Here is a 57671-nt window from a genome sequence, read left to right on the forward strand (position 1 = left end):
ACTTACGAAGAATTGATTGAACGGCTAGATCCGAACGTCTACGGCAGCCTGCGTCAGTCTATTGAGCTGGGTAAATGGCCCGATGGCCGCAAAGTTAGCCGAGAGCAGCGCTCCATCAGCCTGGAAGCGGTAATTCACTACGAAAACACCCACAACATGCCGGAAGAAGAGCGCACGGGTTACATAGACCGCGGCGCCAAAGCCGGCACCGATTGCGACCCCACTGTGCGCCTGCAGAAAAAAGCCGCCAAAAACGCTGTTAAAAATGACGCTTTAAATGGCACTGTAAATGGCTCTGTAAATAACGACAGCGACGACAGCGACGGCTCCGAGCAGTACACCGAGGTAAAGGTTTGAATCAAGCACCTGTAAATCCGGTGGACGTTAGCGGCCGCCTGCGTAAAATGCCCGCCAGTGCCGGCAATCCAGTCAGCTCTCCAGTGCAGTACCAACTGCGCCTGGGTGATGATCATGTCGCACTGAACGAACTGATCGGCCAGTCCGTCAGTATCGAGTTTGACGGCATTATCCGCTGCATCAACTGCGACCGCGTCACCAAAAAAAGCTTCAGCCAAGGTTTCTGCTTTCCCTGCATGCGTAAGCTGGCGGCCTGTGACAGCTGCATCATGAGCCCGGAAAAGTGTCATTTTCACCTGGGCACTTGCCGCGAACCCGAATGGGGGCAGGCCAACTGCATGGTCGAGCACGTAGTCTACCTGGCCAACTCGTCGGGTTTAAAAGTCGGTATCACCCGCGGCACCCAAGTGCCTACCCGCTGGATTGACCAGGGCGCAGTAGACGCCATCCCCATGTTGCGCGTTGCCACCCGCCAGTTGTCCGGTTTCGTGGAAGTGGCCTGCAAAGCCCACGTGGCAGATCGCACCAATTGGCGTACCATGTTGAAAGGCGAAACCACCGAGCTGAACCTGGCCGCAGAACGCGACAAATTGCTGGCCCTGGTGGCCGAAGAACTGGACGCCCTGCGCGCAGAACATGGCCCAGACAGCATCCGTGCGGTGCAGGAACCGTCTCTGGGTTTAAGCTATCCGGTAGACGTTTGGCCACAAAAAGTAACATCACACAATCTGGACAAAACACCCCGCGTGTCTGGCGTACTGCAGGGCGTAAAAGGCCAGTACCTGATTCTGGACACGGGCGTGATCAACATTCGCAAATACACCGGTTATCAAGTCCGCTTCTGCGCACCGGCGAACACGGGAGACAGCAATGCCTAGCAATCAGCCGCAAACCATTTACCTGAGCGATTACAAGGTGCCCGCCTATCTGGTGGACACCGCCGACCTGCGGTTTGAACTGTTCGAAGACGGCGCACGGGTGCACAGCACCTTGGCTTTTCGCCGTAACCCCGATTTCCAGGAAAGCCAGGAAACCGGCGCGCCCCTGCAACTTCACGGCGACAGCCTGAAATTGGAAAGCCTGGTATTGAACGGCGAGGCTGTGGCCCAGAGCAACTACAGCGTCAGCGACGAGCTGTTGACCGTTAACCAGGTGCCGGAGCAATTCACTCTTCAAGTTATCACCTGGATAGAGCCGCAGAACAACACCCGCCTGGAAGGCCTGTACAAATCCGCCGCCATGTTCTGCACCCAGTGCGAAGCCGAAGGTTTCCGCTGCATCACCTATTTCCCGGACCGTCCAGACGTGATGGCCCGATTCAGTACCCGCATCGAAGCGGACAAAACCGCCTATCCGGTGCTTTTGTCGAACGGCAACCCCGTCGAGCAGGGCGACCTGAGCGATGGCCGCCACTTCGTGACCTGGGAAGATCCGTTCCCGAAACCGGCTTATTTGTTTGCTCTGGTCGCCGGTGACCTGTTGGAAAAGCAGGACAGCTTTACCACCATGAGCGGCCGCACCGTAGACCTGCGCATGTACGTAGAGCCGCGCAACTCTGAAAAATGCGAGTACGCGCTGGACTCCCTGAAACGCGCCATGGCCTGGGACGAAAAGACCTACGGCCGCGAGTACGACCTCGACATTTTCATGATCGTTGCAGTCGATGATTTCAACATGGGCGCCATGGAAAACAAGGGCTTGAACATATTCAACTCCTCGTGCGTACTGGCCAGCCAGGAAACAGCGACAGACATGGCGTTCGAGCGCATTGAATCCATTGTCGCCCATGAATATTTTCACAACTGGTCCGGCAACCGGGTTACCTGCCGTGACTGGTTCCAGCTCAGCCTGAAAGAAGGCTTTACCGTGTTCCGCGACACCCAGTTCTCTGGGGACATGGGCTCGGCCACGGTCAAGCGTATTGAAGGTGCCACTGTGCTGCGTACCGCCCAGTTTGCCGAAGACGCAGGCCCCATGGCTCACTCGGTGCGCCCGGCGTCTTACATGGAAATCACCAACTTCTACACCCTGACCATTTATGTAAAGGGCGCCGAAGTGGTGCGTATGATTCACACCCTGCTGGGGCCGGATCTGTTCCGCAAAGGCAGTGACCTGTACTTTGAACGCCACGACGGCCAGGCCGTGACCACGGACGACTTCGTCAAAGCCATGGAAGACGCTTCAGGCCGCGACCTTGGCCAGTTCCGCTTGTGGTATCAGCAAGCCGGTACGCCGCAGTTGGCGATCAGTGACGAATACGATGAAAGCGCCGGCGTTTATCGCCTGCACATTGAACAAACCCTGCCAGACACTCCGGGCCAAACCAACAAGCAGCCTCAGCACATTCCCTTTGCCCTGGGCCTGTTGGGCAGCCGCGGTGAAGCTTTGGCGCTGGCGTTAAGTGCCGAGGAATTGGCCAGCGGCGACGCACCGCAAGAGCGCGTGCTGGAACTCACCGAAGCCAGCCACAGCTTTGAATTTCACGGCCTCAGCGAACGCCCGGTGCCATCCCTGCTGCGGCACTTTTCAGCACCGGTGCGGGTGAGCTATCCGTGGACCCGCGAACAGCTGCTGTTCCTGATGAACCACGACTCAGACGGCTTCAACCGCTGGGACGCAGGACAACGCCTGGCCATAGACGTTATCCAGCAGATGATTGGCGCGCCAAAAGACGTCACCGTAGATGCTCGCCTGGTGGGCGCTTTCCGCCACTTGATCAGCGATTCCGATCTGGATCAGGCGCTGGTGGCCAAAATGCTGGTGCTGCCCACGGTGGCTTATCTGGCCGAACTGACGGATGGCGCCGACGTGCCTGCTATTCACCGGGCCCGCCGCCGGGTGTTGAAGCACCTGGCGATTGCCTTGCGCGACGAACTGGTGGCCTGCTACCGCCGCAACATCGACAGCGGCTCGTACCAACTTGGCCCCGAAGCCGTTGCCCGTCGCAGCCTGCGCAACACCGCGCTGGCCTGGCTGCTGCTGATTAATGACGAAGAAGGCCGCTCTCTGGGTTTAGGTCAGTATCGCGACGCCGACAACATGACCGACCGCATGGGCGCCCTGAAGGCGTTTGTGAACTCCGGTTACGACGAAGATCGTGCGACCACCTTGAACGATTTTTACCAGACCTTTCAGCACGACCCCCAAGTGGTGGAACAGTGGTTCTCGGTACAGGCGGCCAGCCGTCGCACCGGGCAGCTGTCACACATTCACGCGTTACTGGAACACCCGGCGTTTGATTGGAAAAACCCCAACAAAATCCGCGCGGTGATCGGTGCGTTCGCCGGCCAGAACCTAGTGAACTTCCACAACCCGGACGGTTCCGGCTATCAGTTCCTGGCGGACCAGGTCTGCAAACTAGACGACAGCAACCCGCAAATTGCCGCGCGGCTCGTAGGCCCGCTGACCCGCTGGCGCAAATTCGCCCCCGAGTACAGCCAGCAGATGCAGACAGCGCTAATGCAAATTCGCGACAAAGAAAACCTGTCCCGGGATTTGTACGAAGTAGTACACAAAAGCCTGGCGGACTAGTCGTTCCATCACAAGGGGACGGATTTCAAATCCGTCCCTGCTCTACACGTCCCCCGCTTTACAAGTCCGTCTCCGCTGTTTCCCCCAAATCCCCCGCCCCACCATAAAAATCGCACTTTCGGGCGATAGCAACTTGCCAGAAATGCACTACACTCAACCCATTGCAGCGCTTTACGCATATCAAATACAACAACACCAGCAATAGGAAATCGAATGGCCATACGCAACAGGCGTCCAACCTGCGCCTGCCCGGGGTTTGCTGCCGCCATTAGTTTGGCTGCGCTCTGCGTTTTAACACCTTCAACGGCATTCGCCGTCGCTGACTTACTGGAAACACCCGCTCGCAGCACCGAATTGGCCACGGTCAGTTTGCTGAACGACGTTGCGCGCGCAGGCGACAGCGAGCGCTTGGTAGCCGTCGGCGAACGCGGCCACATCATCTACTCCGATGACGGCGGCGCAAAATGGACCCAAGCCAGCGTGCCGGTGTCGGTCACCCTCACCGGGGTTGATTTTGGCTCGGCCAGCCACGGCTGGGCCGTGGGGCATAGCGGCGCGGTGCTGCACAGCAGCGACAGCGGGTCTAACTGGACTCTGCAGATGACCGGCATTCAGGCCGCCAATCTGGCCATTGCCGGTGTACAGCAGGAAATCGAGACTACGGAGCAGCGCCTCGAAACCGCTGCGGAAGAAGACGTCGGCGATCTGGAATGGGCACTGGACGACCTGGTGTTTGGCCTCGAAAACATGCAGGCAGATCTGTCTGTAGGGCCGGTGAACCCGTTTCTGGACGTGTGGTTTGAAGATGCAAGCCACGGCTTTGTGATTGGCGCCTACGGCATGATTTTTCACACCGCTGATGGTGGCAACCAATGGCAGGACTGGGCGCGAAAACTGGACAATGGCGACAAATATCACCTCAATGCCATCACCAAAATCGCTGGTGGAGCGCTGGTGATTGCCGGTGAAGCCGGGCAAATTCACGTGTCTGAAGACAACGGCATCACCTGGGATCGCCGCGACAGCGGCTACGAAGGCTCGCTGTTTGGCGTGACAGGCACTGGCAACAGCGGTGAAGCGCTGGCCTTTGGCCTGCGCGGCACAGTGATGCACACAACCGATAACGGCCAAAGTTGGGAACGCTTACAAACCGGCTCCAGCACCACCTTGAATGATGGCGCCAGTGCCGGCGAACGCCTGGTGTTGGTGGGTAACAACGGCACCTTGGTGATTCGCAATGGCGCAAATGACGAGTTCAAGGAAACCCTGCGAGCCGATCGCCTGGGCTTGATGGGTGTTGTGATAAATGGCCCGCAGAGTCTGTTGCTGGTTGGCGAGGGCGGCGTAGTTCTGGTGGAAGGTGACGCAGGTATGGAAGAACAAGGGGCGGTTGAATGACAAATCCAAAGCATGCCAGAGGCGAACACTACCTCACCACACCCAAAGCCGAGCCCTTTCTGGAACGGCTGATTTTCAACAACCGCATCACCATACTGGTTTTGTTCGCGGTGCTGACCGCATTTCTGGGCTACAACGCGGTTAAAATCCAGCCCGATGCCAGCTTCGAGCGGATGATTCCCCTGGAACACCCGTACATCGTGAACATGTTGGAACACCGGGACGACTTAGAGAACCTGGGTAACTTCGTGCGCATTGCCGTGGCCACAAAAGACGGCAGCGATATCTTTACCGAAGAGTACATGGAAACTCTGCGCCAGATCACCGACGAAGTGTTCTATCTCAGCGGTGTTGATCGCAGCGGCCTGAAATCCCTATGGACCCCCAACGTGCGTTGGGTAGAGGTCACCGAGCAGGGTTTTCAGGGCGGCACCATCATCCCGGACAATTACGACGGCAGTTCTGCTGAAAGCCTGGAGCAGCTGCGCCAGAACGTATTGCGTTCAAGCGAAGTGGGGCGCTTGATATCCGATAACTTCCGCTCTACCATCGTGTACGCACCGCTGTACGAAAACGACCCGCAAACCGGTGAACCCCTCGACTACGCTGCTTTTTCCCGCCAGCTGGAAGAGAAGATTCGGGAAAAGTACCAGGCTCAGAATCCGAACGTCAGTATTCACATCGTCGGCTTCGCCAAAAAAGTCGGCGACCTGATTGAAGGTATTGGCGCGATTGCCTGGTTTGCCGGCATCACCATTGCTTTGACCACGCTGTTGCTGTTCTGGTACTCCCGCTGCATCGCCGGCACTCTGGTGCCGGTGCTGACGTCCATTGTGGCGGTATTCTGGCAGTTAGGGGCGCTAAAAATACTGGGTTACGGGCTAGACCCGTATTCGGTGCTGGTGCCGTTTCTGGTGTTTGCCATTGGCATAAGCCACGGGGTGCAGCTGGTGAACGCCATGGCGGTAGAAGCCGCACGCGGTTTTGACCCGCTCAACGCCGCTCGCCTGGCGTTTCGGGCCCTTTACATTCCCGGCATGCTGGCGCTGATTTCCGATGCCTTTGGCTTCTTAACGCTGCTGTTTATCGATATCGACGTTATCAAAGACCTGGCCGTAGCCGCAGGCTTGGGCGTGGCTATCGTGATCATCACCAACCTGGTTCTGCACCCGCTGCTTATGTCGTACATCGGCATTACCGCCGGTGGTATTCGCCACGTGCAAAAACAGGGTGAAGAAACCGATCGAAAATGGCGCCGCCTGTCAGCGTTTGCCAGCCCAAAAGCTGCGCCTATATCCGTGCTGATCGCACTGCTGGGCCTGGGCGTTGGTGTCTACCTCAAGCAAGACCTGAAAGTAGGGGATTTAGACCAAGGCGCCCCGGAACTGCGCGCCGATTCCCGCTATAACACAGACAACGCTTTCATTATCGATAACTATTCCACCAGTGCCGACGTGCTGGTGGTTATGGTGAAAACCCCGGTTGAACAGTGCACCCAGTACAGTGTGTTGCGGGCCATGGACACCTTGCAGTGGGAGTTACAAAACACGCCAGGTGTGCAATCCACCGTCTCGCTGGCAGACGTGTCGAAAATCGTCACCAAAGCGCTGAACGAAGGTAACTGGAACTGGTACGCCATTTCTCGCAACCAAACCATCATCAACGCTTCGATTCGTGATGCGCCATCCGGGTTGATCAACACCGATTGCAGCCTTACGCCCACGTTGGTGTTCCTGGAAGATCACAAAGCCGAAACCCTGCAAACCGTAGTGAACGCGGTGGAAGTTTTTGCTGCCAACAACAGCAACGAAGACCATACCTTCCTGCTGGCGGCGGGTAACGCCGGGGTAGAAGCGGCCACCAACGACGTCATCGCCAAAGCCAAAGACTGGATGCTGGTGTTCGTCTATGGTGTTGTCAGCCTGCTGTGCTTAGCCACCTTCCGTTCCTGGCGGGCAGTGCTTTGCATCGTGGTTCCGCTGGGGCTTACCTCTGTGCTGGCGGAAGCCATCATGGCCATGAGCGGCATCGGCATCAAAGTGGCCACCCTGCCGGTGATAGCACTAGGTGTGGGCATAGGTGTGGACTACGGCATCTACATTTACAGCAAGCTGGAGAAATTCCTGCTGGAAGGTAAATCCTTGCAGGAAGCTTACTTTGAAACCCTGCGCTCCACCGGTAAGGCGGTGATATTCACCGGCATTACCCTGGGCCTGGGTGTGGTTACCTGGATTTTCTCACCCATCAAATTTCAGGCCGATATGGGCTTGCTGCTGTTCTTCATGTTCATCTGGAACATGATTGGCTCTATCTGGCTGTTGCCGGCGCTGGCGCACTTCCTGCTGAAGCCGGAACAGATGCGCGAGAAAGCCCGCCTGGCAAACGCTAAAAGCTAGCCGAGTAAACCGCCCCGGCAGCAATTCCGGGGCGGTTTTTCTTTTTACTCAGGCGCCTGGTGTCCCTTCTGTCTAAAGTGGTCAGATTCATTTATCCGGCTGGCGGGTCTATGTTTTAATAGCCTGCCAAAAGCTGGATTTTCTCGCTCGCGGGGCTTTAGGGTCATGACAGTAAAAAGGACAACCAAGATGACGGTGAAACTGAAAGCGTCCGTGTTGGCGATTACCGCGGCACTGAGCCTTGGTGCAGCCTCTGCCACGGTTTCTGCTCAGGAGCAGCGGTTCATTACGATCGGCACCGGCGGCGTTACCGGTGTGTACTACCCGGCAGGTGGTGCTATCTGCCGCCTGGTCAACATGGACCGTGAAGACCACGGCATTCGCTGCTCAGTTAAAAGCACCGGTGGTTCTGTCTACAATCTGAACGCCATGGCCCAAGGTGAGCTGGACCTGGCCGTTGTCCAATCAGACTGGCAGTTCCACGCTTACAACGGCAGCAGCCAGTTTGAGGGCGACGGCCCCAACAAAAAACTGCGCGCGGTTTTCTCCATGCACCCGGAGCCGTTCACCGTTGTTGCCAGCAAAAGCTCGGGAATCACCACCTTTGAAGATCTGAAAGGCAAGCGAGTCGCGGTTGGTGACCCGGAGTCTGGGCAGCGTGCCACCGCCGAAACGCTGATGAAAGAAATGGGCTGGAAGATGGACAAATTCGCTCTGGCCGCCGAGCTGAAAGCGGCCGATCAGTCCCAGGCCTTGTGCAATGGCAACATCGACGCCTTCTTCTACACCGTTGGCCACCCATCAGGCGCGATAAAAGAAGCCACCACCTCCTGCGACAGCGTTATAGTCAGCGTTGACAACAACGCCACCAAAAAACTGATCAACAACTATCCTTACTACCGCAAAGCCATCATTCCCGGTGGCATGTACCGCGGTAGCGATGCAGACGTAACCACCTTCGGCGTTGCAGCCACCGTTGTATCGTCTACCGACGTACCAGACGATGTGGTGTATCAGGTAGTGCGTGCCGTGTTTGAAAACTTCGACAGCTTCAAACGCCTGCACCCGGCCTTTCATAACCTGAACAAAGAAGAAATGGTGTCAGATGCCCGAAGCGCCCCCCTGCACCCGGGCGCCGTCAAATACTACAAAGAAGCCGGCCTGATGCAGTAAGCAGAACCCTCAGGTAGGGGGCGGATTTCAAATCCGCCCCCGCTTTATGTCCCGCTCTACGCCCCACCTGCCCAGCCAAAGGGGACAGATTTCGAAATCTGTCCCCGATTTTCCGTCCCCGGTCTGCCACTTGTCCCTAGGGGACAGACTTTAAGTCTGTCCCCGATTTCGAAATCTGTCCCGCTCTACAACCTAAGCAGAACCCGCCATTAACCCACCGAGTTCTTTTCTGTTAGAATCCGCACCAATCTCGGCACCGCGGTTGTATCGCGGCAGCCACAAAAGAAGGCGTAAAGCGGAGACATAGGGGACAGACTTCAAATCCTTCCCCGGATGGCAGCGGGCACATGGCAGCGGGGACAGATTTCAAATCTGTCCCCTACGTACGTTTACCCGCTCTACGTTTCCCCGCTCTACGCCCTCGCTACACAAGTGGTCTCTGGTATAGATCACCGCTGAGCACCCTTAGGAGCACACCATGCCCGTAGTAACCCTGCCTGACGGCAGTCACCGAAGTTTTGCCGAAGCCGTCACTGTGCACGACGTGGCTGCCGACATTGGCGCCGGCCTGGCCAAGGCCGCATTGGCCGGTAAAGTCGACGGAACACTGGTCGACACCAGCTACCTGATCGAAAACGACGCCCAACTCGCCATTATCACCGAGCGTGACGAAGACGGCCTTGATGTTATCCGCCACTCCACCGCCCACCTGTTGGCCATGACGGTCAAAGAGCTGTTTCCGGAAGCCCAGGTCACCATCGGCCCGGTGATTGACGACGGTTTTTACTACGATTTCAAATACGATCGCCCCTTCACCAACGAAGACCTGGCCCGTATTGAAAAACGCATGGCAGAACTGGCCAAGCAAGACTTGCCGGTTTCCCGCTCGGTTATGTCCCGCAGCGAAGCCGTAGAGCTGTTCAGCAGCATGGGTGAAGAGTACAAAGTTCGCATAATTGAAGACATTCCCGGCGCAGAAGACCTGTCATTTTACCGCCAGGGTGATTTCATCGACCTGTGCCGCGGCCCCCACGTGCCCAGCACCGGCAAAATGAAAGCCTTCAAGCTGACCAAGGTATCCGGTGCGTTCTGGCGTGGTGATACGAACAACGAACAGTTGCAGCGTGTCTACGGCACCGCCTGGGCCAATAAGAAAGACCTGAAAGCTTACGTGCATCGCATCGAAGAAGCCGAAAAGCGCGACCACCGCAAAGTCGGCAAAAAGCTGAACCTGTTCCATATGCAAGAAGAAGCTCCGGGCATGGTGTTCTGGCATCCGGACGGCTGGACCATTTATCAGAAAATGGAACAGTACATGCGCGATATCCTGCATCGCCACGGTTACCAGGAAATCAAAACACCCCAGATTGTGTCCCGTTCGCTGTGGGAAAAGTCCGGCCACTGGGACAAGTTTAAAGAAGGCATGTTTACCACCGAGTCGGAAAAACACGACTTCGCCATCAAGCCCATGAACTGCCCGTGCCACATCCAGGTGTTCAATCAGGGCCTGAAAAGCTACAAAGACTTACCCTTGCGCCTGGCGGAATTCGGCTCCTGCCACCGCAACGAAGCGTCCGGTGCGCTGCACGGACTGATGCGCGTGCGCGGTTTTACCCAAGACGACGCTCACATCTTCTGTGAAGAAAGCGACATCCAGAACGAAGTGTCGAAGTTCATCGACCTGCTGCACGAAGTCTACAAAGACTTCGGCTTTACCGAGATTCTGTACAAGTTGTCTACCCGCCCCGAAAAGCGCGTAGGTTCTGACGAAGTCTGGGACAAATCCGAAGCCGCACTGGAACAGGCTCTGAACCGCGAAGGCGTGAAATGGGAGCTGTTGCCGGGCGAAGGCGCGTTTTATGGCCCGAAAATCGAGTTTTCCCTGAAAGACTGCATCGGCCGGGTATGGCAATGTGGCACCATTCAGGTAGACTTCAGCATGCCGGGCCGTTTAGGCGCACAATATGTGGCGGATAACTCCGAACGCAAAACACCGGTTATGCTGCACCGCGCGGTACTTGGGTCGTTTGAGCGTTTCATCGGTATTCTGATTGAAGAATACGAAGGCGCATTCCCCAGCTGGCTAGCCCCAACACAGGTTGCCATCCTCAATATCACCGATAATCAGCGGGAATATTGCGAGAATCTTGCAAAAAAGTGGGATTCTTTGGGCTTTAGGGTGAATGCTGACTTGAGAAACGAGAAGATCGGCTTTAAAATCCGCGAGCACACAATTAACAAGGTTCCCTTTCTTGTGGTTGTCGGCGACAAAGAAGTCGAGAACAACACCGTTGCGGTGAGAACCCGCAAAGGTGAAGATTTGGGAACACTATCGCTCGAAGCGTTCGAACAGCTTCTGCAAGAAGATGTTGGGCGCAAGAGCAGAACCAAGTTGGAGAATTAATTATTAAACAGAGAGCGAATCGGGGTGCGCGTACACCAAAGGCGCCAATCAATGAGAACATTGATGCAACTGAAGTCCGTCTGATTGACGCCGAAGGCGAGCAAGTGGGTGTCGTTTCAATCGCAGAAGCCCTCAGGATGGCAGAGGAGGCGACCCTGGATCTGGTGCAAGTGACAGATTCCGATCCGATCGTCTGTAAAATAATGGATTATGGCAAGAAGATCTTCGACGAGAAAAAAGCGAAGGCCGTTGCCAAGAAGAAACAAAGACAGACGCAAGTCAAAGAGCTTAAGTTCCGTCCAGGAACTGAAGAAGGGGATTATCAGGTAAAACTACGCAACCTGGTACGTTTCCTTGAAGCCGGGGACCGCGGCAAAATCACTGTTCGCTTCCGTGGCCGTGAGATGGCACACCAAGAAATTGGTATGAAACTCATGGAACGCATTGAAGTAGACATGGAAGAAATGGCAACTGTAGAGATGCGTCCGAAAATGGAAGGCCGCCAGATGACCATGATTATCGCGCCCCGCAAAAAGAAGTAAGCCTGCTGTTGTTGCTTATTCCCTGCCAAAGGCGGGGGATTTGTGTTTCAGGTTTACAGTCGATGTATCAAAAAAACAGAATGCGGAGTTTTAACAAATGTCGAAAATGAAAATGAAAACGAAAAGTGGAGCGGCCAAGCGGTTTAAGAAAACGGCCACCGGCTTCAAGCACAAGTCGTCCTTCACCAGTCACATCTTGACCAAGAAAAGCCCGAAGCGTAAGCGTCAGCTGCGTGGAACCAAGCTTATCTCCAAGTCTGATGTGGCTTCCGTAAAGCGCATGCTCGGAGTTTAGAGCACAGCGCACCCCAAACGGTTTTTAAGGTAGAAGGATTATAGTATGGCTCGTGTTAAACGTGGTGTGGTTGCACGCCGTCGTCACAAGAAGATTCTAAAGCAGGCTAAAGGTTACTACGGTGCCCGTAGTCGTGTGTACCGCGTTGCCAAGCAAGCGGTTATCAAAGCAGGTCAGTATGCGTACCGTGACCGTCGTAATCGCAAGCGCGCCTTCCGCGCACTGTGGATTGCGCGTATTAACGCCGGTGCCCGTGCCAATGGCTTGTCTTACAGCCGCTTGATCGCTGGCCTGAAAAAGGCCAACGTGGAAATCGACCGTAAAGTTCTGGCCGACCTGGCCATGAACGAGCAGCAAACGTTTGCTGCGGTTGTTGAGAAAGCCAAAGCATCCCTGTGATCGCTTAAGCTCTATCATCGATCACGAATCGATCCGCTGCCAAGCAGTAACGGCCTGGCAGCGTTTAATAGGGGAAGGGCACGCTCTTCCCCTATTTTTGTTTCCGGATTTCGTTTGTTTATAGACTTCACTTTTTATAGATTTCACCTGTTTATGAATGTAAAGGGTGACGTCTTCATTTCTGGTTTGGAGCAGGATCAATGGAAAACCTGAAGCAGCTGGTTCAGGACGGGTTAGCGGGGGTGGCAAACGCCGACAACCTGCAGGCGCTTGATCACATTCGTGTGGAATACCTGGGCAAAAAAGGGGCGATTACCCAGCAGGCTAAAACACTGGGCAAACTCTCTAGCGATGAACGTCCCGCTGCCGGCCAGAAAATCAACGACGCCAAAGGCCGGGTAGAGCAGGCCATCAACGCCCGCCGCAGCGACCTTGAGCGCATCGCTATTGAAACCAAACTGGCCAGCGAAGCCATTGACGTAACCCTACCAGGCCGCGGCCAGGAACTGGGTGGCTTGCACCCGGTTACTCGCACCCTGCAGCGCATTGAAGACTTTTTTGCCAGCGCCGGTTACAGCGTGGAACAAGGCCCGGAAATCGAAGACGACTACCACAACTTCGAAGCCCTCAACATTCCCGGCCACCATCCGGCCCGTGCCATGCACGACACTTTCTATTTTAACCCCGGCACTCTTCTGCGCACCCACACCTCACCGGTTCAGATCCGCACTATGGAAGCCGGCAAACCGCCGTTCCGCATGATCTGCCCTGGCCGCGTGTACCGCTGCGATTCCGACATGACCCACACCCCCATGTTCCATCAGGTGGAAGGGCTGTTGATTGAAAAGAACGTCAGCTTCGCCGACCTGAAAAGCACCGTGGAAGCGTTTTTGCGGGTATTTTTCGAGCGCGACCTGAAAGTACGTTTCCGCCCGTCTTACTTCCCATTTACCGAACCCTCGGCGGAAGTAGACATCGAATGGGGCCGTGAAGCCGATGGCAGCATCAAGTGGCTGGAAGTCATGGGCTGCGGCATGGTGCACCCCAAAGTGTTCGAGCACTGCGGCATAGACGCCGAAGAATACCGTGGCTTTGCCTTTGGCATGGGCGTAGAACGCTTGGCCATGCTGCGCTACGGCGTCAACGACCTGCGCATGTTCTTCGAGAACGATCTGCGCTTTCTGCGTCAGTTCCGTTAAATACCCTTTTGAAACGGGACGGCACGCCAGCCAGAAACGGCACGGCATTTCAGTCAACAGGCGACACCGCAACAGAACAAGGCAATTACCATGAAATTCAGTGAACAGTGGCTGCGCGAATGGGTTAACCCGGCTCTGGACTCCCAGCAGTTGATGGACCAAATCACCATGGCCGGCCTGGAAGTCGACGGCTTTGAGCCGGTGGCGGGCAAATTTACCGGCATAATCGTTGGTGAAGTGCTTAGCGTAGAAGCACACCCCGATGCGGACAAACTGCGAGTGTGCCAGGTCAGCAACGGCAGCACCCAGGTGCAAGTGGTGTGCGGCGCCCCCAACGTGCGCGCCGGCATCAAAGTACCCTTCGCCGAACTGGGCGCCGTACTGCCCGGCGATTTCAAAATCAAAAAAGCCAAACTCCGTGGCCAGCCTTCTGTCGGCATGCTCTGTTCCGGCGCCGAACTGGGCCTGTCTGAAGACCACGACGGCATCCTGGAATTGCCCGCCGACGCCCCCGTGGGCCAGTCGTTCGCCGATTACCTGCAACTGAACGACATTGCTATCGATGTAGATCTAACCCCAAACCGCGCTGACTGCCTTTCTATCAAAGGCCTGGCCCGGGAAGTGGGCGTGCTCAACAGTTTGCCCCTTAATACGCCGGCTATAAACCCTGTCGCGGCTGTACACAACGAAGTGCCCGATGTGCGCGTAGAAGCCCCCGCTGGCTGCCCGCGCTACCTGGGCCGCATTCTGCGCAATGTGGACTTAACCGCGCAAAGCCCACTCTGGCTGCAGGAAAAGCTGCGTCGCTCCGGCACTCGCTCCATAGACGCCGCGGTAGACGTCACCAATTACATCCTGCTGGAACTGGGCCAGCCCATGCACGCCTTTGACCGCGCCGAAATCGACGGTGGCATAGTGGTGCGCATGGCCAAGCCAGAAGAAAAGTTGGTGTTACTCGACGGCCAGGAAGTGACCCTCACCGAACAGACTCTGGTAATAGCAGACCACAGCAAACCCATCGCCATTGCCGGCGTAATGGGTGGCGAACACTCCGGTGTTCGCCCAAAAACCCGCGACCTAGTGCTGGAATCTGCCTATTTCGACCCGATTACCCTGGCCGGAAAAGCCCGTCATTACGGCCTGCACACAGACGCAAGCCACCGCTTCGAGCGCGGTGTAGACTACAATCTGGCCCGCAGTGCCATGGAACGCGCCACCGAGCTGCTGATCAGCATAGTGGGCGGCGAAGCCGGCGATGTTGTCGATGTCACCAGCGCCGAACACCTGCCAAAGCCGGTGTCTATCGTACTGCGTGAAAAGCGTTTGGCCGACGTATTGGGCCTGGCCATCGCAAACGCCAAAGTGGAAGACATCCTCACCCGCCTGGGCCTGGCGGTAGAAGAGCGGTTAGACAACGGCTGGAAAGTCAGCGCGCCCAGCTTCCGCCCGGACATCACCATCGAAGAAGACCTGATTGAAGAAGTAGGGCGCATCTACGGCTACAACAACCTGCCGGTCACCGAACCCACAGGTTCACTGGGCCTGCGTCCCAAAGCCGAAGACACCCGCCCGCTGAGCGCCATCCGCAACTATTTTGTCGCCAACGGTTACCAGGAAGCCATTACCTATAGCTTCGTGGACCCGAAAGTGCAGGAACAGTTAGATCCGCAGAACGAAGGCATCGCTCTGGCCAATCCGATCTCTGCAGACCTGTCCGTCATGCGCACCACCCTGTGGAGCGGCCTGCTAAAAACCGTGGTCCACAACCAGAATCGCCAGCAGCCACGCATTCGCCTGTTTGAAAGCGGCCTGCGGTTTATGAAAGAGGGCGAACGCATTCTGCAGCAGCCCATGCTGGCAGGCGTCGTCACCGGCAACCAAAACCCCGAAAACTGGGTGAACGGTCGCAGAAACGCCGACTTCTTTGATGTAAAAGGGGAGTTGGAAAGCCTGTTCCGCTTGCTGGGCATTACCGTAGATTTTCGTGCTGGAAAACACCCGGCGTTGCACCCCGGCCAGACCGCTGAATTGCTGCGCGACGGGCAGCCGGTAGGGTGGTTGGGCACCTTGCACCCTCAGGTGCAGAAAAATATGGAACTTAATGGCACAGTTATAATGTTTGAGCTATTCTTAAACCCAATCGTTACCGGTTATGTGCCTAATTTCAAAGATGTTTCAAAATTTCCAGAAGTTCGTCGAGATTTGGCTATTATTATCGGAAGCGACGTGAAATTTGCAGACGTCGAGCGTGTGGCAACACACCACGCCGGCGAGCACCTAAACGCACTGCGTGCGTTCGATGTATACCAAGGCGAAAGCCTCGGTAAAGGCGAGGTTGAGAGCGAGAGCGAAGGCAATCGAAGCCTGGCACTCAGCTTGTTCTGGCAACACCCGCAGCGCACACTGACCGAAGACGAAGTGCACGGGCTGTTCAACGGCGTAATAGAAGCCCTGAAAGCTGAATTGGGGGCAACACTAAGGAGTTAACGGATGGCGGCTTTGACAAAAGCGGAAATGGCCGAGCGCCTGTACGACGAACTTGGCCTGAACAAACGTGAAGCCAAGGAAATGGTAGAGGCCTTTTTTGACGAAGTTCGCGGCGCACTCGGCCATAACGAACAGGTGAAATTGTCAGGATTCGGCAACTTCGACCTGCGCGATAAAAAAGAGCGCCCCGGCCGCAATCCAAAAACCGGCGAAGAAATCCCCATCTGCGCCCGCCGCGTGGTCACCTTCCGCCCCGGCCAGAAACTCAAAGCAAAAGTAGAAGCCTACGTCGAAACCCAGCAATAGAGATTAAGGGACAGACCTAAGGTCTGTCCCTGCTTGAGCAGAGATAGTGGAGATAGGGGACAGACTTCAAGTCCGTCCCCGCTTGAGTACGAGATTAGGGACAGACTTCAAGTCTGTCCCTGCTTATAGCTAGATTGGAGCTGAGCAATAAATATGCTAGAACCCAGCAACAACAACGAACTGCCGGTTATCCCCGGCAAACGCTATTTTGCCATCGGCGAAGTAGCCGAACTGTGCGCCGTAAAAGCCCACGTACTGCGCTACTGGGAACAAGAATTCCCCCACCTGTCCCCGGTAAAACGCCGCGGCAACCGCCGCTACTACCAGCGCGCAGACGTCATCACCATCCGCCAGATTCGCAGTTTATTGTACGATCAGGGCTACACCATCGGCGGCGCCAAACAGCAGCTGTCCGGCGTAGAAGCGAAAGATGATATCTCCCAGTACAAACAGTTAATACGGCAAATGATTCGAGAGCTGGAAGAGGTGTTGGCTGTCATGTAGTTGACAAAGTCAACTACTTCGCAATAGACCAAAAATTTCTGCAATATCCCCTGCCAGTCAGATCCTCTGCCATAGTCAGACGATGCGCGCATCGCATGGACAGGCACTCGTTTTTGGGGCTCAAGTTCACTCGTGATGTGAATGACACCTTGCAGCAAGCGATGCGAATGGCCTCTAGATGTCTGATGGTCAAGGGCGAATGAATCCGAATCCGTTGTCCGACAGGAGATCCGGGATCTGGCCCGATCCGGCAAACCCAACGCGCATGCGTTTCAGGGCATTCCCGGTGGCGAAACGCGTTAGCAATGGAAACGACCTCCTTGACTCACGGATCACCTAGTGTCTGTGCGATGGCATCGCAGATATCAATGGGAAGCCAAAGCTTTAGACCGCTCTCATCGATAATCTCGAAATCATCACCGCCCCGGCTAAGGTAAAACGCCTTCGCGTCATTGTCTTTTGCGTCAATCACCAAGCCGACACCTCCGACTCTTTTGGAGGTCTCTGATGCTTCTTTGATCGCAAAGGTGAGAAGGCGCTTTCCGTAGCCGGAGCCCTTGTATCGATTGTCGACGGCCATTTTTGCAAGGAGTAAGGCAGGGACAGGATTTTTCAGTTTCCGCGCAGGCTTGCACTCAACGGGTAGGTCAACGGTTGTGTAGGTTAGCGTGATGTACGCCATGATCGTGTTTGGATCGGAGGGGGCTTCTATCACGAATGTTCGGGTTATTCGCTTGTCAGATGAAGCTCTGGCGCTGTGAGCCAGGAATTCATTCAGGTCAGCATAACCGCAATCAAAAGCCTTGCGGTTATGGCGTTTCTGGATCGGCGTGAGCCTCGTTCGTTGCATTAGTGTCATTTACGGACTCCTTGTAGTCGAGCGCATCCTGCATGAGCTTGCTCGATGGCTTCCGAGGTTTCCGATCCAAGATTTCCAACATCCTATTTCCTGTCTCAACAGAAACCCGAATGCGGGTAATCCGATCCACCACCTCTTCAGCTTTTGAGCGGGCTGCATCAATGAGAAACTGGCTCATTGTCATCCCAGATAGCTCAGCAGCTTGCGCAATAAATTGCTGCGTTTGTGTATCCACTCGTGCGACGAGACGGGGATCTCTACCCGCCTGATTAGTCTGAGTTTTCATTCCCTTTCTCCCGGTATTTATATGATTTCCCGACCGAGCGTTTTTTTCTTAAATGGCCCTTATTGGTCAGTGTCGGAAACGATGATAACAAGAGCTCTCATCTATGTCAATTTGTGTGACAAAACGGCACACAGAGTTTGGAGCTGTGGACTTGAAGAGGTCCAGCCTTCGCTATTACCTGATTGACGAGGGGCGTTACACTGATGAAGAATTAATCAGCAAGCAAACGCCGTTAAGCGGCGTATTAGGAGTTGAGAACGCCGGTCATAGTTGGGAAGCTCTGCAGCAGGCACTCGTTCTTGCTGCGTTCTCGGAAGTCATCTTGGTCGGCAGCGTTAACTGCGGCATCAATATAGGGGACAGACTTCAAGTCTGTCCCCGCCTGGGCTTGGAGATAGGGGACAGACTTCAAGTCTGTCCCCGCCTGGGCTTGGAGATAGGGGACAGACTTCAAGTCTGTCCCCGCTTGCGTCCCTGCTTAAAGTCTGCCCCTGGTACAGCCCAGATCGAAACCCAGCAACAATAACGAACTGCCAGTCATCCCCGGCAACCGCGACTCCTACCAGCGCGCCGACGTCATCACTATCCGCCAGATCCGCAGCTTATTGTACGACCAGGGCTACACCATCGGCGGTGCCAAACAGCAACTGTCCAGCGTAGAAGCGAAAGACGACATCTCCCAGTACAAGCAGTTGATCCGGCAAACGATTCGAAAACTGGAAGACGTACTGGCTGTTTTATAGTTGATAAACTCATTGTTTAACAAGAAGTAACAAAGTTCCGCAGTATCCCCTGTCAATCAGATCCTCTGCCAAGTGCTTCTACTTGTAAGCTCGCCTCCGTGGCAAAACTCTCGTTCTTTTATCTTTTCGCAGCAAAAAATCACCCTCATTGGTGATAGCAGAAAGCGCAGAGCGAGCACCAGAATCCATGGCCAACCAAGCCAAGAAAGCCTATGCTTGAGCGAAGGAGAAGGGCCGTCACTAACCAGAGGGCTCTCGTACACCAAAGCAGGCAACCATGCTATGAGATTGAATGCCAAAGAAATTCGGGTAATCAAAGCATCGGTGAAATCCGTCTTTGGGCCTGAAGCCGAGGTTTCGCTGTTTGGTTCACGTGCCGATGACACCGCCAGAGGTGGCGATATCGACTTACTGGTTAAGGTTGATAGCTTGGTAGAACGCCCGGCTTGGGATGTCGCAAGGCTACAGGCAAAAATCATCAAACAGCTGGGCGAAAGGAAAATAGACGTACTTCTGGATGCACCTAACATGCCGGATGCTGCAATCCACCAGATTGCCCGGGCGCAAGGAATTGCGTTGTGAAAGCATCACCTGAAGAAATTAGTGGCGGCAAATCACTAAACACCACAGGCTGAGGACGGTCAGCGGATGTCTTATACCGTAGAGGGGCTGTTGCTGGGCACTTGGTATTTTGGGATATTCCTCATGCGTTCCTGTTCCCTCTAATGAAAAACCTTGGCGTGGTATAATGGAGTTCGTTGAATCAGGAGGATGCATGGCAACGAACCACCACGATACCGGTTACAAGGAATTGTTTAGTCACCCGGAGTTTGTCCAGCAGTTGATCGAAGGATTTGCACCTTTCGAGATCGCGGATCTGATGGACTTCAGCACACTTAAGAATCACAGCGGCAACTACATCACACCGCTGTTTGAGGAAAAGTTCGAAGACGTAGTGTGGTCGGTGGAAGTGAACTGGGAAGGCATCACTCAGCGGGTGTTTTTATACATCCTGCTGGAGTTCCAGTCCAAAGTAGACAGCACCATGCCATTGCGGCTGATGCACTACGTGGCCTGCTTTTACGATCACTTACTGAAAACTCGTGAAACAACGGCGCGTCAGGGTTTGCCGCCAATTTTTCCGATAGTGTTGTACAACGGTTCTCGACGCTGGTCAGCCCGTCAGGACATCTACGAAATGGTGCAACCGGAGCCACCGGAGTTTTTGCGAGTATACCAACCGCACCTTCGCTATTACCTGATTGACGAAGGGCGTTACACTGATGAAGAATTGATCGGCAAGGAAACGCCGTTAAGTGGCATATTTGGCGTTGAGAACGCCGGTCATAGTTGGGAAGCTCTGCAGCAGGCGGTGGATCGGATTGTTGAAATTATTAAAGCTGACCCGAACAAAGATCGGGTGGACAAAATCATTACTCGTTGGATCAAGCGCCATTTACAGAGAGTGGCTCCTAAGGCCAGGCTTGATTTGGATCGGTTGAGCAGTTTGGTGGAGGATAGAGATATGTTGGCAGAAAATCTTGAAAATCTGGCTAAGAAAGAGCGACTTGAGGGCATGCTGGAAGGGCGCCAGGAAGGGCGCCAAGAAGGTGAACACATGAAGGCTGAACAAATCGCCCGTAACCTGATTGCGATGGGTCTGCTGACCGATGCCCAAATTGCGACAGCTTCTGGCTTGTCCGATAATGAGGTCAAGGTATTTCGTAAAGAGCAGAAACACTGATAACTCTGCCATAGTCAGACGATGCGCGCATCGCATGGGCAGGCACTCGTTCTTGCTGCGTTCCCGGAAGTCATCTTGGCCGGCAGCGTCGACTGAGGCATCAATATAGGGGACAGATTTCAAATCTGTCCCCGGTCAGCCATCGTCATCTAGTAAGTCATGGACAGGCACTCCCTTCTTTTTTCTTTTCTTCTATCTTCCGTAACCTTACGGCAGCATAGCGCAACTTCCTGCTGAGCTTCTGATTCAATGAATGCCTCAACCCTATCAGGAGGCAGTCATGATTCCATCAGCCCCCGTCGTCCATAAATGTTTCAGCCTATCCTCTGGCGCTGTCGTTCGCCGCCAACGGGTGGCGTTTGAGGTGGGAGCCCAACACCGTCAGTACTTTGATGCTCCGCGTTAATGTCGTATTTTTAAGTCACTAATTGGCTAAAAAGCCTTTTATGTCTTATAATTAGTACATTGTTCATAGATATTGGATATACTCCAGCTTCGGTGTGCAATTAATGTATCATTACTGATACTTTTAGCCCCTAAAGCCTCATTAGTGAGTTAATTTTGTAACATTATGAGCGAAATAAAACGCAGCATGTCAGACTTGGCCATCCTCGATGAGCTGGGTCGGCGCCTCAAGCAAGCCCGGCTGGAGCAAAACATCACCCAGCAGCAGATCGCAGAGGGCATGGGTGTCAGCCGAGCAACGTACATCCGGCTTGAAGACGGTAACGGGAAACTTGAAGTTCTGGTTGCTGCCCTGCGTGTTCTCGGAAAACTCCCGGCGTTGGATGCCTTCTTGCCAGATGAGCCTTATTCACCGATCGAGGCATTAAAGAGTGCTGGCCACATTCGCCAGCGTGCACGCCCCGGTAATGATCCCGTTGAACAGGACAAAGGAGACCTGGACTGGTGAGCACCGTTACGGAAGTTATCCTATGGGGGAAGAGTGTCGGTGCCCTGCTGTATGACACAGACACCGGTCTGTCGACGTTCGAATACGATAAGGGTTGGTTGAAGCAGGACGTTTCGATTTCCCCGCTCCACCTACCTCCTCGGGCTGGGAGGTTCAATTTCCCCTCATTGCCACCGGAAACGTTCTTTGGACTGCCGGGTGTGTTTGCCGACACTTTGCCAGATGACTTTGGTAATGCCGTTATCAACGCCTGGCTGGCTCGCCAGGGGATCCCAAAAAGCTCATTCAGCCCGGTTGACCGCCTCCTATACACCGGCAACCGTGGCATGGGTGCCCTGGAGTACAAGCCAGACAGCCGGAACACTCAGACTCAGGTATCAGGAGATATCAAGGTCGATACACTGGTCGAGTTGGCTCAGTCCGTGTTGGACCAAAGAGCTGGCCTGGACGTGGCCATATCAGAGGGTGATGAGAACAATGATGCAATGAGTGCCATTTTCCAGGTGGGCACATCGGCGGGTGGGGCTCGCCCCAAGGCCGTTATTGCCGTGAACCGTGATCGTTCTCGGGTAGTATCCGGCCAGACTCCCATACCCAAAGGATTCACTCACTACCTCATTAAATTTGATGGGGTCAAAGAGCGATCATCCACCAGCGAGGTCTTTGGTGACCCGCAGGGGTATGGCCGGATGGAATATGCCTACTACCTGATGGCCAAGGACGCAGGCATCAATATGGCACCGTCTGAACTGTTGATAGAAGGGGAGCGGGCCCATTTTATGACGCAGCGTTTCGACCGGGACGGTGACCGCAAGCGCCACTACCAGTCCCTATGCGCGATGGACCATGCAGACTTCCGGAAACCTGGCCAGTACAGCTATGAAGAACTGATGACCATTGCCCGAACACTCGGGTTGCCACGGGTAGACGCAATCGAGATCTTCAGGCGTATGGTCTTCAACGTCATTGCCCGGAACCAGGACGACCACACCAAGAACTTTGGCTTTCTGTTGGACCATCCAACGGCCGGTTGGCGTTTGGCACCGGCGTTTGATATCGCCTACAGCTACAAACCCGGTTCATACTGGGTGGACACCCATCAGATGACCATCAACGGTAAACGGGATACGTTCACTCGCGAGGATATTCTCGCAGTCGCAACCCAAATCCCCCGTTTCGAGTCAGATGCCCGGGCCATTATTGGCCAGGTAACTGAGGTGGTGAGCCAATGGCAGGATTATGCTCGCCGAGCGGATGTCCATTCGGAGCTGTCACAGGAGATTTACTCCAACCTCCGGTTGTCCTTGTAAGTGTAACTTTCTGGTTGGGGGTGTAGTGGTCAGCAAGAGACTAGGGGACAGACCTTAGGTCTGTCCCTGGTACAGCCAGACCAAAACCGAGCAACAACCATGCTAGAACCCAGCAACAACAACGAACTACCGGCCATCCCCGGCAAACGCTATTTCGCCATCGGCGGCGCCAAACAGCAGCTGTCCGGTGTAGAAGCGAAAGACGATATCTCCCAGTACAAACAGCTCATTAAGCAGATGATTCGCGAGCTGGAGGAAGTGCTAGTGGTGCTTAACAAGGCTTGACGGCTCAAAAAGATAAAAGCCAATGAGCTTAGCCACGGACCCACACGGACAAAAGATTTAAAGAAACCAACGAATTGTTTTAATGTAGTTTTTCGTCCGTGCGTGTCCGTGCGCGTCCGTGGCAAAAAAATTCCTACGTCATTAAAAGAAAGCTATCGTACCTGCCAAAAAAACCCTAGTCGTGTTGATCTCCAGGTTTGAAATTGAGTCATAAAACACCCATAATATCGTCAAATGGTTTGTGGGTGACTCAAATGGCAAAAACTTCTGCACGCACATACTCCCGATACAACCGCGCGGCGCTGCAGCTGCTGGCTGCGTTGATTCGTTCGGAGCGGCTAAAACAGAAGCTCAGCGCGCAGGAAGTGGCTGACCGTGCCGGAATCTCTCGCAGTCTATTGCAAAGAATCGAAAAAGCAGATCCAGTCTGTGCGATTGGTTCTGTCTTCGAGGTGGCTACCATTCTATCAATCCCTCTGTTCGAGCAGGATTTAAAAGCTCTCGACAGAGCCTTAACCACTGCACAACAAACTCAGGCCCTACTGCCAAAATCAGCTCATAAACCACGGAAGGAAGTAGACGATGATTTCTGAGAAAGACACGGAGGCTTTCGTTTGGATCTGGCTTCCGGGCGAGGTAGAGCCGGTTGTGGCTGGTAAGCTGGAAGCGAATGGCGGCAGGCTGCTGTTCAACTATGGTAAGAGCTATCTGGAGCGAACTGACAAAAACCCGCCTGCTATTTCACTGTATGAGCCGGAACTCCCGTTGGAAAAAGGCGTGCAGTTGCCGCTGGAAGGCCTAGCAATGCCCGGCTGTATTCGTGATGCCGCGCCGGATGCCTGGGGTAGGCGGGTAATTATGAACTACCCGCAGCTAAAGCGTACGGGTTTCTGAAGGACAAGGATTTTCTCTCGTCCGTCGAGAATTTAGAGCATCACTGATCACCGCCTGAATGCCAGGACTTACACAATCTCCGCTTCCTGAAGACGCCAGCTCCTGCGCCTTGTTCGCTTTCTTTCGTCGCACTTTGATCGTTCGGGGTGTTTTCTCTATCGAGAACGCGTCACTCCGAACGTGCGTAATGCCTCGCTGTTTGATAACACACGCGGCGTTATCATCGGCGTTGGCGGCGTAGCCGCACCCCTGGCACTGGAACGTCGCTTGCGACGGTCGGTTGCCTTTTTCAGTGTGGCCGCACTGCGAGCATTCTTGGCTGGAGTAATGCGGTTTTACCCGCACCATCAGTTTGCCCCGGTCTTTCAGTTTGTACGCGGTAAATTGGCGAATCTGGCCCATGTTGACCGAGTGAATGGCTTTATTAAGCCCGCGCTTCGCGCTGGCGCCGTTGGCCAGCCAACGTCCAGTGTCTTCACACAGTGTCGCTTTGGGTTTGCGAACCATGTTGCTGATCTTGAGGTCTTCAAAAGCGGCAATAAGCGGGGTGTTATCCGCAATGTTCTTGGAAATGTGGTGCGAATTGTTGTTCTGAATCTGGGCCTTTTTCTCGCTGTATCGGCTTATTCTGTGCTGTATTTTTTTCTCGCCACCGGTGCGCTTTCGCTTCACGGTACTGATTGTGCGGTCATTGGCGCAAGCCATTCGGGCGTATCGGCGTTGATACCGAGCGCGGCGTTCTTCCAGTTTCGCCAGGCCGCAAGGGCTTCATCCGGCAAATGGTACACGCACCGACGACCTGTGACTGGCGTTTCACGCCCAGGTCAAAGCCTTCTACTTGGCTTTTTAATTCTTCATCGGTGAGCGACACGGCGTACTGGCGAACGGCGCTCTCGTTCATTACATCCAGTTCTTTGTGGAAACTCATCGACAACCAGAATCGGCGTCCTTTGCGTGATAAAAACAGCGCTTTGCCCGCGGCTTTCGCCGCGAACGGCATCACCACGCCGGTCAGGTATTGACCACGATGGCGTTTGCCCGAATGGGTTTTGAGTTGAATCAGGCAGCGGTTTTCGTCCAATAATTGAACGTCGAACAGCTCATTGGTGACGTAGCAGTTTCGCTTTTTGTGCTTGGCCCGAACCGTGGGACGACTGCGGATGCCTTTGAGCGAGGCTTGGTAGGACTCAAACCATTTGGCCCCGGCGTTGCGGCGGATTTGCGATGGAATGTCTTTTAAGAATGGCAAGTCGGTTTGAAAATGCGCGGCAGCGGCATTGATCTCAGGCCGAAGCCCGGGCGGTTTTCCCGCCAGCGCCCAGGCTTGATAATCCGCTTCCGAGGCAAGCGTTTTCTGGTTGTAAATCACGGTATAACCGCCAATCCATTGGGCAATCGCCGTCGCCGCTTTGGGCGACAACTGATCGGTAATCTCAATGGATTTTCCGTGCTTTACAATCATCGCTCAACGTTACACCATGCTGATAATTGAGTCTAGCCTAGAGGTTGAAAATGATGGAAGAAATGAATTGGCGAAAAGGCCGAAGCGTAGTTTATAAAAACACAATTCACCTAGTCTTTGTCACAAAATACCGCCGTGCAGTGTTTACCGATGAGATCCTGACCGCATTGGAAGCGATCTTTCGAGAAACCTGCGAGCAGATGGGATCGGAGTTGATCGAGTGCAACGGCGAAGGCGATCACGTTCACTTGATCGCGAGCGTTCACCCTCGACATTCGATCTCGAACTTTGTGGGCAAACTGAAAGGAAAAAGCGCCTACGTCCTACGCCGTGATTATCGCGAAGAGATCAGTCCCTGGCTGTGGGGCAACCACTTTTGGAGTCCCAGTTATTGCGCCGTGTCTACCGGTGGCGCCTCGCTGGATGTGGTAAAAAACTACGTCCAAAAACAACAAAGACCGACCTAAGACCGGGCTATCCCTCCGCTGAAGCCAAAGGGTTTGCGCCCGGCAATTCTTCGATCAATAAACAGTTAGGTCGTCAGGGTGCAAATGTTGACCCTGCGTACCTGAACGAACTGACTTACCTGCTTGAATCCGGGTCGGACAGGATAGGTGCACTGGATTTTCAGCACTCAGCCACTGAATATCGGCCGCGTTCAGCTCAAAGCGCCACCTTGTCAGAGCTTCTGGCCTCAGCCGAGCGCGTAGAGCAGGGCATTCCGCTTACGCCGGAGTTAGATCAGGCACTTTTTCATGGAAGCTCCATCGGGGGCGCTCGTCCCAAAGCACTGGTTGAAGATAACGGTATTAAGTACATCGCGAAGTTCTCCTCAACCACAGACCTTTTCAGCGTGGTTAAAGCTGAGTATATTGCCATGCGCCTAGCCAGCCTCGCGGGGCTCAATGTTGCGCCAGTCCGGCTGACTAGAGCGGCCGGTAAAGACGTTCTTCTCATCGAGAGGTTTGACCGTGAACGAAGGGAAAACGGATGGCTCAGAAAGCCGCTGGTTTCAGCGCTGACCATATTAGGCCTGGATGATATGATGGCCCGATATGCCAGTTACGAAGACTTGGCGGAAGTCATTCGGCACAGATTTACCAAGCCCCGCCAGACTTTGCGCGAACTCTTCAGTCGGCTTGTATTTAACGTTCTGTGCGGCAACACCGACGATCACGCCCGCAATCACGAGTACGATCGCAAATAACTGGAAAGTGGTTTGTGAAGAGGCGGAGCTATTTCCGGTCGACGCAGAACTCCTATGGCGCCGGCAATTTCTCAACCCATTCTCCGTAAATTGAAGTAAGTACAAACTCCACGTTCTGCAGGCTACCTGGTTGACGAAGGGCGCTATACTGATGAAGAATTGATCAGCAAGGAAACGCCGTTAAGTGGCATATTTAGCGTTGAGAACGCCGGTCATAGTTGGGAAGCTCTGCAGCAGGCGGTGGATCGGATTGTTGAAATTATTAAAGCTGACCCGAACAAAGATCGGGTGGACAAAATCATTACTCGTTGGATCAAGCGCCATTTACAGAGAGTGGCTCCTAAGGCCAGGCTTGATTTGGATCGGTTGAGCAGTTTGATGGAGGATAGAGATATGTTGGCAGAAAATCTTGAGAATCTGGTTAAGAAGGAGCGACTTGAAGGTCACCAGGAAGGGCATCAGGAAGGGCAATGTGAAGCCAGGAAGGAAACTGCCCGTAACCTGGTCAATCGCACTGAAATGAATGACCAGATGATCGCAGAGATTGCAGGTCTGACAGTTGATGAGGTCAGTCAATTACGGTCAGAGATCAAGCACTGACCAAATTTAGTTGACCACTACATTGTTGCCGGCAAACCTATGGTTGGTGTATCAAAAGTCCTCAGTCCAGCTGCGCCGCACACAGCGGGATAAGACGTGGTAGTGAGGGCTGCCTGCAACACTGACCTAGGATGTGGGATGTATAGCGGGATGCATCGGGATGCATGGACAGGCACTCTGAAACTGTTAAAAATGTCTTGTTCTTCCGCTCGTGGGCGTTCGTGAGTGTCCGTGGCAAACTCTATCCAAGGATGGCAAGGAAACAATAAGAAATGAAACCACGCAACGGTCGCTACAACCCCAAGCGCAAGCTACAAAAGACATTAACGGCAGAGCAGCTCAGCGCCCTGGCCAGGGCTGTCATATACGGTGGCAACCCCGAACACAAAAGAAACCCCGGAAACTTCGGCCTAACGCCTTCGGCAGACCCAATGCCAGAGGCCGACCCCATGAGGAAGGAAATTCTCGAACGCTGGTATCAGCCGACCGATAGCGAAGGCACAGATCATGCGATTTGAAATAGACTGGCTGGCCCATCAGCATAAATCAGTAGGTTCAGAAGAACTGCTGACCCGCTGCCGCATGGCTCTGCAATTCAGAAGTCACCCGCTATTCCGCCATGAAAACCAACTGGGTGAGCACCAGGTGCGAGACGCCATAAACGTTTCAGCCTATCCTCTGGCGCTGTGGTTCGCCGCCAACTGGTGGCGTTTGAGGTGGGAGCCCGGCTTCAACCCCAATGACGGCCGCGAACTGCACGACTGGGAAATGACTCACCACCTCGCCGCCGCCGGTGAAGGCTATGCCTGGCCAGACCTTACATTTGCTTCCGATGGTGAGAGCATTCAGGCTGGCTTGAAGCCTAGCCGGGGCAACACCGGGCCAGTTCGCTATATCGAAAGACTGGATGCCTGGGTGCCGGCAAACGAGTACGAAGCAGCAGTGGACCAGCTTGTTAATCAAACGCTGGAAAGACTCAGCAACAGCAAAGAACACACACATCTTCACGAACTTTGGCAAACCGTGTGCGAAGAAAGAAAAACACCAACCATTGCCCTACAGAGGCAACTGGAAGCCAGGCTTGGTTATGATTCGGAAGAAGCGCCAGGCTCGTTACTGGCCCTGCTCACCGACCTCATAGCGGCTCATGGAGAAGGTGCAGTCCAGGAGCTGGCCTGCCTCGGGCGTGACAGAACGGAGAAAACCATCGAAAGCGTTGAGGCTTGCCTTTCAGGTACTGCGGACTCGCTTAAATTGCCGCTGAAGAGTGTTCGGAGAACGGTCGAACTGCTTTCGGACGGTAACCCCAGCCAGCCATGGGAAAAAGGACATGATGCGGCGAACACAGTTCGCAGCCAGCTTGGGGTAGACAAAGGCCCCTTGAATAACAGAAAGCTCGCTGAACTGTTGGAAACGCCGCCTCAGTTTCTGGAACATAGCCAGACAGCCCAGCGATTACCGATTGGCATTGGCGAAGTGGCTGACAATGGCAGGGCCAAAGTGGCCTTGGGTAAAAAGCGCAAAGACGCCCGTCGCTTCATGACAGCAAGATTGATCGCAGACGGCATTTACGCCGGAGAAACCGGAAACTGGTTACCCTGCACCGATGCAACGACCGTGCGACAAAAGTTTCAACGAGCATTTGCCCAAGAGTTCCTTTGCCCCTACAACGACTTAGTCGAGTGGATGGACACCACATCCCCCGATGAAGAACTCATGGAAGTGGCGGCAGAGCATTTTGAAGTCTCGCCGCTGCTGATCAATACCGTGATGGTAAACCACGGCCACATCCCCCGATCAGAGCTGGAAGCATTCCAGCAAGCTGTTTAAAAAGAGCCCAGCAACCCAAGCCGTCGATCTGCCAAGGACCTTCACGGAAAGGCCCGGCACGATCTGGCCGCCACCTGGCTTAGAAAAAAGCTCGGCGTCAGTCATAATGAGCGCATTGAACCCGCCGATATCTTGAAAGAATGGCGGGTGATCGTCGACCCGTTTTATCTGGAGAATTGCCCTTTGGATGCTATAGCCTGTACGACGAACTTGGCCTGAACAAACGTGAAGCCAAGGAAATAGTAGGGGCGTTCTTTGACGAGATCCGCGGCGCACTCAGCCAAAACGAACAGGTGAAATTGTCAGGATTTGGCAACTTTGACCTGCGCGACAAAAAAGAGCGCCCGGGCCAGAAGCTCAAAGCAAAAGTTGAAGCCTACGTTGCCACCGAGCAATAAACAGATGGGGACAGATAGGGGACAGGCTTCAAGTCCGTCCCCGCCTGGGCTTGGAGCTAGGGGACAGACTTCAAGTCTGTCCCCGCTTGCGTCCTGGGAACAGGAATTCCCTCATTTGTCCCCGGTAAAGCGCCGCGGCAACCACCGCTACTATCAGCGCGCCGACGTCATCACCATCCGCCAGATCCGCAGCTTATTGTACGACCAGGGCTACACCATCGGCGGTGCCAAACAGCAGCTGTCCAGCGTAGAAGCGAAAGACGGCATCTCACGGTATAAGCAGTTGATACGGCAGATGATTCGAGAACTGGAAGAAGTACTGGCTGTTTTATAGTTGATAAACTCATTGTTTAACAAGAAGTAACAAAATTCTGCAGTATCCCCTGTCAATCAGACCCTCCGCCAATCGTTGCTCCTTGTAAGCTTGCGCCAAATGCGTAGAATTGCCGCTCCTATTCTTTTTTCCAATATGTACGGTTTTGCGCGGCTTTAATAACGCTCTCTGTATGTACAAAAATTTCGCCCATAACACTGGAAGCGGGTCGGTGGGGCGGTAGCGTGCTTTTTCGAACTAATCTAATTTCACGGATTTAAATGCATGAATAATTCCTATCCCCATTCGCAGGAAGATCAAGACAGGTACTCGGACGAAATTAGCCTGGTCGACCTGGCAACAACATTTATCCGCAGGCGCAGGGTTTTTTATGTTGTTTTTTTGATTTTCACGCTAGGCGGCCTGGCTTACGCTTTGCAAGCGTCGAACAAATACGAGTATGTCAGCCTGGTTCAAGTTGCACAAAAGGGTGGCGACGTGTCCCTTCAGCCGCCGGCAGTGGTCATCGCGACTTTGGAAAACCGCTGGCTACCGGAAGTTCAGACGGCTTACCGTGCCAAAAATGATACAAAGTTGCCATTTAGTATAAGTTTCAACAACCCTGAAGGCACAGGCCTAATTCAGCTAACCAGTGAAACCGCGCTGGAACACGGCGACGATGTGAAAGCGGCGCATGCGGCGCTCATCGATTATCTAAGTCGTTATCAGGCTGAACGGATCAAGCAGGATAGAGTCAGTCTGGAGCGTCAAATGAAATCGGCTGAAACCATCATTGAAGCTCTCAGAGGCCAGCCGGACACAGGCGAGGCTTTAGCCGCTGCCATTCAGAGAGTGGCTGGCCTTGAAAGCGCACTGGAAAATCTTGATGAAACTGAAGTGCTTGTGCAAAGCCGTCAAAGCGCCGAAAAGACAGGCCCAAAACGCAGCCTCATTGTGATCTTGGCTACGTTGCTTGGTGGCATGCTAGGCGTATTCATGGTGTTCATGGCTGAGTTTGGCGCTAATGTCAAAATGCAACTGGCAAAGACTCGTACCATAGATGATTAAGGCGCTCGGCCTATAGCGGAAGAGTAATGGCTAATACAGAGGCAGAAATTCGGTTATATGAACGTGGCGAAGGGCGACACAAGCATCGTTGGAAGCACGATTTTGCCGGTTTTGAACCCGGCGACAAAGGCCAAATAGGTAAGTGCCCCAAAAGCATCACGGAGCAGTTGGCCACTGAAATTTTGAATCAGGGTGTGCCATACTACGATGACTTGGGAGACGAAATTCCGTCTAAGATTTACTCTGTGCATAAAGGTGTGATTTACGAAGCAGCACCTACAATGCCGGGTATTTCATGGCATGGCTATCCTTGGCGGGGTAATTTGAGAGGGCGTAGACCACTATCGAGCAGGATAGTAAGAAAACTCAAAAAAATGGCAGAAAAATCCGGCCACTCTAAAGAGTTCGAACAATGGTTAAAACAGTACGGTTAGGCTCCAGAGAAGGCTTCTTGCTAGAGCTGACGCTGGTTGATCGGCGGGGAAAAGCTGGCCTCGTTTGGGGTGAAGGCAAGCTCCTTGTTGGCGGCCTGCTGGTTATAGCAGACAAAGACGGCTGTCCTACTAGCTGGACATGGGTAGATTTGCTGGAATGGCTTGCGAAAAATTGGGCTTATCTGTTGCTGGAGCAAAACTTCCCATTTCAGGTGTCAGCCATGGGTATTTCCACGTTAATGAGAGATTTGGAGAAACGCTGGGAAAACATGGCCGAGGAACGAATGGAAGATGAAGAAGAGCAGGCTTTTCGCTTTCTAGATCGGCACGATCTGGCCTGTGCGTTCAAAGGAATTTTTTTCCCTGCTACGTATTTAATGCGCCAAGGCGCCTTGATGGAAGTTTTTAGCGCCGAACACAGTAGCCATGTGCGCTTAAACCTACAGCGGGCAGTAAGTGACCTTGAAGACATTGGAAATTATTTGGCGGAAGTCGCAAATACAAAAGAGGTGAGTAGGGGCAAGTTGGCTGCTGAGCAGTGGTACGCTCGAGAGACATGCTTAATCGCGCAAGCGGTGCCGCTGTTAACCGGGTTAAACACCGCAAGTTTGGCGCAGCTAAACCCTGAGAACGACCCTGAGTATTGGGAGTACGATCCGGAATCTCCACTGGCGGACGGCGAGCTGATGGCCGCAGCACGTATGACCAGTGGCGTACTTCTAGCCGATCAGCAATTACAGGTCTTTGATTTAATTCGCGGTGCAGCGAAAATAGCAACACCAGAGCTAGATTCGCTTTCTCGTAGTCTTTTTAAAGACTTTAAAGACATCGGCAAGCCCTATGATCAGGGTTACTGGGTCGCCATTTGGTTACGCCGCAAATTAGGGAAGTCTGATTCGGAAGGTGTAAAGCCGTCAGTCTTTCTTGAACGATGGAAGATCCCGGTTGATGACTTTGATATGCCGGATTCCATACTTGATGCGTTTGCATGTTGGGGGCCGCGTCATGGCCCCGCGATATTCGTAAATAAGGCGCAACAAAGCACGTCAGCTCACGTGCATGGTGAAAACACAACCCTCGCCCATGAAATTTGTCATCTGCTACTGGATCGCGATGGTGCCCTGCCGGTTGCAGAGGTACTGAACGGCAATAGCCCCGAGCGCTTGGAAAAGCGTGCTCGCGCTTTTGCAGCGGAACTTCTGCTACCCAGAAATGTGGCCGCAAAAGAAGTGCGAATGGCAGCCTCCGTGAACGTTGCCGTTACAACGCTGTCTTCAGCGTACGAAGTCAGTACCGAGTTGGTGTGCTGGCAGATAATCAACTCCGATGCCTACGCCACTTTAACGGACGATGAACGTAACTGGCTGCAGGGCAAGGCACAACGAAAAGTGTTTGCCGACGCGTAGCGTCAAGGCTGTATTGTCGACAGAAGCCCTGAGTAACCGCAGGCCTTTCTATTTTTCCCTGTGTCTTTTCGGATAAAAGATAGATAGGTGATAAGGAGCCCTTATCGGTTTTATAAAATCGTTAATAATCAATTAGTTAATTTTTCAGATTTCCAATTTCGGAAAAGCTATTCTCAAAAATTCGTAGGTATTATCGGGCAAGGCGTGTTTCCAGCTTTGGAAACAGAATCTGGTCACTTTCCAACGCTGGAAACATACTTTCCAGTTATTCTCACCGATTGCGACCCAAAAGCCGTTTCCAGCTTAAGAAAGTCATTTTCCAAACTCAGAGATCAAGTAAGTAGCGAGCGATCGCGCTTCACTGCGATGCAACTTTAAAACTGTAGATCTTGCCGTAGCGCCTTACGCAGAGAGCAAAAAAAAACATGCGCTGATCGCCATCGTCGCCACGATTCTTGGCGGCATACTAGATGCGTTTGTTGTAGTATTAATAGGTTTCACTCGCAGCCGCAAGGAAAACGCTTAACAAGTGCTTACCAAATTAAAAAGCAATACCTTCCTCGCTGGCTCAGCCATATATCTGATCTCTAACATATTGAACGCAGCGATACCTTTTGCGCTGCTTCCGGTACTCACCCGCTATTTAAGCCCAGAAGAGTACGGTGAGGTCGCAATGTTCCAGACCCTACTTGGGGCCTTAACCGCATTTATCGGGCTGAGCATGCACGGCGCTGCAGTAAGAAAATTCTATGACGGCAATCTCGGCGAGCGTGACCTTCAAGAGTTCATTGCTGCCTGTTTACAAATCCTGTTAGTGACCAGCTTGGCGACCCTAGCCGTTGTATACATTTTTAATGATCAGTTATCGCAATCGTTAGGGCTCGAATCACGCTGGATCTTGCTTGCTGTTTTTACTACCTCGGCGACGGTCATAGCCGGAATCCGACTCGGTCAGTGGCAGGTGCGAAAAAACGCAAAGTGTTATGGTGCGATGCAAGTCACCAAGAGCTTATTCAATGTTTCTCTATCTCTTCTTTTGGTTGTTGTGTTTCTACAAGGCTCGGGAGGGCGAATTACTGCCCAGGTCTGGGCTGCTGGAGTCTTTGCAATAATTGCGCTCTGGCTGTTAAAGAAAGACAGCATGCTCAGGTTTTTTGTCTGGCGTCCTGATTTTACCCTTGAGGCGCTTCGATTTGGCGTTCCCTTAATACCGCATGTTGGCGGTGTATTCTTACTGATGACTGTAGACCGGTTTGTCATAAATTCTGAGCTCGGGATCGCACAAGTGGGGATCTATATGGTTGCGGTGCAGTTCGCTATGGCTGCATCGTTGGTGTTCGATGCGATTAACAAAGCTTACGTTCCTTGGCTATTTGAAAGACTCAAGCGTAATGATGAGCAAGAAAAACGAAAAATAGTTCGCTTTACCTACATCTGGTACCTCTTTATCCTTGGCGGAGCCGGTCTCACATTTTTGTTGGGGCCATGGCTAGTTACATTTGTCGCCGGTGAAAAATATGCGAAGGCCGGGGATATCGTAGGATGGTTGATGCTGGGTCAAGTTTTTAATGGCATGTACCTAATGGTCACGAATTATATTTTCTTTTCAAAGCGTACAGGCCTGTTGTCAATTGCCACAATGTTTTCTGGCGTGGTTAATCTTGTACTGCTCCTAATTCTTATTCGTCAGTTTGGCCTTGAAGGAGCAGCTTATGCATTCTGTATATCAATGGGGCTTCGTTTCTTATTGACTTGGTTTGTGGCTCAGAAACGTCATCCTATGCCTTGGCTCAAAGCTTTCTAGAAAGATACAAAGGACAATTTTGCATGTTAAGAGATTCAACTATTCTGGTTACTGGTGGCACTGGTTCTTTTGGTCACCAATTCATTCCGATGACCCTGGAGAAATACAACCCCAAGAAAATCATTGTGTTCTCTCGGGATGAAATGAAACAGTGGGAAATGGCCAAGTTGTTTCAGGGTGATGACAGGCTGCGCTTTTTTATCGGAGACGTACGCGATAAAGACCGCCTCTACCGTGCGCTGGACGGGGTTGACTATGTGGTACACGCTGCAGCTACCAAAATTGTACCAACTGCCGAATATAATCCGTTCGAATGTATAAAAACCAATATCAACGGCGCCATGAACCTGATTGACGCCTGCATTGATAAAGGCATTAAAGGTGTTGTCGCACTTTCCACAGACAAGGCCAGCAGCCCGATTAATCTTTACGGTGCCACCAAACTGGCGTCGGATAAGCTGTTTGTTGCTGGCAATTCCTACGCTGGTGGCCACAGCACCCGTTTCTCTGTGGTGCGTTATGGCAACGTCATGGGCTCCCGAGGTTCTGTGATTCCGTTCTTCATGTCGATTAGAAACAAAGGCGTTTTGCCAATTACCGATGAGCGAATGACACGCTTTATGATCTCATTGGAAGAGGGGGTGGATCTGGTCTGGCATGCATTTGAAGACATGGTCGGGGGCGAAATTTACGTAAAGAAAATTCCTTCCATGAAAATGACCGATTTGGCCCGGGTAGTCGCGCCCGAAGCGAAGCAAGAAGTGATCGGTGTTCGCCCCGGTGAAAAGCTGCATGAACAAATGATTGGTGCAGAAGACTCCTACTTCACGTATGAATATCCTGAGCATTTTAAAATCCTCCCTAATATCAACAATTGGGGAAATTGTCCGAGCCGCATCAAGGATGGCAAAAAGGTAGAAGAAGGCTTTGTGTACGCAAGCGATAGCAACACAGAATGGATGGCGGACGAAGACTTGCAGGCTTGGATCGATCGCAACTCCAGTGACATTGGAAAAATTTAATCATGATTCCTTATGGCAAGCAGGACATCACTCAAGCAGATATCGATGCCGTTGTTAATGTACTGCAATCAGATTTTTTAACTCAGGGGCCAATGGTTCCTCGGTTTGAAGAGTTGGTGGCAGCGCACGTAGACGCCAAACATGCGGTTGCCGTCAACAGCGCCACCTCCGCGTTACACATTGCCTGCATGGCTCTGGGGTTAGGTGAGGGCGACTGGTTGTGGACCAGTCCGGTGACCTTCGTGGCTTCTGCAAACTGCGGCTTGTATTGCGGTGCTAAAGTGGATTTTGTGGATATAGACCCAAAAACCTATGACCTGTGCCCGGTCGAACTGGAAGCCAAACTAAAGCAGGCGAAGATAGATAACCGCTTGCCCAAAGTGGTTGTGCCCGTACACCTGTGTGGCCAACCCTGCGACATGGCCGCCATCAGTAAATTGGCACAAGAATACGGCTTTAAAATCATTGAAGACGCATCCCACGCCATTGGCGGCAAATACAAAGGCGAATTCATCGGTAACGGGCGCTACAGCGACATCACCGTATTCAGCTTCCACCCGGTAAAAATTGTGACCACCGCCGAAGGTGGCATGGCCATGACCAACAGCGCCGACCTTGCCGAAAAAATGAATCTGCATCGTAGCCACGGCATTACCCGCGACCCGCACCTAATGACCCATGCGCCCGATGGCCCTTGGTATTACCAGCAGATTGCACTGGGTTATAACTACCGGATGACTGAGCTACAGGCAGCGTTGGGCGTTAGTCAGATGGAACGGCTGGATGCCTACGTGACGCGCCGGCACGAGCTGGCGAAACGTTATGATCAATTATTGGCTGATCTGCCTTTAACCTTGCCTTGGCAGCACCCAAACAGTTACAGCGGCCTCCATCTTTACGTTATCCGCCTGCAACTGGAAAACACCAACCTTAGCCACTTAGACGTATTCGAAGCCCTGAGAGAGCAGGGTATTGGTGTGAACCTGCACTATATTCCTGTGCACATTCAGCCGTATTTCCGCGAAATGGGCTTTAGCGAAAACGATTTTCCGCAATCTATGGCCTATTACCGCGATGCGATTAGCTTGCCTATGTTTCAAGGGCTTACTAACGAACAGCAGGATACAGTGGTGGCGGTGCTAACAGAGATTCTGAGTAGTCAACCATGACGGCGGGGAGCCGTGTAGCGATCATTCCAGCCCGTGGCGGCAGCAAGCGCATACCCCGCAAGAACATCCGTGAGTTTTGCGGCAAACCGATGATTGCTTGGTCGATTGAAGCGGCACTCAGTAGTGGATGTTTTGATCGCGTCATCGTTTCAACAGATGATGATGAAATTGCCGAAGTGGCAAAAAAGTATGGAGCGGAAGTGCCTTTCGTGCGCTCGCCAGAATTGTCAGACGATCACACAGGCACTATTCCTGTAATACGCCATGCTGTCGACCGGTTAAACCAGCATGGGGTCCTTGTTGAGTATGCCTGTTGCATTTACGCCACCGCGCCGTTTATTGCTGTAGAGGATATTCAGCGAGGCTTCCGCCTCATGCAGCAACAATCCAGCGATTACGCGTTTTCAGTCACCAGTTACGCCTTTCCGATTCAACGAGCTATCTGCATTACCCCTACAGATAGGATTGCGATGTTCAGCCCCGAACACTTCAATACCCGCTCCCAAGACTTGGAAGAAGCGTGGCACGATGCTGGGCAATTCTACTGGGGTACAGCGGAAGCTTGGTTGCAGGAGCGTGCACTTTTTAGTGAACAAGCCATACCCGTTAAACTACCTCGCCATAGGGTGCAAGACATCGACACTCCAGAAGACTGGAGTAGGGCCGAATGGATGTTTAAGGCCATGCAGGCTTCAAAAGGCAATCAATGAACATTGTTTTCAGAGTTGATGGTTCCATTCAGATGGGCACAGGCCATGTCATGCGCTGCTTGACCCTGGCTGAAGAACTACAGCGCCTTGGGCACAGTTGTGTTTTTATCTGCCGGGAGCATCCTGGGAATCTGGGCGAGTTCATCACCAATAAAGGCTTTGTTGTTCATTTACTATCTACTACGAGCGGCGTTAATTTCACGGTAGAAAACGACGATACGGCACATGCCGAATGGTTGGGGGTAAGTTGGCGTATAGACGCAGAACAGACGCTTGCTGCTCTTGGTTCTATGGAAGTAGATTGGTTGGTTGTAGACCACTACGCCCTTGATGCTCGTTGGGAGAGACTGCTGGCAAAAGCCGCAGGCCAGATCATGGTGATTGATGATTTGGCGGATCGACATCACGCCTGCGATCTTTTGTTAGATCAGAATCTGGGACGTGAGATTACAGACTATGATCATAAAGTTCCGGAACACTGCACTCGGTTGGTTGGTCCCAATTACGCACTTTTGCGCCCTGAGTTCGCTCGTTTACGCGAAAAAAGCCTAAAACGTCGCAAGATGCCTGAATTGAAGCGAATACTGATCTCCCTTGGCGGTGTAGACAGGACAAATGTCACTGCTCAGGTGTTGAACGTATTGAATGACTCGCAATTATCATCTGAAACTGAATTAGACGTCATTATGGGTGCAACAGCACCTCACCTAAATGATATCCGGACCCAAGTCAGTCACACCCGGTTCAGAGCAACGGTAAGCGTTAATGTTGGTGATATGGCCGAGCGAATGTGTCGGGCTGACCTAGCCGTTGGGGCGGCAGGCAGTACATCTTGGGAACGTTGTTGCCTTGGATTGCCAGCGTTGATTGTCGTGCTTGCTGACAATCAAAAGTCGGCCGCACATGCTCTAAGTGAGCGGGGGGTCGCAATTGTCGCGAGCAGTTTGACATGATTGGCATCGTGATTAATAGACTCATTGCCGATGATAATCTGATCCAGCATTTTCTAGTATGAGTGAATCTGGCGCCCAGTTGGTAAATGGCACCGGATGTGAGCAAGTAGTACAACATCTTATTAGTCGATAATTTTTAATCCAGATTTTCAATTAATTGTATTAAATAAATTCGTTTATCACACTAGACCTATTTCAGAATGAGGAGTTAAGCACGATGTATAAAGACTCAACTGGCAATTTTCATCTTCGGTCGCTGGAAAGAAAGCACATTGATTCTGAATACATTTCGTGGTTTGAAAATAAAGATGGGCATTTAGATTATTTTACCGGAAGCGGTCGAGAATTTTCTGAAGAGCTTATCGTTGAAGATTTTCAAGCAGGGATTTCGAGTGGAAAATGGTTCTATTACCTTATAGAGAGTGCTTCAGGCGATAAAATAGGAAACGTAAAAGTAGGTCCTATCGATCATCGTAATAATACATCTGATTTAGTTTGCTTGATTGGAAATAGAGATTTTTTAGGAAAAGGTGTTGCAAGTAGGGCAATAAAAATTGCGAATACAATTGCTTTTGATAAATATGATATTCGGCGTCTTCATGGTGGTATGTATGCTAGTAATATCTCGTCGATAAAAGCGTATACGAGAGCTGGCTGGCATGTAGAGGCTACCTTTAAGGGGTATTACTGGGTTAATGGAAAGTCAGAGGATAGAGTGTGTGTTGCGTGCCTTAATCCGAAGTACTTTCCTAAAGAACCAGAAGCGGTTATGGGTCAATTGAAGCATGGAGAATAATCGTGGAAATCAGTAAGCGTAAAATTGGCTCAAAATATCCGCCCTACATCATTGCAGAACTTTCTGCGAACCATAACGGCAAGTTTGAAACAGCGCTCAAGATCATTGAAGAAGCCGCAAAAGCCGGTGCAGATGCGGTAAAGCTACAAACATACCGGCCAGACACGATCACGCTGGATTCCGACGCCGATGAGTTCAAGATCAAAGGTGGTTTGTGGGACGGTAGAACATTGTATTCACTGTATCAAGAAGCCCATATGCCCTGGGAGTGGCACAAGCCGCTGTTCGAACACGCCAGAAAGATCGGGATTCCTATTTTCAGTTCACCCTTCGACAACACGGCGGTAGACCTGCTCGAAGACCTGAACGCCCCAGCCTATAAGATTGCTTCTTTTGAAGCCGTCGATCTTCCGCTGATTCGCTATGTGGCCAGTACGGGCAAGCCAATGATTATCTCCACCGGTATGGCTGACGCCGAGGAAATCAGTGAAGCCATAGCCGCAGCCAGAGAAGGCGGCTGCAAGGAATTGGCGATACTGCACTGCGTAAGTGGCTACCCGGCCCCAGCGGAAGACTACAATCTGCGCACCATACCCGACATGATGGAGCGGTTTGGTTTGGTAACAGGCTTGTCTGATCACACCCTGGACAACACCACGGCCATTGCCAGTGTTGTGTTAGGTGCGTCAATTATCGAGAAACACTTCACTCTGGACCGGAAAGGCGGTGGCCCTGATGATAGCTTCTCCTTAGAACCCGCTGACCTTGCCGCGCTTTGTAGGGACAGCAAAACAGCTTGGAATGCGCTTGGCAAAATCGATTATGGGCGTAAATCCAGTGAGCAGGATAACGTCAAGTTCCGTCGTTCCCTGTATTTTGTCAAAGACATGAACGCCGGCGACATTGTTACCGCAGACAGCGTGCGCAGTGTACGTCCCGGATTTGGGTTGGCGCCCAAAAAGCTAGAGTGGGTTCTCGGGCAGAAATTGAACAAGCCCGTTAGCGCGAATACCCCGGTAAAAGAAGATAGTTTCGCTTGATGGGTTGGTACAGCGATCTCAAAGCGGTACTTGCCGGTGAGCCGGAACCTTGGCTGGCTTACTTGCACGGTCAGCAGCTTGATAACCTCTCGTTACTCAAAACGAAGAGGCCACGCTATCGAGGATTGGTTCTTCAAGTTGCAAAATATGTAGCATTTCTTTTGCGCGATCTGAAATTTAACCAGCGCCCCGAGCTGAAGTGCTCGGCCAAGTTTTTTGTATTTGCTGGATCTGCCAACCAAATAGGTTCCCTCAACCAAACAATTGATTCACTGAAACAAAGCGGCCAAAGCGTTTTAGCAGTAGGCAATAAGGCTTTTTTAGACAATAGTGATCGCGCGGCCCGTTATGTTCCATTTTCCCTGAATATCGTTGATGTTCTGCGTTCAATCATTCTTTTGACCACTAGGGGATTTGGGCTATACAAAACACTGAGAGCCACACATCCAGTGTCTGTTGATTGGCATTTTGCGACATTTTGTAGTGTCTATAATTACCTAGTCTATTTCCATCGCGTGCTTAGGCAAGTGAAACCTGAATTTGTGATTACCGCCAATGACCACAATGTTCCCAACCGATGTTTTTTGGCGGTTGCGCATCAGCTAGGTATCAAAACGGTATACCTGCAGCATGCATCCGTAAGTTCGATATTTCCTGCGTTGCGGGTTGATTATGCATTTCTGGATGGCCAGTGTGCGCTGGACACCTATCGACAGTGCGAGCCAAATCAACCAGCCACTGCTCGAAACGTACCGATACCCCAGGTAATTCTCTCTGGCCAGAAAAAGCACCTCAAGAGATCAGAAAGCCGCAATACCCACGTGGTTGGAGTCGCCCTAAACACTTTAGACGACGTTAAGGCCAGCATAGAACTTATCAATGCGCTTGCACGCGAAGGGTTGTCGGTGCGGCTACGCTGGCACCCGGGCCAGGCGGTGAAAGACACGAAGCAGTTCCGCGAAGCATTTGCGGCCAACGAACGCGTGTCATTGAGCGATCCACGGCAAGAGCCTATTTCCAGTTTTATGGAACGCATCGACTGGCTTATCGCAGGCAACAGCAGTATCCACCTAGAAGCTGCTCTAGCTGGCGTAATGCCTATCTATCATGAACTTACACCACCAGACATGCCAGATTACTACGGCTACGTAAAAAACAGTCTCACCCAGCCAGCGGATTCTGTTGAAGATTTACTGGCACTGGTCAAAAGCATACGAGACAACCACGTCTCGAATGCCGAAGCGATTCGTTATTACAGCGCTACCTACCTTACAGAGTGGGAAAGTAGAGAGGGAGAGTTGGTTGCTGAGTGTTTGAAGAGGCTTTGCACCGGGGAAGGGCTGCCGGTTGAGGTGGTGCGGTTTGAGCTGGAGGTTCCGGCGAGGGCTGCGGCAGGGGTTGGGGCTTGCTCAGCGTAGATGAGCGCTAAAATTTTTTGGTTTAAAAATTCGCAAAATTCATGTTTAAACCGGAAGTTCTAGATAGGCATCCCGAGATTACGTGAATTGGTATCTCGCAAATATTTGGTGCGTTTGCATGTGCCTAGGGTCTGTTGACAATTGCTCGTAAGTCTTTGAAAGGTAAGAGCAAGCTCGTATAATGAAGTTCCGAAACAACAATCATACGAGCCCGCAATGCCCAGATACATGCTCACAGAGGAGCTGTGGTCCAAGCTAAGAGAAATACTGCTTCAATTCAGTCTGTATAACAAGGCAGGTCTGCGCAAAACAGTCGAAGGCATTCTGTTCAGAATGCGGACCGGCGTGCCCTGGAGAGATCTGCCAGACCGTTTCGGCAGATGGAATTCTGTCTACAAAGCGTTCAATGACTGGTCGAAAAAAGGCCTCTGGAAAAAGCTCTTCAACGTGCTGAAAGCAGACTCCGATCTGGAATGGGTCTTCATTGATGGCAGCTATGTGAAAGCACACCAGCACAGTGCCGGAGCCGCAGGTGGCTACGACGAGAATATCGGTAAAAGCAGGGCTGGCAACACCTCCAAGGTGCATCTGGCGGTGAATGCTTACGGCCTGCCAGAGGCATTCACCATTACAGGTGGTCACATCAATGACTGCACTGAAGCGCCAACACTCATCGAAAAAATTGACGCTGCGCAGGTGCTGATAGCGGATAAAGGCTACGACAGCCAGATAATACGTGACAAGGGAGAAGCCCTCGGAATGAGCGTTATTATTCCCAGAAGGAAAAACTCGATAAAGGGAAACAAGGGGCTCGACCGGCATTTGTATAAGCTCAGACATCTGGTCGAGAATGCGTTTGCCAGACTCAAGCATTATCGGGCCGTCGCCACCCGATATGACAAACTGACTCGTAACTATGAGAGCATTGTGTCATTGGCTTGTGCATTTCTCTGGCTGCCAATGTGAATTGTCAACAGACCCTAATGGTCTAGGCGGAAAAAACGGTATTACACTAGTCTTTGTCTAGCGCGGTAACCCGCAGCAGAATGCATATATCGAACGCTACAATCGCACTCATCGCCATGAATGGCTGGCCCAATATCCGTTCCATTCCATTGCGGAGGTTCAGAAATAGGCACAGTAGTAGCTATGGACCTACAATAACGAACGACCCAACATGGGTCTTTGGGGGCATTGGCCCACAACATAAATTGGCCGCTGTGGCCTGAACTCTACTTTTGAGGCCCTCCAAAAATCGGGAGATTACCCGAGAAGGTCAGTTTTTGAGGTACCATTTTAGATGCGGCTACTGGTGCTTGGTGGATTGCTTAAATTCTTGTAATCATGGCGCCTTTAGCCGCTTCTTTTTATCTTAATATAATAAATCCGGGCTAAAGTCAATTATGTTTTTTTTTCTTAATCACAGGTTTGCAATTAGTACCTGAGTCGATTGCGTCCAAGAACGTAGGAGCAGAATTTCTTGCTAATTCCACTTCAAATTTTAACAATATTTCTTTTGTTTTACCTTCTAATTAAAAAGCGACGATTCGACTTATTTACTTTTTCTGGTTTTTTTTATTTTATTTATTTTTCGCCAATAATTTTAGATTTACTATATGATCCGTTTAGCCTGAGAAAGCTTCAGCCCTCGGAAGAAGTGTACATAATATTGTCGATGGTAGGTCTGGGCACGTTTTTGTTTGCTATTTTAAATGACTATTTATTTTATAGTGCTAACAGAACTCGTAACCCTTTTGTTTTAAGTAATAATTTGTATGCTCTAAAATATCTAAGCTTAGTTCTATTGTTATTTCTAGGTTTCATTTTCTATATTTATGGTTTTGAGTCCATGGTTCGAATCAAAATTGATGAATTTAATATTCCTTACTTTTCAATAATAGTGTGGTTCGCGTTGGTCATACTTTCGTTGTCGTTGAGAAATAATAATTGGTTGGCTTTTTTAATTTCTGCTGGGTTCATTATCTTTCTGCTTTTAGCGGGAGTTAGATCGTACTTTGTTGTCGGAGTCTTCATCGTGATTTTCATGACTTTTGGTAAGTCAAATGTGCGTTTGATCAGTCAATTCAAGTTGTTTATTTTTGGCGTTCTTCTAGTTAGCGTCATTTTTGGTTACAAGCCTGTTTACAAAAGCGTTATAAACGGGGATTTTTCCAATGCGTTACGTTTCTACTCGTCAGTATCAGTTAATGATTTGGCTTATGTAATCGTCGAGCCCATGTATGTATCGTCTCATTTGGTATACGTTGTTTCTGATGGCTTAGATATGAGTTTTAGGTATTTTTCTGAGCAGCTATCCGGAGCGATTCCGTTCCTCAAGGGCTTAATCACTCGGCTTGGATGGGATTTTTTACCCAGTTTTCAGACAACGATTCAAGAAAAATACTATGCAGGAGTCGAGTATGGGGTTGCTTCTAATTTTTGGGCAGAAATTTATTCAATAGGAGATTTTCCTCTAGTATTTTTATTTGTGCTAGCTTTAAATGTATTTGTTCTTTACGTTAATCGTATTTTTCAGAGTGGCGGGTTTTATAAGTCGATATGGGTGCCCGCTGGTGTCTATTTTTCTTTTTATGTACATAGAATTGATCTTTCGATTTTTTTTAGCGTTATAAAATATAGTGTTATTTTTTTGATGTTTATATTTCTAGTTTCACAACTATTTAAATATGCTCAATCTTGTTGGCCGAAAAAAATATCAGGTCTTGAATAAGTTCTAAGAAACCTCTGAATAATTCTCCAAAATCAACGATGATGATACCATCACTAACTCGGCGGTCTCCAACTCCAAGTGCAACACCCGGTTTAATGAACGCCTAATGGCGCTTCCTGGGTACGGTTGATCAGATCCATAAAGACCTCCAGCGGCGTCTTGAAGCCTAACCGCTTTCGAGGCCGTGTGTTGAGCTGGAAGGCAAAAGCGTCCAGCTCATCCTGGCTGAACACAGACAGATCAGTTCCCTTGGGCATGTACTGCCGCAACAAGCCATTGGTGTTCTCATTAATGGCTCGCTGCCAGGGGCTGTGCGGGTCAGCGAAATAGATCGCCGTGCCGGTCTTTTGGGTGATCTCAGCATGTCGCACCAGCTTGCGGCCTTGATCGTAAGTGAAGGTCTGGCGCATCTCCAGTGGTACCCGATTCAACGCGGCGCTGTAGCCCTGAACGGCCGCTGTAGCGGTGCCACCGTCCATCTTGGCCAGGAACACCAGACCACTGACACGCTCCACCAGGGTACCAACAGCTGAGCGATTGAAGGCACCCTTGATCAAGTCGCCTTCCCAATGCCCAGGCAGCAGCCGTTCTTCGACTTCCGGCGGTCGCAAGTGGATGCTGACCAGATCCGGGATTTGTTGGCGACGATCAACCCCGCCAGCACGGGGGCGGCGCTTGGTGTGACCCTGACGCAAGCAGGTAATAAGCTCCTTACGCAGCTCGCCGTGAGGCTGGGCATAAATGGCTTTGTACACGGTCTCGTGTGAGACTTAAAATTCGCGATGATGAGGAAACATAGCCTTCAGTGTGCCGCTGATTTGCTGAGGAGACCACTTGTTTCGCAGCATGTCGACGACCACCTCATGGAGGTCAGTGCCCTCGACTAACTTGCGCAGGTGCCGGCAGTGCAAACGTGCTGAACGCGCTGCGAGTCCTGCTGCTTTGGCATCATAGGGTTGGCCTTCAATCGTACGACGCTGCAATCCCCGGCTCAGGGTGCTGGGTGAACGGTTCAGCTCACTGGCAATGGCACGAAGGCTGAGGCCCTGGCGCTTCAGGAACATGAGCGTAACGCGGTTGGTGGTACTGAGGTAATGATAGTGTTTTCCCATGGCAACACGGTACTCGATTAGAGGGTGTTGCACTTAGTTATTGAGCGCGCGCCCCTCTAAATAAAAAATTTTATCGATAAAGGCAATCATAAGTTATGGGTGAAGCTTTAGGCATATATTTTCTTAGTGTTGTTATACCTGTCTATCATGACTGGCCAAGACTCCAGTTATGTCTAAATGCATTGGAGTTACAGTCATTTCCAAAAAAATCATTTGAAGTTATTGTGGTGAATAATAATCCCTCCGATCGTCCACCTGAAGGTTTTTGGGTTCCAGATAATTGTATAATTGTCGAGGAAGCGAAACCAGGATCGTACGCTGCGAGGAATAAGGGAGCCGCGCAAGCAATTGGAGAGGTTTTAGTATTTACAGACGCAGATTGCATACCGTCTGTTGATTGGTTGAAGTTGGTCTCTCAATATTATGAGCGAGGAAGTGGAATATTGTCTGGGCGTGTTGAAATGTTCAGTGTTTTGAATAAAAAAAAATTAAGTTTCCCGGAATCCTACGATTATATTTATGGAATAAATCAAGATATCTATGCTGAAAATGATGTAGGTGCTACTGCTAACCTAGCAGTAGATGAATGCTCATTTAAAAAATTGAACGGGTTCGACGCCAAGGTGTACTCTGGTGGCGACGTTGATTTTTGCAATCGAGCAAGCGAATGTAAAATCAATTTTTTCTACAGTGACAAAGTGTACGTTAGCCATCCATTGAGGTGCAGTTCTCATGACTTATTGTCAAAGGCAAGACGTCTTTTGGCGGGTAAGCTAAAAAGAAATTTTTGGGGGGGGCTGGTAGTGGCATTATCTCCACCATTAGTTCGGCTGCATATTCTTTTTTTCAAAAAGAAAGCACCCTTAGACGTGAAATTTAAGGCTATATTTTTTTTATTTTTCGTGAAAATAGTACAGGTATCTGAGATGGTTTTGCTTCTGGCGGGTAAAGCAGATGAAAGGCAGTAAGATTTCACACTTTAAAATAGGTAATGAGTGGTCTGTATTGTCATTCTCTGGTTAAATCTTTAAAGAAAAAGAATATGTTATTCTTAATTTTTTCAAAAGTTTTTTTCATTTTCTGTTTGATCAGAATTCCTTTTATTTACGGCCGTTTTTCCCATGGGGATGTAGCTGCTCCTTAATTTTTGGAGTTGTCGTAGATTCTCAACGTTTATATGCGATCTCAATTACTGCTTCGTTTAAGTAGCGCAACGAGAGAAATTCATGATTTTAAATATAGTATCAGATCCAAGAAGCGGCGGTGCTGAATTGCTTGTGCGAGAGTTACATAAGCTTTATTTGAGTCGGGATCTTAACTCGAAAGTGATATTTTTATCCGGATCACCTTATGATATTGGAAGCAATGAAGAAATAATTGGCACCAACTGCAGAAGTCCTTTCAACATATTTCGTATTCGTAAACAACTAAAGCGTTGCCTCAAGCAATCGAAACATAACTTAACAGTTCACGCCCATTTGACCTGGCCTTTGCTTTACCTAGCTTTAGCTACTATCGGTCTAAAAAATTTAAAACTTGTTTATACGGAACACAATACGAGCAATAAGCGCCGTAAAATTCCCTTGGTTTGGTTAGTGGAGCGACTGATATATCGTCGATACTCGAAAATAATTTGTATCAGCGATGGCGTGTACGAGTCCCTTGCAAAGTGGGTAGGCCTTCGGCTTTCAGACCGGCTCGTAACTATCCAAAATGGTTCGCGGATATATCAGGTCTTTGAACGACTTCATCTGGCAGGGCGTAAACCGCGTCTTGTTTCAGTAGGCTCGCTTACCTTTAAGAAAAATTTTGCTACGGCAATCCGTGCAATTGCTCGGCTTAGAGATGAAATTGACAGTTACGTAATTGTTGGCGAGGGACCTGAGCGAAATAAGCTTGAGCAGCTCATCCGTCGAGAAAAATTGGGGGATAAGGTTGAGTTGCTGGGTTGGTCAGACAGCATTGAAGCTCATCTGCGAGCGGCAGATATTCAGGTCATTCCATCGCTTTGGGAGGGTTTTGGCTTAGTGGCGGTTGAAGGCATGTCGACCGGCCTTCCTGTTGTTGCCTCGGATGTAGCAGGCTTAAGAGAAGTGCTGGATCCAAACAATCTAGCCGTTACCCTCATTGAGAAGGTCGAAAGTGAGGATGCCTGGGTTTGGGGGTTGCAAGCAGCTATTGACAATTTGCATAGTCAAGGCCCTAAAGAATTAGCGCGTGCTGCTCGCACACAGGCAGAGAAATTCACGTTGGAAAAGATGGCCGATCAGTATCTTGAGGTTTATCGCGAAATTTCCCAATCACAAAAGCAAAGGTGCTCCAAAAGCTTATGAAGTTATCTCTTCTTGAATCCAAAACTTGGCTAATCACTGGCGTAGCCGGCTTCATAGGTTCCAACTTACTTGAGCACTTGCTAAAACTGAACCAAAATGTTGTCGGCTTGGACAACTTTGCCACCGGCCATAAGCACAACCTAGATGAAGTGCAAAGCCTCGTCACCCTGGAACAATGGTCCCGTTTCTCTTTCACCGAAGGTGACATACGAAACGAAAAAGATTGTGCGAAAGCCTGCGGGGGGGTGGATTACGTCCTGCATCAAGCTGCCTTGGGATCAGTACCACGCTCCATTAACGACCCCGTCACCACAAGCGCAGTCAATATCACGGGCTTTTTAAATATGCTAGTAGCTGCCCGGGCGGCAGGGGTTAAAAGCTTCACCTATGCCGCCAGTAGCTCAACCTATGGTGACCATCCTGCGCTTCCAAAGGTTGAGGATAATATCGGTAAGCCACTGTCACCCTATGCCGTTACTAAGTATGTGAATGAGCTGTATGCGGATGTGTTCGCTATAACTTACGGTTTCAAAACCATCGGCTTGCGCTATTTCAATGTTTTCGGCAAACGGCAGGACCCTAAAGGTGCCTATGCGGCGGTTATCCCTAAGTGGACGGAAGCCATGCTATGCGGTGATAATGTATTCATCAACGGCGATGGCGAAACCAGCCGTGATTTCTGTTTCATTGAAAATGCCGTTCAGGCGAATCTCTTAGCAGCTACGGCTGATGAAGCCGTCAAGAATGAGGTTTACAACGTAGCGGTGGGTGACCGCACCACGCTCAATATTCTTTTTGATTCGCTCAAAGAAGCTTTGGCGGAAAACGGGGTTGTTTATGAGAAAGCGCCCGTATATCGCGATTTCCGTCCCGGTGATGTGCGGCACTCTCAGGCAGATATCAGCAAAGCGGCTAGCAAGCTGGGTTATGCGCCGGAGTATCGGATTGTTGAGGGCATTTCCAAGGCAATGCCTTGGTACCTTGCTTATAGACTTTGATTTACCTGAATCCGTGACTTCACGCGACCAAATTAACTCTTAAAGTCTTTAATAACAAGGGTTTAGAAGGTATAATGCCATATTATGCCCACTCACCCAGTCAGTGCATCAACCCATGCGTACTTTTACTCTCCAGCAATCAAAGACCGAAGTCTATACACCTCACGGCGGACTGGCCCTGGTGGGTCATTGCTTGAACCGGCACACCTCTCTGAACAAGACGGCCCGTACCATCGTCAAGCGTCACGGCATTCCGAATATGGACCTGATCCGGACCTATCTGGGCCTGATCACTCTGGGGAAAAGCGATTTTGAGGCGGTTGAGTCGGTCCGCACGGATCCATTCTTTAAGTCCGCCATGGGGATCAAACAGGCACCGTCCTCGGCCCGATTGCGGCAACGCTTTGATGAAGACGCCAAGCTGTTGATCCCTGTGCTGGAGGATGCCAGTGGCGAGTTTTTGGCCTCCATAAAGGGCCCGGTCACCCCGCTGGCGATGGGGCACGTGGCTCTGGATATGGATGTTTTTCCCATGGACAACAGCCAGACCCGCAAGGAAGGCGTCAGTTACACCTACAAAGGCTACGACGGTTATGCTCCGATTGCGGCTTATTTGGGTCAGGAAGGCGGGTGCCTGGGTTGTGAGCTGCGCCCCGGCAGCCAGCATGCCAACAAGGGTTTTATCGATACTCTTGGTCGTGTCTTGCCGCGCGCCCGCTCTCTGACGGCAGCCCCAATCCTAGTGCGTTTGGACAGCGCTCATGATGCCCGTGAGAATCGGAACTTTCTGCGCCAGCAGGAACACATCGATTTCCTGATCAAATGGAATCCCCGCAAACAGGATCCGTTGGCGTGGGCGGACAAAGCCCAATCACAAAAAGCGTGGACGTTGAACCGTGACGGCAAGATGGAAGCCATTCTGTCGGAAGCTCTGCCAGACGAGCCCGGCGTTCGCCGAATCGTCAAGGTGACGGTGCGCACCAGCGATGCCCGAGGCCAACTGTACCTGGAGCCGGAAATCGGTCTGGAAGGCTGGATCACATCACTGCCTGCCCACGTGGCGGATGAACAGCAAGTTATGGCTCTGTACCGCGATCATGCCACCAGCGAACAATTCCACAGTGAGTTCAAGACCGACCTGGACTTGGAACGTCTACCTTCGGGCAAGTTCGACACCAACAACCTGGTGATGGCCTTCGCTACGCTCGGCTACAACCTGCTGCGCTGGATGGGGCTGAGGCTCACCGGCCCGGATGCGCCAATACGGCACCCGGCCAAACGCCGCCGCCTAAGAACCGTGATGCAGGAACTGATGTATATGGCCTGCCGCCTGGTCCACAGCAGCCGCCAGTGTTTCCTGCGTTTCGGCCGACACTGCCCGGGCTTTGCCGTTTACCGCGATCTCTATCGAGGCCTTGCCTCCTCTGGGTAGACAGCCTGGCTCTCTTTCTTGCCCGACTCCAATCCGGCATATGATTTGGATAGAGATACTCTTGCCTGAACACCAAGAATTGATCAAAAATGATCTTTTTTAGCTGTGTCAATCGGAAAGATGACACACGTATTTTTAACATAATCGGAATAGCTTCAAAAAAATAAGTTTGGCTTGGGTCAGCCAAGGCTTTGCCTGCTATATTCGGACGGAGTCACTGATTCAGGATTTATTCAATTAATATTGCGGTTTTTGATATTGTTGTGAAAATAAATATATATCTCTAAAAATCGTATTATTTCTGTCGCTTAAATTTTAATGTAATTTAAACTAAATTTTGCGTTTGTTTAGCATTTTTATATTTTTAATAAGTTTATTATTAAAAAAACATTATTAGGCTATTTATTTGGATGTCAGTTTAATGAAAAAATTAAAAGCTGCAATTATATTAGATGAAAAAAAAATTAAAAATTGGGAGAAGGCGGCGCTTGAAGATGCCCTCGATATTATAGATATAAAATTAATACTGAGTTGTAAGAACACCAAAGTAAAAAAAAGTATCTTTAAAAACTTTCTTTATTATGTTTTAAATATCTTGGCTTTAAAGAACAAATATACCCGGAGCTCTATTTTAAAAATACCTGGTGCCAAGGTGATCGATTTTTATTGCTCTTATGTGGGCGCGTGGCAAGCAATTCCAGAAGAAGTGTCAGAAGAACTGCTAAGCAATAATGTGGATGTTGTAATAAAGTTTGGTATGTCTCTTTTGATAATCGACGAGAACCTAAAAAAAATTCCAGTTCTGTCGTACCATCATGGTGACCCCTCGAAGTATCGAGGGCGTCCTGCTGGTTTTTACGAGGTGCTTTATAACGAAGATAAAAGTGGGATAATGGTTCAGAGGTTGACGAATCAACTTGATGCTGGAGAGGTGTTGGCTTTTGCGGAGTCGAAATTAGTTCATCATTCATATAAGAAATCTGCTCAGCAGTTCTATCAGGTTTCTGAGTTTTTGCTCCGAAAGGCATTGATCAATCTTAAGAATGATCGTTTTTTCTCCATAAAAACGGACGGGAAAAACTATAGACTGCCTAGCAATTTAACTGTATTTCGTTTTTTTTTAGTTCTTCTTAGAAGGAAAATTAATCATGTAATTTACGGAGCTTTTTTTGAGAAAAAATGGAATGTGGGTACTGTCAAATTCAGGCCAGATATGGGCAGTGAGAGTGTGATTTCCTTGTCTGAGGTAGATGAGTTTGAAATCGAATCCAGATATAGTTTTTATGCCGATCCTTTCTTTTCTGTAGATTGCACCAAGGTGCGTTTGGAGGCTCTCAATAAAAAAAATGGTTTAGGTGACATACTAGAGATAGATTTAAGCGATTTTAGTAAGACATCGGTATTATTATCTGGCCTGCATTATTCTTATCCTTTCTCATTTTTAAATAATGGATTAGAGTATTTATTGCCCGAAGTTGCTTCACACTCACATCAATACTTTTTGAACCTTTCAAATTCTCAGGAAATTTCTGAAGTTAAAGGGTTGGAAAGCAAACGAATTGTCGATGCGACGTTATTCAATAGTGATGGCTTATGGTATCTGTTCTTTGGCTATAATGACTCGGCTCATACAGTTTTAAATTTATGGTTCGCAAAGTCACTTGATGAGAATTTCATTAAGCACCCTAGTAGTCCCGTCTGTATGTCTCCATCCTCGGCAAGGATGGCGGGTCGTATCTTAGTCACAGATGAGGGAATGTTCAGATTTGGACAAGATAATAGTAGAGGTTACGGGGCATCTATTACGATCCTTAAGATAACGAATATTAGCTCTACTTTTTATGAAGAGAAAGAGTATGGAAAAATAAGAATGAGCGAGGGGTTGGGTCCACACACTCTGGATTTTGATAGACCTAATGGTGTGGCTCTTGTCGACTACTACAAAAATGAATTTTCTTTGTTTTCTGGAGTTCGTAGATTTAAGGCTCTAGCAGCAAAAGTTTAAATAATTGGTTTTAATTTTGATTTTTTTGGGATCATCATGAAGAAAATTGCTGTTATTGGTTTAGGGTATGTGGGGCTACCTCTAGCTGTTGCATTTGGGAAAAAACGTCAAGTTGTTGGTTTTGATATCAACACCAAGCGCATTGCAGAACTTAAAAATGGCAAGGACTACACCCGCGAGGTTTCATTGGCGGAGCTGGCGGCAGCTCCTCAGCTGTCGTTCACTGATTCTTTGGATGATATTGCCGACTGCACGGTATTTATTGTGACCGTGCCTACGCCTATAGATGATTTCAAAACGCCGGATCTTACGCCGCTTGTGAAAGCCAGTGAGAGCGTGGGCAAGGTGCTGAAAGCCGGTGATATCGTGATTTACGAATCCACGGTTTATCCCGGTGCCACTGAGGAAGTGTGTGTGCCGGTACTGGAGCGCGTATCTGGCCTTAGGTTCAATGCTGATTTCTACGCCGGTTACAGCCCGGAGCGGATCAATCCTGGGGATAAGGAGCACCGGGTGACCACTATTATGAAGGTCACCTCCGGCTCTACACCTGCCATTGCCGAGGAAGTGGATGCCCTGTACGCGGATATCATCACCGCAGGCACGCACAAAGCCAGTTCCATCAAAGTGGCAGAAGCGGCCAAGGTGATTGAGAACACCCAGCGGGATCTGAACATTGCTTTAATGAACGAGCTAGCGATGATCTTCGCCCGGTTGGGTATTGATACTCATGAAGTGCTGGCAGCGGCTGGAACCAAGTGGAATTTCATGCCGTTTAAGCCGGGCCTGGTGGGCGGCCACTGCATCGGTGTAGATCCATACTACCTGACCCATAAAGCACAGGCTGTCGGCTATCACCCGGAAATTATCCTGGCAGGCCGACGGGTGAACGATGGCATGGGAGCGTACGTGGCTTCTGGATTGGTGAAATCCATGATTAAGGCTGGCCACACCGTCGCTAACGCCCGAGTGCTGATCATGGGTTTTGCCTTTAAGGAAAACTGCCCGGATTTACGCAACACCCGTGTGATTGACGTGGTGAAAGAGCTGAAGGAATTTGGCTGTCAGGTGGATATTACCGATTGTTGGGCCGACAGTGCTCAGGCTGAGCATGAATACGGCATCAGCCTGACGGAGCAGCCTAGGAAGAGCTGTTACGATGGTGTGATTCTGGCGGTTCCGCACCGGGAGTATGCGGAGATGAGCGCGAGTGATCTGCGCGGCTATCTGACAGAGGGTGGCGTGCTTTATGATCTCAAAGGCGTGTTGCCACTGGGTGAGGCGGACTTGCGGCTTTAATGATGATTTCAAAAAAAATTCTTTTTGTAGTGAATGCGCCAGAATTCTTTCTATCGCATCGTCTGCCCATAGCTGAAGCCGCTCGGCACCAAGGTTATAGCGTTCATGTTGCAACAGGCGCCGGTATAGCGGTGCAAAAAATTGAAGATTTGGGTTTTACGCACCATGCTATCGCGCTAGCTCGACGTGGCCAGAACCCATTGAATGAGCTAGCGACACTTTTTGGTCTCTTTCGGCTAAACCAGAAAGTAAAACCCGATATCGTTCATTTGATTACGATAAAACCTGTTTTGTACGGAGGTATTGCAGCAAGGCTCAGCGGCGTTCCAGCTGTGGTTGCTGCGGTATCGGGTTTGGGCACTGTGTTTTTAGGACAAGGCGGCTTGGCGGGGGCTCGCCGCAAGTTGGTGTCGCTACTCTACCGACTTGCGTTTAAACAGCGCAGGCTTGCCGTCATCTTTCAAAATCCGGATGACCGTGACACCCTGCTTGCGATGGGATCACTGACCGTTCAACAGGCGCGGATGATCCGCGGTTCCGGAGTTGCCCTCGCAGACTATCCGGTTCTTCCCCAGCCAACGGGGATACCAGTCGTCGTTATGGCTGCCCGACTTTTAAAAGACAAGGGTGTGTTCGAATTCGTGGATGCTGCTCGGTTGCTGAAAGCTCGCGGAATTGCCGTTGTCATGCGCTTGATCGGCGATCCTGATCCGGGAAACCCGAGTAGTGTCAGTGAAGGCGATATGAAGCAATGGCGTTCCGAGGTTTTAGTGGAGTTGCCTGGCTTTTTGAGCGATATCGCGGCCCAATACGCTGCGGCCAATATTGTTTGCCTGCCGTCATACCGTGAGGGTTTACCGAAAGGCCTTGTCGAAGCTGCTGCCTGCGGACGTGCCGTTATAACAACGGACGTGCCAGGGTGCCGTGATGCCATTACTCCAGGTATCACTGGTGTATTGGTTAAAGTAAAAAATGCGACGGATTTGGCAGATGCCATTCAGAATTTAATTGAATCTCCCGATCAATTGCGTCGTATGGGTGAAGCCGGTCGGGAACTGGCCGAAGACGCCTTCACAATCGAAAGAGTTGTCGATCAACACATGCGCATATATCAGGAATTGCTTGTAGATGTCTGAGCTTAAGACTGTTCTGGTAACAGGGGCGGAAGGTTTTTTGGGCGGCGCCTTAATCGCAGAATTACCGCAACACGTTCATTCTGTGGTCGGTAGCGTTCGGCGCGTGACTGATAAGTCCGAATCAAACGTCGTGAGTTCTGGTGCCATTTCGGGCAAAACCGACTGGTCTGACGCATTGGCTGATAAAGACGTTGTCATCCATTGTGCCGCGCGCGTACATGTTATGGACGATAGAGAGGGCGAGCCGCTCAAAGCCTTTCGCGAAATCAATGTCGTGGGTACCCTCAATCTTGCTCGCCAAGCTGCTGCTGCTGGTGTAAAGCGGTTTATCTTTATTAGCTCCATCAAGGTGAGCGGTGAGCAAACCCCAGTGGGCCAGCCATTTTTTACGGATGATGCGCCGTCACCCGGAGACTTTTACGGTATATCCAAGCACGAAGCAGAGCAGGGGTTGCGCGTACTTGCTGTCGAGACTGGCATGGAAGTAGTCGTCATTCGCCCACCTCTTGTGTACGGCCCAGGTGTAAAGGGCAACTTTGCCAGCATGATCAAGCTCGTTGGTAAAGGTTTACCGTTGCCACTGGGTGCAGTGGATAACAAACGTTCGCTTGTGGCTCTGGATAATCTCGTCGATTTAATCATTACCTGCATCGATCACCCCGGCGCGGCAAACGAGACGTTTCTTGTGAGTGACGGTGAAGATCTGTCAACAACAGAGCTGCTTCGAGGCGTCGCAGAAGCCATGGGCAAACCATCGCGATTAATCCCGGTTCCCGGTGGCTGGTTGCAGTTTGGCGCTACGCTTCTGGGAAAAAAAGCCATGGCTCAGCGTTTATTGGGATCTCTGCAGGTTGATATCAGCCATACCCGAAAGTGTTTAAACTGGACGCCGCCTCTTACCGTAAAGCAGGGCCTTCAGCGTTGTTTTCCCGATCAGCAGGATTGAATTTGTGATTCGTACTTTGGATTTGTTGTTTTCACTACTGGGCTTGGTGTTTGGTTTTCCGGTGCTGTTGGTGCTTTACGTTATTGGGTTGTTTGACACAGGCTCCCCTGTTTTTCGGCAGGAGCGGGTAGGGCGGTATAAAAAGCCGTTTACGTTGGTGAAGTTTCGCACCATGTCTGTCGACACAGCTTCCGTGGCTAGTCACCTGGCGAGCAGTTCGTCTATTACCAGGTTCGGGCATTTTTTGCGACGCACCAAGCTGGATGAGTTGCCGCAGCTTTGGAATGTGCTAAAAGGTGAAATGAGCTTGGTCGGGCCGCGCCCTTGTTTGTTCAACCAGGAAGAGCTAATCCGAGAGCGTGATCAGCGTGGTGCGCTTAATGCCCGGCCTGGGGTTACGGGTTTAGCCCAGGTAAACGACATTGATATGTCGACTCCGCGTCTTTTAGCGGAAACAGACGCGAAGATGCTGGCGAATCTTACTGTCCCAGCTTATTTTAAGTATATCTTCATGACGGTTGCGGGAAAGGGGTCTGGCGATCGTATTCCCGGTCGTGAGTAATCCTAGCTGTGTGGCCATGGATGCCAGGGGTAAATATGTTTAAGACATTTCTTCAACTCTCTCGCTTTAAAAAGCGAGTTGTTTCCTTGTCCGTTGATTTTATCGCCCTTTCTTTTGCGCTCTGGGCCTCTTTTGCGTTGCGCCTGGACGTGGCCTTGTGGGAGCCAAACAGGGGCCAGCTGCTGGTTTCCTTGCTTACTGTTGTGTTTACGTTGGGCGTTTTTGTCCGCCTTGGCTTATACCGCGCGGTTATTCGCTACATGAGTGACCGGGCCTTCATAACCATCATCACCGGTGTTGCCGCTTCGGCCTTGCTGCTTGTGGTGCTCAGCTACGGTTTTAGCGTGTTTGTTCCTCGCTCTGTTCCGCTGATCTACTCTGCGCTGGCGTTTATTTTTGTGGGTGGCAGCCGTATGAGCATGCGTATGCTGGTGCAGTACTCTTCCGGGCGTGATAAAGAGCGGGTGGCCATTGTGGGTGCAGGTAAAACGGCTGTGCAGTTGGCTAAGGCGTTGCAACAGGGGGAGGAATTTCACCCGGTATTGTTTATCAGCCTTTTGCCAGCCAATCACAGAACGCTGATTGTAGGTTTGCCGGTGGTTGCGTTGAGTCATTTGGAAGAGGCGGTGCGCAGCTATGGTGTAAAGCGTCTACTTTTGGCGGTTGATGCGGATACCGGTGTAAATCGTCGCGAGTTGCTGACGCAGTTGGAAAAGTTGAATTTGCCGGTACAAACCGTTCCGTCGTTCAGTGAAGTGATTGCCGGCCAGGCGCGCATTAATGACATTCGCGATCTGGAAATTGAAGACCTGCTGGGGCGTGATCCGGTGCGGCCAGACAACGCCCAGGTGGCTTCATCGCTGTTTGGTCGCTCGGTGATGGTGACCGGCGCGGGTGGTTCGATTGGTTCTGAGCTGTGCCGGCAGATTATTCGCCACCAGCCCAAGTGCCTGGTGTTGTTTGAGCAGTCTGAGTTTGCCTTGTACGCTGTTGAGCGTGAGCTTCAGCAGATCAACGCTGCGGAAGGTTTGGATGTGTGTGTTCACCCGCTGTTGGGCAGTGTGGTGCACCGCCGCCGTTGTGAAGCGGTAATGCTTTCGTTTGGGGTGCAGACGGTGTATCACGCCGCGGCGTACAAGCATGTGCCGCTGGTAGAGCACAATGTGATTGAGGGTGTGCAGAACAATGTGTTTGGCACATTGCACGCGGCCGAGGCAGCGGTTGCAGCGGGTGTTGAGTTGTTTGTGTTGATTTCTACTGATAAGGCGGTACGGCCCACCAACGTGATGGGGGCCAGTAAGCGTATGGCGGAGTTGGTGTTGCAGGGGCTGGCGCAGCGCCAGAGCGACACGGTTTTCTCGATGGTGCGTTTTGGTAATGTGTTGGGTTCATCGGGGTCTGTGGTGCCTTTGTTCCGGGATCAGATTAGCAGCGGTGGCCCGGTGACGGTCACTCATCCGGA

General features: G+C 51.2%; 55 protein-coding genes and 3 pseudogenes (1 of these 58 running past the window's edge). 53 read left to right on the plus strand and 5 right to left on the minus strand.

Translation table 11 applies throughout. The features are described from left to right. From MELB17_RS17015 to MELB17_RS17080, 14 genes are all read left to right on the plus strand, one after another. Nucleotides 1-357: YeaC family protein (locus MELB17_RS17015; protein WP_007351553.1), on the plus strand; the 357-nt coding region annotated here is incomplete at its 5' end. Further along, nucleotides 354-1235: a DUF2797 domain-containing protein gene (locus MELB17_RS17020; RefSeq protein ID WP_007351554.1), complete on the plus strand. Its 882-nt coding sequence runs from the start codon at nt 354-356 to the stop codon at nt 1233-1235. The genes MELB17_RS17015 and MELB17_RS17020, both read left to right, overlap by 4 nt. Continuing rightward, a complete protein-coding gene (gene pepN, locus MELB17_RS17025) occupies nt 1228-3888 on the plus strand; it encodes an aminopeptidase N (RefSeq protein ID WP_007351555.1) in 2661 nt (886 codons plus the stop codon). Before MELB17_RS17020 ends, pepN begins: the two co-directional genes overlap by 8 nt. A 213-nt stretch (nt 3889-4101) precedes the next feature. Then, entirely contained in the window at nt 4102-5286 is a 1185-nt protein-coding gene (locus tag MELB17_RS17030; protein WP_007351556.1) for a WD40/YVTN/BNR-like repeat-containing protein, read from the plus strand. Then, nucleotides 5283-7682: an efflux RND transporter permease subunit gene (locus MELB17_RS17035; protein WP_007351557.1), complete on the plus strand. Its 2400-nt coding sequence runs from the start codon at nt 5283-5285 to the stop codon at nt 7680-7682. Before MELB17_RS17030 ends, MELB17_RS17035 begins: the two co-directional genes overlap by 4 nt. 189 nt (nt 7683-7871) lie before the next feature. After that, nucleotides 7872-8855, plus strand: coding sequence for a TAXI family TRAP transporter solute-binding subunit (locus MELB17_RS17040; protein ID WP_007351558.1), 984 nt, complete (start codon nt 7872-7874; stop codon nt 8853-8855). 478 nt (nt 8856-9333) lie between these two features. Continuing rightward, nucleotides 9334-11259: a threonine--tRNA ligase gene (thrS, locus tag MELB17_RS17045; protein WP_007351559.1), complete on the plus strand. Its 1926-nt coding sequence runs from the start codon at nt 9334-9336 to the stop codon at nt 11257-11259. 2 nt (nt 11260-11261) lie between these two features. After that, nucleotides 11262-11801: a translation initiation factor IF-3 gene (infC, locus tag MELB17_RS17050; RefSeq protein WP_083796421.1), complete on the plus strand. Its 540-nt coding sequence runs from the start codon at nt 11262-11264 to the stop codon at nt 11799-11801. 106 nt (nt 11802-11907) lie between these two features. Then, the gene (rpmI, locus tag MELB17_RS17055; RefSeq protein ID WP_198136511.1) at nt 11908-12096 is read left to right on the plus strand and encodes a 50S ribosomal protein L35; all 189 of its coding nucleotides are present in this window, start codon (nt 11908-11910) and stop codon (nt 12094-12096) included. 45 nt (nt 12097-12141) lie between these two features. Then, a complete protein-coding gene (rplT, locus tag MELB17_RS17060; protein ID WP_007351562.1) occupies nt 12142-12495 on the plus strand; it encodes a 50S ribosomal protein L20 in 354 nt (117 codons plus the stop codon). Between the two features lie 200 nt (nt 12496-12695). Next, nucleotides 12696-13694, plus strand: a complete 999-nt coding sequence (gene pheS / locus MELB17_RS17065) for a phenylalanine--tRNA ligase subunit alpha (protein WP_007351563.1) — start codon at nt 12696-12698, stop codon at nt 13692-13694. Between the two features lie 90 nt (nt 13695-13784). After that, nucleotides 13785-16181 (plus strand): phenylalanine--tRNA ligase subunit beta, encoded by a 2397-nt coding sequence (pheT, locus tag MELB17_RS17070; RefSeq protein WP_007351564.1) that lies wholly within the window; start codon nt 13785-13787, stop codon nt 16179-16181. 3 nt (nt 16182-16184) lie between these two features. Further along, entirely contained in the window at nt 16185-16487 is a 303-nt protein-coding gene (gene ihfA / locus MELB17_RS17075; protein ID WP_007351565.1) for an integration host factor subunit alpha, read from the plus strand. Nucleotides 16488-16640: 153 nt separating this feature from the next. Further along, nucleotides 16641-16991 carry a MerR family transcriptional regulator gene (locus MELB17_RS17080; protein WP_007351566.1) on the plus strand — a complete coding sequence of 117 codons (351 nt, stop codon included), beginning with the start codon at nt 16641-16643 and terminating at the stop codon, nt 16989-16991. A gap of 325 nt (nt 16992-17316) precedes the next feature. Here MELB17_RS17080 and MELB17_RS17085 read toward each other — a convergent pair whose 3' ends face one another. Together MELB17_RS17085 and MELB17_RS17090 are read right to left on the minus strand one after the other, a co-directional pair. Further along, a complete protein-coding gene (locus MELB17_RS17085; RefSeq protein ID WP_036185278.1) occupies nt 17317-17850 on the minus strand; it encodes a GNAT family N-acetyltransferase in 534 nt (177 codons plus the stop codon). Next, nucleotides 17801-18136, minus strand: a complete 336-nt coding sequence (locus MELB17_RS17090) for a DUF1778 domain-containing protein (protein WP_007351568.1) — start codon at nt 18134-18136, stop codon at nt 17801-17803. The genes MELB17_RS17085 and MELB17_RS17090 overlap by 50 nt, the downstream gene beginning before the upstream one ends. Before the next feature lie 491 nt (nt 18137-18627). Between MELB17_RS17090 and MELB17_RS17100 the strand changes: the two genes are divergently transcribed. The 8 genes from MELB17_RS17100 to MELB17_RS17135 all read left to right on the plus strand — a co-directional run bounded on the left by MELB17_RS17100 (nt 18628) and on the right by MELB17_RS17135 (nt 24025). Next, nucleotides 18628-18879, plus strand: a complete 252-nt coding sequence (locus MELB17_RS17100; protein ID WP_083796422.1) for a MerR family transcriptional regulator — start codon at nt 18628-18630, stop codon at nt 18877-18879. A gap of 282 nt (nt 18880-19161) precedes the next feature. Next, complete coding sequence (locus tag MELB17_RS17105; protein ID WP_007351571.1) at nt 19162-19461, plus strand: nucleotidyltransferase domain-containing protein; 300 nt, start codon at nt 19162-19164, stop codon at nt 19459-19461. A 193-nt stretch (nt 19462-19654) separates the two neighbouring features. Beyond that, nucleotides 19655-20623, plus strand: a complete 969-nt coding sequence (locus MELB17_RS17110) for an Rpn family recombination-promoting nuclease/putative transposase (protein ID WP_007351572.1) — start codon at nt 19655-19657, stop codon at nt 20621-20623. 571 nt (nt 20624-21194) lie between these two features. Beyond that, nucleotides 21195-21536, plus strand: coding sequence for a helix-turn-helix transcriptional regulator (locus MELB17_RS17115; protein ID WP_007351573.1), 342 nt, complete (start codon nt 21195-21197; stop codon nt 21534-21536). Further along, nucleotides 21533-22846 (plus strand): type II toxin-antitoxin system HipA family toxin, encoded by a 1314-nt coding sequence (locus MELB17_RS17120; protein WP_007351574.1) that lies wholly within the window; start codon nt 21533-21535, stop codon nt 22844-22846. The genes MELB17_RS17115 and MELB17_RS17120 overlap by 4 nt, the downstream gene beginning before the upstream one ends. A gap of 99 nt (nt 22847-22945) precedes the next feature. Then, complete coding sequence (locus MELB17_RS17125) at nt 22946-23131, plus strand: hypothetical protein (RefSeq protein ID WP_007351575.1); 186 nt, start codon at nt 22946-22948, stop codon at nt 23129-23131. A 203-nt stretch (nt 23132-23334) separates the two neighbouring features. Continuing rightward, nucleotides 23335-23724, plus strand: coding sequence for a helix-turn-helix domain-containing protein (locus MELB17_RS17130; protein ID WP_198136508.1), 390 nt, complete (start codon nt 23335-23337; stop codon nt 23722-23724). Beyond that, a complete protein-coding gene (locus MELB17_RS17135) occupies nt 23714-24025 on the plus strand; it encodes a HipA N-terminal domain-containing protein (protein ID WP_007351577.1) in 312 nt (103 codons plus the stop codon). The genes MELB17_RS17130 and MELB17_RS17135 overlap by 11 nt, the downstream gene beginning before the upstream one ends. On the opposite strand, the gene MELB17_RS17140 is transcribed toward MELB17_RS17135, so the two are convergent. Beyond that, nucleotides 24005-24730, minus strand: a complete 726-nt coding sequence (locus MELB17_RS17140) for an RNA-guided endonuclease TnpB family protein (protein ID WP_007351578.1) — start codon at nt 24728-24730, stop codon at nt 24005-24007. The two genes, MELB17_RS17135 and MELB17_RS17140, sit on opposite strands and share 21 nt — an antisense overlap. Beyond that, entirely contained in the window at nt 24714-25487 is a 774-nt protein-coding gene (locus MELB17_RS17145) for a hypothetical protein (RefSeq protein WP_007351579.1), read from the minus strand. Before MELB17_RS17145 ends, MELB17_RS17140 begins: the two co-directional genes overlap by 17 nt. Nucleotides 25488-25537: 50 nt before the next feature. Here MELB17_RS17145 and tnpA point away from each other — a divergent pair, with 50 nt between their 5' ends. The 21 genes and pseudogenes from tnpA (at nt 25538) to MELB17_RS24700 (ending at nt 44386) form a co-directional block, all read left to right on the plus strand. Then, on the plus strand, nt 25538-25954 hold the full coding sequence (gene tnpA, locus MELB17_RS17150) for an IS200/IS605 family transposase (RefSeq protein WP_007351580.1): 417 nt from the start codon (nt 25538-25540) through the stop codon (nt 25952-25954). A gap of 209 nt (nt 25955-26163) precedes the next feature. After that, complete coding sequence (locus tag MELB17_RS25130; RefSeq protein ID WP_007351581.1) at nt 26164-26694, plus strand: type II toxin-antitoxin system HipA family toxin; 531 nt, start codon at nt 26164-26166, stop codon at nt 26692-26694. 159 nt (nt 26695-26853) lie between these two features. Continuing rightward, nucleotides 26854-27294, plus strand: coding sequence for a hypothetical protein (locus tag MELB17_RS17160; RefSeq protein WP_007351582.1), 441 nt, complete (start codon nt 26854-26856; stop codon nt 27292-27294). Between the two features lie 272 nt (nt 27295-27566). Then, nucleotides 27567-27812, plus strand: a complete 246-nt coding sequence (locus MELB17_RS17165) for a hypothetical protein (RefSeq protein WP_007351583.1) — start codon at nt 27567-27569, stop codon at nt 27810-27812. Next, the gene (locus tag MELB17_RS17170; protein ID WP_007351584.1) at nt 27802-29124 is read left to right on the plus strand and encodes a hypothetical protein; all 1323 of its coding nucleotides are present in this window, start codon (nt 27802-27804) and stop codon (nt 29122-29124) included. The genes MELB17_RS17165 and MELB17_RS17170 overlap by 11 nt, the downstream gene beginning before the upstream one ends. Before the next feature lie 176 nt (nt 29125-29300). Beyond that, complete coding sequence (locus MELB17_RS17175; protein ID WP_264673245.1) at nt 29301-29522, plus strand: HU family DNA-binding protein; 222 nt, start codon at nt 29301-29303, stop codon at nt 29520-29522. A gap of 85 nt (nt 29523-29607) precedes the next feature. Next, nucleotides 29608-29856 (plus strand): annotated as a pseudogene (locus MELB17_RS17180) (MerR family transcriptional regulator); the annotation flags it as partial. A gap of 264 nt (nt 29857-30120) precedes the next feature. Beyond that, the gene (locus tag MELB17_RS17185) at nt 30121-30903 is read left to right on the plus strand and encodes a Wzz/FepE/Etk N-terminal domain-containing protein (RefSeq protein ID WP_007351587.1); all 783 of its coding nucleotides are present in this window, start codon (nt 30121-30123) and stop codon (nt 30901-30903) included. 26 nt (nt 30904-30929) lie between these two features. Then, nucleotides 30930-31337: a hypothetical protein gene (locus MELB17_RS17190; RefSeq protein ID WP_007351588.1), complete on the plus strand. Its 408-nt coding sequence runs from the start codon at nt 30930-30932 to the stop codon at nt 31335-31337. Nucleotides 31338-31354: 17 nt separating this feature from the next. Then, entirely contained in the window at nt 31355-32743 is a 1389-nt protein-coding gene (locus MELB17_RS17195) for an ImmA/IrrE family metallo-endopeptidase (protein ID WP_227498952.1), read from the plus strand. A 529-nt stretch (nt 32744-33272) separates the two neighbouring features. Next, nucleotides 33273-34547: a lipopolysaccharide biosynthesis protein gene (locus MELB17_RS17200; protein ID WP_007351590.1), complete on the plus strand. Its 1275-nt coding sequence runs from the start codon at nt 33273-33275 to the stop codon at nt 34545-34547. Between the two features lie 23 nt (nt 34548-34570). Beyond that, the gene (gene pseB / locus MELB17_RS17205; RefSeq protein WP_007351591.1) at nt 34571-35569 is read left to right on the plus strand and encodes a UDP-N-acetylglucosamine 4,6-dehydratase (inverting); all 999 of its coding nucleotides are present in this window, start codon (nt 34571-34573) and stop codon (nt 35567-35569) included. A 2-nt stretch (nt 35570-35571) separates the two neighbouring features. Next, nucleotides 35572-36738 (plus strand): UDP-4-amino-4,6-dideoxy-N-acetyl-beta-L-altrosamine transaminase, encoded by a 1167-nt coding sequence (pseC, locus tag MELB17_RS17210; RefSeq protein WP_007351592.1) that lies wholly within the window; start codon nt 35572-35574, stop codon nt 36736-36738. Then, entirely contained in the window at nt 36735-37448 is a 714-nt protein-coding gene (pseF, locus tag MELB17_RS17215) for a pseudaminic acid cytidylyltransferase (protein WP_007351593.1), read from the plus strand. Before pseC ends, pseF begins: the two co-directional genes overlap by 4 nt. Beyond that, complete coding sequence (gene pseG / locus MELB17_RS17220) at nt 37445-38401, plus strand: UDP-2,4-diacetamido-2,4,6-trideoxy-beta-L-altropyranose hydrolase (RefSeq protein WP_007351594.1); 957 nt, start codon at nt 37445-37447, stop codon at nt 38399-38401. The genes pseF and pseG overlap by 4 nt, the downstream gene beginning before the upstream one ends. 217 nt (nt 38402-38618) lie before the next feature. Then, nucleotides 38619-39197: a GNAT family N-acetyltransferase gene (locus tag MELB17_RS17225; protein WP_007351595.1), complete on the plus strand. Its 579-nt coding sequence runs from the start codon at nt 38619-38621 to the stop codon at nt 39195-39197. A gap of 2 nt (nt 39198-39199) precedes the next feature. Next, complete coding sequence (gene pseI / locus MELB17_RS17230; RefSeq protein WP_007351596.1) at nt 39200-40237, plus strand: pseudaminic acid synthase; 1038 nt, start codon at nt 39200-39202, stop codon at nt 40235-40237. After that, nucleotides 40237-41655: a hypothetical protein gene (locus MELB17_RS17235; RefSeq protein WP_007351597.1), complete on the plus strand. Its 1419-nt coding sequence runs from the start codon at nt 40237-40239 to the stop codon at nt 41653-41655. The genes pseI and MELB17_RS17235 overlap by 1 nt, the downstream gene beginning before the upstream one ends. Before the next feature lie 216 nt (nt 41656-41871). Continuing rightward, nucleotides 41872-42621, plus strand: coding sequence for an IS5 family transposase (locus MELB17_RS17240; RefSeq protein ID WP_083796423.1), 750 nt, complete (start codon nt 41872-41874; stop codon nt 42619-42621). A 64-nt stretch (nt 42622-42685) separates the two neighbouring features. Continuing rightward, nucleotides 42686-42884, plus strand: a pseudogene (locus MELB17_RS25765) (integrase core domain-containing protein); the annotation flags it as partial. A gap of 806 nt (nt 42885-43690) precedes the next feature. After that, nucleotides 43691-44386 (plus strand): hypothetical protein, encoded by a 696-nt coding sequence (locus MELB17_RS24700; RefSeq protein WP_198136509.1) that lies wholly within the window; start codon nt 43691-43693, stop codon nt 44384-44386. Nucleotides 44387-44478: 92 nt separating this feature from the next. Here the strand turns inward: MELB17_RS24700 and MELB17_RS17250 are convergent. After that, a pseudogene (locus tag MELB17_RS17250) lies at nt 44479-45498 on the minus strand (IS30 family transposase). 95 nt (nt 45499-45593) lie between these two features. Between MELB17_RS17250 and MELB17_RS17255 the strand changes: the two are divergent. From MELB17_RS17255 to MELB17_RS17300, 10 genes are all read left to right on the plus strand, one after another. After that, nucleotides 45594-46466 (plus strand): glycosyltransferase, encoded by an 873-nt coding sequence (locus tag MELB17_RS17255; RefSeq protein ID WP_007351602.1) that lies wholly within the window; start codon nt 45594-45596, stop codon nt 46464-46466. 258 nt (nt 46467-46724) lie between these two features. Beyond that, nucleotides 46725-47831, plus strand: a complete 1107-nt coding sequence (locus tag MELB17_RS17260) for a glycosyltransferase family 4 protein (RefSeq protein ID WP_007351603.1) — start codon at nt 46725-46727, stop codon at nt 47829-47831. Further along, nucleotides 47828-48829 (plus strand): SDR family oxidoreductase, encoded by a 1002-nt coding sequence (locus MELB17_RS17265; protein WP_007351604.1) that lies wholly within the window; start codon nt 47828-47830, stop codon nt 48827-48829. Before MELB17_RS17260 ends, MELB17_RS17265 begins: the two co-directional genes overlap by 4 nt. A gap of 115 nt (nt 48830-48944) precedes the next feature. Continuing rightward, a complete protein-coding gene (locus MELB17_RS17270; RefSeq protein WP_007351605.1) occupies nt 48945-50261 on the plus strand; it encodes an IS1380-like element ISMrsp6 family transposase in 1317 nt (438 codons plus the stop codon). A 421-nt stretch (nt 50262-50682) separates the two neighbouring features. Then, nucleotides 50683-52266 (plus strand): formyltransferase family protein, encoded by a 1584-nt coding sequence (locus MELB17_RS17275; RefSeq protein ID WP_007351606.1) that lies wholly within the window; start codon nt 50683-50685, stop codon nt 52264-52266. Nucleotides 52267-52302: 36 nt separating this feature from the next. Beyond that, nucleotides 52303-53565, plus strand: a complete 1263-nt coding sequence (gene tviB, locus MELB17_RS17280; RefSeq protein WP_007351607.1) for a Vi polysaccharide biosynthesis UDP-N-acetylglucosamine C-6 dehydrogenase TviB — start codon at nt 52303-52305, stop codon at nt 53563-53565. After that, complete coding sequence (locus MELB17_RS17285) at nt 53565-54701, plus strand: glycosyltransferase family 4 protein (RefSeq protein WP_007351608.1); 1137 nt, start codon at nt 53565-53567, stop codon at nt 54699-54701. Before tviB ends, MELB17_RS17285 begins: the two co-directional genes overlap by 1 nt. Continuing rightward, nucleotides 54694-55647, plus strand: coding sequence for a UDP-glucose 4-epimerase family protein (locus tag MELB17_RS17290; protein ID WP_007351609.1), 954 nt, complete (start codon nt 54694-54696; stop codon nt 55645-55647). Before MELB17_RS17285 ends, MELB17_RS17290 begins: the two co-directional genes overlap by 8 nt. A 4-nt stretch (nt 55648-55651) precedes the next feature. Continuing rightward, a complete protein-coding gene (locus tag MELB17_RS17295) occupies nt 55652-56209 on the plus strand; it encodes a sugar transferase (RefSeq protein WP_007351610.1) in 558 nt (185 codons plus the stop codon). A gap of 35 nt (nt 56210-56244) precedes the next feature. Continuing rightward, nucleotides 56245-57671: the 5' portion of a nucleoside-diphosphate sugar epimerase/dehydratase gene (locus tag MELB17_RS17300; RefSeq protein WP_007351611.1), read on the plus strand. It continues 583 nt past the right edge of the window; only the first 1427 of its 2010 coding nucleotides appear in the window; the start codon lies at nt 56245-56247; its stop codon lies beyond the right edge, outside the window.

Origin of the sequence: Marinobacter sp. ELB17 (assembly GCF_000169375.1) — a bacterium.
Classification (GTDB): domain Bacteria; phylum Pseudomonadota; class Gammaproteobacteria; order Pseudomonadales; family Oleiphilaceae; genus Marinobacter.

Coding starts and splice junctions, on each gene's coding strand:
- pepN (WP_007351555.1), top strand. CDS start 1,228: ATGCCTAGCAATCAGCCGCAAACCATTTACCTGAGCGATTACAAGGTG.
- MELB17_RS17030 (WP_007351556.1), top strand. CDS start 4,102: ATGGCCATACGCAACAGGCGTCCAACCTGCGCCTGCCCGGGGTTTGCT.
- MELB17_RS17035 (WP_007351557.1), top strand. CDS start 5,283: ATGACAAATCCAAAGCATGCCAGAGGCGAACACTACCTCACCACACCC.
- MELB17_RS17040 (WP_007351558.1), top strand. CDS start 7,872: ATGACGGTGAAACTGAAAGCGTCCGTGTTGGCGATTACCGCGGCACTG.
- thrS (WP_007351559.1), top strand. CDS start 9,334: ATGCCCGTAGTAACCCTGCCTGACGGCAGTCACCGAAGTTTTGCCGAA.
- rpmI (WP_198136511.1), top strand. CDS start 11,908: ATGAAAATGAAAACGAAAAGTGGAGCGGCCAAGCGGTTTAAGAAAACG.
- rplT (WP_007351562.1), top strand. CDS start 12,142: ATGGCTCGTGTTAAACGTGGTGTGGTTGCACGCCGTCGTCACAAGAAG.
- pheS (WP_007351563.1), top strand. CDS start 12,696: ATGGAAAACCTGAAGCAGCTGGTTCAGGACGGGTTAGCGGGGGTGGCA.
- pheT (WP_007351564.1), top strand. CDS start 13,785: ATGAAATTCAGTGAACAGTGGCTGCGCGAATGGGTTAACCCGGCTCTG.
- ihfA (WP_007351565.1), top strand. CDS start 16,185: ATGGCGGCTTTGACAAAAGCGGAAATGGCCGAGCGCCTGTACGACGAA.
- MELB17_RS17080 (WP_007351566.1), top strand. CDS start 16,641: ATGCTAGAACCCAGCAACAACAACGAACTGCCGGTTATCCCCGGCAAA.
- MELB17_RS17085 (WP_036185278.1), bottom strand. CDS start 17,850: ATGACACTAATGCAACGAACGAGGCTCACGCCGATCCAGAAACGCCAT.
- MELB17_RS17090 (WP_007351568.1), bottom strand. CDS start 18,136: ATGAAAACTCAGACTAATCAGGCGGGTAGAGATCCCCGTCTCGTCGCA.
- MELB17_RS17105 (WP_007351571.1), top strand. CDS start 19,162: ATGAGATTGAATGCCAAAGAAATTCGGGTAATCAAAGCATCGGTGAAA.
- MELB17_RS17110 (WP_007351572.1), top strand. CDS start 19,655: ATGGCAACGAACCACCACGATACCGGTTACAAGGAATTGTTTAGTCAC.
- MELB17_RS17115 (WP_007351573.1), top strand. CDS start 21,195: ATGAGCGAAATAAAACGCAGCATGTCAGACTTGGCCATCCTCGATGAG.
- MELB17_RS17125 (WP_007351575.1), top strand. CDS start 22,946: ATGCTAGAACCCAGCAACAACAACGAACTACCGGCCATCCCCGGCAAA.
- MELB17_RS17135 (WP_007351577.1), top strand. CDS start 23,714: ATGATTTCTGAGAAAGACACGGAGGCTTTCGTTTGGATCTGGCTTCCG.
- MELB17_RS17140 (WP_007351578.1), bottom strand. CDS start 24,730: ATGGCTTGCGCCAATGACCGCACAATCAGTACCGTGAAGCGAAAGCGC.
- MELB17_RS17145 (WP_007351579.1), bottom strand. CDS start 25,487: ATGATTGTAAAGCACGGAAAATCCATTGAGATTACCGATCAGTTGTCG.
- tnpA (WP_007351580.1), top strand. CDS start 25,538: ATGATGGAAGAAATGAATTGGCGAAAAGGCCGAAGCGTAGTTTATAAA.
- MELB17_RS17165 (WP_007351583.1), top strand. CDS start 27,567: ATGAAACCACGCAACGGTCGCTACAACCCCAAGCGCAAGCTACAAAAG.
- MELB17_RS17170 (WP_007351584.1), top strand. CDS start 27,802: ATGCGATTTGAAATAGACTGGCTGGCCCATCAGCATAAATCAGTAGGT.
- MELB17_RS17185 (WP_007351587.1), top strand. CDS start 30,121: ATGAATAATTCCTATCCCCATTCGCAGGAAGATCAAGACAGGTACTCG.
- MELB17_RS17190 (WP_007351588.1), top strand. CDS start 30,930: ATGGCTAATACAGAGGCAGAAATTCGGTTATATGAACGTGGCGAAGGG.
- pseB (WP_007351591.1), top strand. CDS start 34,571: ATGTTAAGAGATTCAACTATTCTGGTTACTGGTGGCACTGGTTCTTTT.
- pseC (WP_007351592.1), top strand. CDS start 35,572: ATGATTCCTTATGGCAAGCAGGACATCACTCAAGCAGATATCGATGCC.
- pseF (WP_007351593.1), top strand. CDS start 36,735: ATGACGGCGGGGAGCCGTGTAGCGATCATTCCAGCCCGTGGCGGCAGC.
- pseG (WP_007351594.1), top strand. CDS start 37,445: ATGAACATTGTTTTCAGAGTTGATGGTTCCATTCAGATGGGCACAGGC.
- MELB17_RS17225 (WP_007351595.1), top strand. CDS start 38,619: ATGTATAAAGACTCAACTGGCAATTTTCATCTTCGGTCGCTGGAAAGA.
- MELB17_RS17235 (WP_007351597.1), top strand. CDS start 40,237: ATGGGTTGGTACAGCGATCTCAAAGCGGTACTTGCCGGTGAGCCGGAA.
- MELB17_RS17240 (WP_083796423.1), top strand. CDS start 41,872: ATGCCCAGATACATGCTCACAGAGGAGCTGTGGTCCAAGCTAAGAGAA.
- MELB17_RS17255 (WP_007351602.1), top strand. CDS start 45,594: ATGGGTGAAGCTTTAGGCATATATTTTCTTAGTGTTGTTATACCTGTC.
- MELB17_RS17260 (WP_007351603.1), top strand. CDS start 46,725: ATGATTTTAAATATAGTATCAGATCCAAGAAGCGGCGGTGCTGAATTG.
- MELB17_RS17265 (WP_007351604.1), top strand. CDS start 47,828: ATGAAGTTATCTCTTCTTGAATCCAAAACTTGGCTAATCACTGGCGTA.
- MELB17_RS17270 (WP_007351605.1), top strand. CDS start 48,945: ATGCGTACTTTTACTCTCCAGCAATCAAAGACCGAAGTCTATACACCT.
- MELB17_RS17275 (WP_007351606.1), top strand. CDS start 50,683: ATGAAAAAATTAAAAGCTGCAATTATATTAGATGAAAAAAAAATTAAA.
- tviB (WP_007351607.1), top strand. CDS start 52,303: ATGAAGAAAATTGCTGTTATTGGTTTAGGGTATGTGGGGCTACCTCTA.
- MELB17_RS17285 (WP_007351608.1), top strand. CDS start 53,565: ATGATGATTTCAAAAAAAATTCTTTTTGTAGTGAATGCGCCAGAATTC.
- MELB17_RS17290 (WP_007351609.1), top strand. CDS start 54,694: ATGTCTGAGCTTAAGACTGTTCTGGTAACAGGGGCGGAAGGTTTTTTG.